Genomic DNA, 56,216 nt, shown 5'->3' on the forward strand with positions numbered 1-56,216 from the left:
AGGACGCCAGCAGCACGATCGGCACCAGCACCGCGGTCAGCAGCACCAGGAGCAGGCCGAGACCGTCGAGGCCGAGGGCGTAGTGGACCCCGAAGGCGCTGATCCAGTCGTGGGTCTCGGTGAGCTGCATGCCCCCGTCGACGTCGTACTGGAAGGCGACCGCGACGGCGAGCGCCAGCGTGCCGAGGGAGACACCCAGACCGACCTGCTTGACCAGCGTCGGCGAGGTGCGCAGGAACGGGATCGCCACCGCCCCGACGAGGGGAAGCAGGATCAGGAGGCTGAGCCAGGGGAAGTCAGACATCAGAGGTTCACCACCAGGAGCGCCGCGACGACGAGGATGACTCCGCCGAGCACGGAGAGGGCGTAGGAGCGCACGAAACCGTTCTGGACCTTGCGCAGCTGGCCACCGAGCGCGGCCGTGACACCGGCCCCGCCGGTGAACAGCGCGTCGACCAGGCTGCGGTCACCGCGGGTGAGCCCCACGGCGGCGCGCCGTCCCGGGTTGATGACCAGGGTCTCGTTGATGGTGTCGCCGTAGAGGTCGGCGCGTGCGGCACGGGTGGCGAAGGAGACGTCCTGCGGTGCGTCGACCGGGACGGCCCGCTTGCCGAACAGGACCCACGCGACCGCGACGCCGAGGCCGACCGCGACGAGGATCGCAGCGGTGATCACGATCGCCGGGACCGGCGGCTCGTGCTCGGGGATGGTGCCGACGACCGGCGCGAGCCAGTCGACGATCCAGTGGCCCAGGAGCAGGAGCCCGCCCAGGACCGACAGCGCGGCGAGCGCGACCAGCGGGCCGGTCATCACCGAGGGCGACTCGTGGGGGTGCGTGCCGTCCTTCCAGCGCTTCTCGCCGAAGAAGGTCATCAGCATCAGCCGGGTCATGTAGAAGCCGGTGACGCCGGCGCCGATCAGCGCGGCGGCGCCGGCGATCGGGCTCTCGACGAGCGCGGTCTCGATGATCTTGTCCTTGGACCAGAAGCCCGAGAACAGCGGGAAGCCGATGATCGCGAGGTAGCCCATCGCGAAGGTCAGGAAGGTGACCGGCATCAGCTTGCGCAGGCCGCCGTAGCGGCGCATGTCGACCTCGTCGTCCATGCCGTGCATGACCGAACCGGCCCCCAGGAACATGTTGGCCTTGAAGAAGCCGTGGGTGATGAGGTGGAAGATCGCGAAGGCGTAGCCGTACACGCCGAGCCCGGCGGCCAGCATCATGTAGCCGATCTGGCTCATCGTGGAACCGGCCAGGGCCTTCTTGATGTCGTCCTTGGCACAACCGATGACCGCACCCCACAGGAGCGTGACGGTGGCGACGACGATGACCGCGGTCTGCGCGTGCGGGGCGAGCTCGAAGACGAAGTTCGAGCGCACCACGAGGTAGACACCGGCGGTGACCATGGTCGCGGCGTGGATGAGCGCGGAGACCGGGGTGGGGCCCTCCATGGCGTCGAGCAGCCACGACTGCAGCGGCACCTGCGCGGACTTGCCGCAGGCTGCGAGGAGGAGCAGCAGGCCCAGCGCCGTCAGCACGCCCTCGCCGGCGCCGGAGGCGTTGGCGCTGATCACGCTGAAGCTGGTCGAGCCGAAGGTGACGAAGAAGAGCGCGATGCCGAGGCTGAGCCCGATGTCGCCGACACGGTTGACGACGAAGGCCTTCTTGGCCGCGGCGGCCGCCGAGGGCTTGTGCTGCCAGAACCCGATGAGCAGGTACGAGGCCAGGCCGACGCCCTCCCAGCCCAGGAACAGGCCGAGGTAGTTCTCGCTGAGCACCAGCATCAGCATGGCGGCGACGAAGAGGTTGAGGTAGGCGAAGAAGCGGCGACGACGGGGGTCGTGCTCCATGTAGCCGATGGAGTAGACGTGGATCAGTGAGCCGACACCGGTGATGAGGAGCAGGAACAGCACCGACAGCGGGTCGAGGAGCAGGTCGATGGAGACCGTGAGGTCACCGACGCGCATCCAGTCGTACAGGTGCTGCACGACCTGGCGCTCGCCCTCGTCGCGACCCAGCATCGACACGAAGAGCACGACGCTGAGGGCGAAGGAGCCGACGGCGGTGAGCGTGCCGAGCCAGTGGCCCCACGCGTCCGTACGCCGACCGCCGAGCAGCAGGAGCGCGGCACCGGCCAGCGGCAGCGCGATGACCAGCCACAGCAGGGAGAAGACACCATCGGCGCCCACGGGGTCGATCACGGGGATGGCTGCGCCACCCTCGGACATGAGAAACATCTGCGGCATGCTCCTAGTACTTCAGCAGGCTCGCGTCGTCGACCGAGGCCGAGCGACGAGTCCGGAAGATGGTCATGATGATCGCGAGCCCGACCACGACCTCGGCTGCGGCCACCACCATCACGAAGAAGGCGGCGACCTGGCCGTCGAGGTTGCCGTGCTGCTTGGCGAAGGCGACCAGCGCGAGGTTGCAGGCGTTGAGCATCAGCTCCACGCACATGAAGACGACGATCGCGTTGCGCCGCGTGAGCACGCCCACGGTGCCGATCGTGAACAGGATCGTGCTCAGCACGATGTAGGGGGTGACGTCGTCCATCACTCGTCTCCCTCGGGCTGGTCGGCCGGGCCGGTGCGGTCGGGGCGGTGGGGGTCCTCGGGGTTCTCGGTGTTGTGACCGGCGCCCGCGGACGTGTCGGTCGCGCTCGCGGCTCCGCCGGAGACGCCCCGCACGCCGTCGAGGGTGCGCTGCACCTCGTCGATGTCCTCGGCCAGGGCCGGGGCCGAGCGCACGGTGCCGCGCGCGGCCAGCACCCGCGAGACCGAGCTGAGCAGCGGGGTGCCGTCGGGCAGCAGCGCCGGGGTGTCGACCGCGTTGTGCCGGGCGTAGACGCCCGGGGCGGGCAGCGGACCGAGGTGCTTGCCGGACTCGCCGTACTCGCGCACCCGGCGCGCGGCCATCGCCTGCTGGCCCTCCTTGGGCTCCAGGCGCTCGCGGTGGGCCAGCAGCATGGCGCCCACGGCGGCGGTGATCAGCAGGGCCGCGGTGGCCTCGAAGGCCAGGACGTACCGCCCGAAGAGCAGGTCGGCGAGCCCCTCGATGTTGCCGCCGGCGTTCGCGCCGGTCATCCCGGTCATCGTGCCCAGCGACATCTGGGCGACCAGCACGACCAGCAGCGTGCCCATCACCAGGCCCGCCAGCACTGCCAGCACCCGCTGCCCGCGGATCGTCTCGACCAGCGAGTCGGCGGCGTCGACGCCGACGAGCATCAGCACGAACAGGAACAGCATCATGATCGCGCCGGTGTAGACGATGATCTGCACCGCGAAGAGGAACGGCGCGTCGAGGCTCAGGTAGACCACCGCGAGGCTGATCATCACCACGGCCAGCAGCAGGGCCGAGTGCACCGCGCGGCGCACCAGGACGACGCCGAGGGCGGCCGCCACCATGAGGGGGGCCAGGATCCAGAAGACGATCACCGGGGGGCCTCCTCGGTGCCGCCGGCGCCGGGGGCCGGGGCGGCGTACTGGCCGCGGTAGTAGTCGGTCTCGTCGTCGCCGAGCAGCATCGCGTGCGGAGGCTGCTCCATGCCCGGGAGCAGCGGCGCGAGCAGGTCGGACTTCTCGTAGATCAGGCTCTCGCGGGTGGAGTCGGCCAGCTCGTACTCGTTGGTCATGGTCAGCGCCCGCGTCGGGCACGCCTCGATGCACAGCCCGCACAGGATGCAGCGCAGGTAGTTGATCTGGTAGACGGCGCCGTAGCGCTCGCCGGGGCTGAAGCGGCCCTCGGAGTCGGGGTCGTCGCTGTTGCCGGCGCCCTCGACGTAGATCGCGTCAGCGGGGCAGGCCCAGGCGCACAGCTCGCACCCGATGCACTTCTCCAGCCCGTCGGGCCAGCGGTTGAGCTGGTGGCGGCCGTGGAACCGCGGTGCGGTCGGCAGCTTCTCGAAGGGGTACTGCTCGGTGACGACCTTGCGGAACATGGTGCGGAACGTGACCCCGAAACCCGCGACGGGGTCCCAGAACTGCTCCTTGATGCTCTTGGAACTCTCTGCCATGTCAGCTCTCCTCGGTGGTGCCCGGGGCGCCGGTGGTGACCGTGGCCTGCGTGCGGGACGACGGGAACGTGAGCGGTGCGGCGGCGCCGCGGACGGGGCCCCCGCCGGGCATGGGCGGCACCGGGTAGGCGCCGGTCGGTGCGGTGTGGTCGGGCTGGTCGGCGACCTCGGGCTCGTCGGAGCCGAAGAACCCCCACAGGAGGATCAGGGCCAGCAGGACCCCACCGCCGATGAGGATCTCCTGGGTGCCGAAGTCGTAGGCCGTGGAGACGTAGCGCATCGTGGCGACCAGGACGACCCAGGCCAGCGCGAACGGGATCAGCACCTTCCAGCCCAGGTTCATGAACTGGTCGTAGCGCATCCGGGGCAGCGTGCCGCGCAGCCAGATGAAGAAGAAGATGAACCCGAGCATCTTGGCGAAGAACCAGATGACGGGCACGTAGCCCTCGTTGGCGCCGGCCCAGACCTCGTCGATCCAGAACGGTGCCCGCCACCCGCCGAGGAACAGCGTCGTGGCCAACGCCGAGACGGTCGCCATGTTGATGTACTCGCCGAGGAAGAAGAGCGCGAACTTGAGCGAGGAGTACTCGGTGTGGAACCCGCCGACCAGCTCGCCCTCGGCCTCGGGGAGGTCGAAGGGCGCGCGGTTGGTCTCCCCGACCATCGAGATCACGTAGATCACGAAGGAGGGGAACAGGATCGCCCCGAACCACCAGTCCTCCTGGGCGGCGACGATCTCGGAGGTCGACAGCGAGCCCGCGTACAGGAAGACCGCGATGAGCGCGAGGCCCATCGAGACCTCGTAGGAGATCATCTGGGCGCTGGAGCGCAGGCCGCCGAGCAGCGAGTACGTCGAGCCGCTGGACCAGCCGCCGAGCACGATGCCGTAGATGCCGATGGAGGCGATCGCCATCACGAAGAGCACCGCCACGGGCATGTCGGTCAGCTGCAGCGGGGTGCGCTGCCCGAACATCGTGACCTCGGGGCCGAACGGGATCACCGCGAAGGTGACGAAGGCCGGGACCACCACGAGCACCGGGGCGAGGACGAAGACGACCTTGTCGGCCGCCTTGGGGATGATGTCCTCCTTCAGCGCGAGCTTCACCCCGTCCGCCAGGGACTGGAGCAGGCCGAAGGGGCCGTTGACGTTGGGGCCGATGCGGTGCTGCATGCGGGCCACGACCCGCCGCTCCCACCAGATGTTGAACAGCGTCAGCAGCACCAGCACGACGAAGATGAGCACGGCCTTGACCAGCACCAGCCACCAGACGTCCTGGCCGAAGAGCGGCAGTTCGGCGTTCACAGCGAGGCTCCCTTCACACGCACGCGGCTGCCCGGCGAGGCCAGGCGCTCGAGCACCGACGTGCCGAACGAGGCGGTCGGCACCCAGACGACGTCGTCGACCATGCCGTCGACCTGCTCCACCGGCAGCGTCAGCTCGCCGCGGTCACCCACGACGGTGACGGCGTCGCCGGCCAGGGCCTGGGCGGCGTACGTCGCCGGGCTGAGGCGGGCCACGGCGGGCCGCCCGGTGGCGGCGAGGTGCTTGTCGCCGGCCTGGAGCGACCCGTCGTCGATGAGCTGCTTCCAGGTCGACAGCGCCAGGCCGGGGCCGTCGCCCGACGCGGGCTCGACCATCGCCATGCCGGGTCGGGCACCGTCCCAGGGACCGAGCTCCGACATCTCGGCCCGGACCTCGTCGACGCTGCGGAAGCCCAGCGCGCGACCGTGGCCGAGCGCGGCGAGCTCCTCGGAGATGCCGGCCAGCACCCGCAGGTCGGGCAGCGCGGAGGGGCTGGGCAGGACGGCCTCGAAGGGGCGCACCCGGCCCTCCCAGTTGACGAACGTGCCGGACTTCTCGACCGCGGCGGCGACCGGGAAGACCACGTCGGCGACCCGGGTCACCTCGGTCTCGCGCAGGTCGAGGGCGACCACGAACGACGCGGCCGCCACCGCGGCGCGGGTGGCGGCGGGGTCGGAGGTGTCCGCGGGGTCGACGCCCCCGATGACCAGTCCCCCGATATCGCCCGAGGAGAGGGCGGCGACGATCGCGTCGGCGTCCCGTCCGGGCGTCTCGGGCAGCGAGTCGACGCCCCAGGAGGTGGCGGCGTCGACGCGTGCCGCGGCCTCGGCGACCGGTCGGCCCCCGGGCAGCAGGTTCGGCAGGCAGCCTGCCTCGACCGCGCCGCGGTCGCCGGCGCGCCGCGGCACCCAGGCCAGGCGGGCGCCGGTGCGGGCGGCGAGGTCGGCGGCAGCACCCAGGGCACCGGGCACCAGGGCCAGGCGCTCGCCGACCAGCACCACCGTGGTGGCGTCGACGGCGTGCTCGGTGTGCTCGACCAGGGACGCGATCGCCGCGGCCTCGGCGCCGGGCGCGGTGGGCACCAGGTGCGCGTCGACCTTGCTCAGGCCGCGGGTGAGGTACGGCGCCACGGCCAGGACGCGGGTGCCGTGGCGTGCGGCGCGGCGCAGGCGCAGGAACACCGTGCCGGCCTCGTCCTCGGGCTCGAGCCCCGCCAGCACGACGGTGCTCGCGGACTCGAGGTCGGCGAACGTGACCGCGCCGGCCAGCGGGTCACCGAGCGCGACGTGGGCGGCCAGGAACTGGGCCTCCTCGTCGGAGTGCGGCCGGGCGCGGAAGTCGATGTCGTTGGTGCCGAGCGAGACCCGCGCCAGCTTGGCGTAGGCGTAGGCGTCCTCGGCGGTGAGACGCCCTCCGGTGAGCACGGCGCTGCTGCCCGCGGCAGCCAGTCCGCGCGCGGCCACGGCGAACGCCTCGGGCCACGAGGCGGGGCGCAGCGAGCCGTCCCCGTCGCGGACCTGGGGGTAGCCCAGCCGGTCCTCGAGGGCGGCGTAGGTGAAGGCGAAGCGGTCCTTGTCGGTGATCCACTCCTCGTTGACCTCGGGGTCGTTGCCGGCGAGGCGGCGCATCACCTTGCCGCGGCGGTGGTCGACGCGGATCGCGGCGCCGCAGGCGTCGTGCTCGGCGACGCTGGGGGTGGAGACGAGGTCGAAGGGGCGCGAGCGGAACCGGTAGGACTCCGAGGTCAGCGCGCCGACGGGGCAGATCTGGATCGTGTTGCCGGAGAAGTAGGACAGGAACGGCGCCGACTCGGCGATGCCGATCTGCTGCTGGGCACCCCGCTCGATCAGCGCGATGAAGGGGTCGCCGGCGATCTCGTCGGCGAAGCGGGTGCAGCGCTGGCACACGATGCAGCGCTCGCGGTCCAGCAGCACCTGGGGCGAGAGGTTGATCGGCTTGGGGAAGGTGCGCTTGACGCCACCCGAGGCGGCGAAGCGCGACTCGCCACGGCCGTTGGACATGGCCTGGTTCTGCAGCGGGCACTCACCGCCCTTGTCGCACACCGGGCAGTCCAGCGGGTGGTTGACCAGCAGGAACTCCATGATCCCCTGCTGGGCCTTGTCGGCGACCGCGCTGGTGGCCTGGGTCTTGACGACCATGCCGGGCGCGACCGGCAGCGTGCAGGAGGCCTGCGGCTTGGGGAACCCGCGGCCGTTGCCGGCGTCGGGGACCTCCACCAGGCACTGGCGGCAGGCGCCGGCCGGCTCCAGCAGCGGGTGGTCGCAGAAGCGGGGGATGTGCACCCCGACCTGCTCGGCGGCCCGGATGACCAGGGTGTCCCGGGGGACGCTGACCTCGATGCCGTCGATGGTCACCTGGACCAGCTCGACGTCCGGGGCCGGCGTGCCGGCCGACGTCTTCTCGGGAACGCTCATGCCTGGGCTCCAGCGGTGGCGAAGACGGTGGACGCCGCGGGGTCGAACGGGCAACCGCCGTGGGTGAGGTGGGCGAGGTACTCCTCGCGGAAGAACTTGATCGAGCTCGAGATCGGGCTGGTGGCACCGTCGGCGAGCGCGCAGAAGGACCGGCCCAGGATGTTGTCGCACTGGTCCAGGAGCAGGTCGAGGTCCTCCTCGGAGCCGACCCCCTTCTCCAGCCGCGCCAGCACCTGCACCAGCCACCAGGTGCCCTCGCGGCACGGGGTGCACTTGCCGCAGGACTCGTGCTTGTAGAACTCGGTCCACCGCAGCACGGCGCGCACCACGCAGGTGGTCTCGTCGAAGAGCTGCAGGGCGCGGGTGCCGAGCATGGTGCCGGCCTCGGCCATGCCCTCGAAGTCGAGCGGCAGGTCGAGGTGCTCCGCCGTCAGCAGCGGCGTCGAGGAGCCGCCGGGGGTCCAGAACTTCAGCTCGTGGCGCTGTCCGTCCGGACCCTGGCGCATGCCGCCGGCGAGGTCGATGAGCTCGCGCAGCGTGATGCCCAGGGGTGCTTCGTACTGACCGGGACGCGTCACGTGGCCCGAGAGCGAGAAGATGCCGAAGCCCTTGGACTTCTCGGTGCCCATCGAGGCGAACCAGTCGGCGCCGTTGGCGATGATGCTGGGCACCGAGGCGATGGACTCGACGTTGTTGATGACCGTGGGGCTGGCGTAGAGGCCGGCGACCGCGGGGAACGGCGGGCGCAGGCGCGGCTGGCCGCGGCGGCCCTCGAGGCCCTCGAGCAGCGCGGTCTCCTCGCCACAGATGTAGGCGCCGGCGCCGGCGTGCACCACGATGTCGAGGTCGTAGCCGGTGCCGTGGATGTTCTTGCCGAGGTGCCCCGCGGCGTACGCCTCGTCGACGGCCGCCTGCACCCGGCGGATCACGTGCAGCACCTCGCCGCGGATGTAGATGAAGGCCTGGTGGGCGCGGATCGCGTAGGAGCTGATGATGACGCCCTCGACCAGCGTGTGCGGGCTGGCCATCATGAGCGGGATGTCCTTGCAGGTGCCCGGCTCGGACTCGTCGGCGTTGACCACGAGGTACTTGGGCTTGGGGTTGTCCTGGGGGATGAAGCCCCACTTCATGCCCGTGGGGAAGCCCGCGCCACCGCGCCCGCGCAGACCGGAGTCCTTGACGGCCGTGATGACGTCGTCGGGAGCCATGGCCAGCGCGGTGCGCAGGCCGGCGTAGCCGCCGTGCTCCTCGTAGGACGCCAGGGTCCAGGAGCGCTCGGCGCCCCAGTTGGCGGTGAGGACCGGGGTCAGGGTGTCGATGCTCACTGCGCCTCCTTCTTCTCCGCGGCGGACTCGCCGCTGCCGCTGCTCTCCTCGACGGCGGCCGACTCGGCCTGCAACGAGGCGTCGGAGTCGGCGGCGGCCTCGACGTGGTGCGCGGGGTCCCCGTGGACCTGCGCGGCGCTGCCGGACCGGGTGCTGCTGGGGGCGGCCCAGCCCCGCTCCTGGGCGATCTCGAGCCCGACCAGCGAGGCCGGACCGGCGCCCGGGCCCTCGTCGACGCGGCCGTCGGGGAACCCGGCGAGCACCCGCTCGGCCTCGCGCCAGGTGCACACGCGCGGGCCTCGGGTGGAGGTGACCTCCTTGCCGGCACGCAGGTCGTCGACCAGCGCCACCGCGGAGTCGGGGGTCATGTTGTCCATGAACTCCCAGTTGACCATCATGACCGGCGCGTAGTCGCAGGCCGCGTTGCACTCGACGTGCTCGAGGGTGATCGAGCCGTCGGTCGTGGTCTCGTCGTTGCCGACCTCGAGGTGGTCCTTGAGACGCTCGAAGATCTGGTCCCCGCCCATCACGGCGCAGAGCGTGTTGGTGCAGACCCCGACGTGGTAGTCGCCGACGGGGCGGCGCTTGTACATCGTGTAGAAGGTCGCCACGCCGCTCACCTCGGCCGCGGAGATCCCGAGGACGTCGGCGCAGGCCTCGATGCCCTCGGGGGTCACCCGACCCTCGCTGGACTGCACCAGGTGCAGCATCGGCAGCAGGCCCGAGCGGGCCTCGGGGTAGCGGGCGGCGATCTCGCGCAGCTCGCCGAGGGTGGTCTCGCTGAGACTCATCTGTCGACGCCTCCCATGACGGGGTCGATCGAGGCGATCGCCACGATGATGTCGGCGACCATGCCGCCCTCGCTCATCACGGACGTCGCCTGCAGGTTGGTGAAGGACGGGTCGCGGAAGTGCGCCCGGAACGGTCGGGTGCCGCCGTCGGAGACGACGTGCGCGCCGAGCTCGCCGCGGGGGGACTCCACCGGCACGTAGGCCTGTCCCGCGGGGACCCGGAAGCCCTCGGTGACGAGCTTGAAGTGGTGGATCAGCCCCTCCATCGACTCGCCCATGATGTGGCGGATGTGGTCGAGGCTGTTGCCCATGCCGTCGGAGCCGATCGAGAGCTGGCTGGGCCAGGCGATCTTCTTGTCGCTCACCATCACCGGTGCGCCTTCGAGACCGGCGAGCCGCTCGGCGGCCTGCTCGACGATCTTCAGCGACTCCCACATCTCCGCGAGGCGGATCCGGAAGCGGCCGTAGGCGTCGGCGGTGTCCCAGGTCTGGACGTCGAAGTCGTAGGTCTCGTAGCCGCAGTACGGCTCGCTCTTGCGCAGGTCCCACGGGTAGCCGGTGGCGCGCAGCGGCGGGCCGGTCAGGCCCAGCGCCAGGCAGCCCTCGAGGTCGAGGTGGCCCACGCCCTCGAGGCGCGCCTTGAAGATCGGGTTGGCGTTGCACAGCGCGGCGTACTCGGGCAGGCGCTTGCGCATCAGGTCGAGGAAGCCGCGGATCTCGTCGAGAGCACCCGGGGGCAGGTCCTGGGCGACCCCACCGGGTCGGATGAACGCGTGGTTCATCCGCAGGCCGGTGATCAGCTCGAACAGGTCGAGGACCAGCTCGCGCTCGCGGAAGCCGATGGTCATCACGGTCAGCGCGCCGAGCTCCATGCCACCGGTCGCGATCGCCACCAGGTGGGAGGAGAGACGGTTGAGCTCCATCAGGAGCACCCGCATGACCTGGGCCTTCTCGGGGATGTCGTCCTCGATGTCGAGGAGCCGCTCGACGCCCAGCACGTAGGTCATCTCGTTGTAGAACGGCGAGAGGTAGTCCATCCGGGTGCAGAACGTCACGCCCTGGACCCAGGTGCGGTACTCCATGTTCTTCTCGATGCCCGTGTGCAGGTAGCCGATGCCGCAACGGGCCTCGGTGACCGTCTCGCCCTCGAGCTCGAGGATGAGGCGCAGCACGCCGTGGGTCGAGGGGTGCTGGGGGCCCATGTTGACGATGACGCGCTCGTCGACGCCGTCCTCGAGACCCTCCGTGATGGAGTCCCAGTCCTGGCCGGAGACGGTGAAGACGCGGCCCTCGGAGGTCTCCTGGGTGCCGGCGTAGAGGTCCTGCTCGCCCGCGGTGGAGCCGGTGCCGGGATCGGTGGTTGCCATCAGTTGTACGACCTCCGCTGGTCGGGAGGCGGCACGGTGCCGCCCTTGTACTCCACGGGGATGCCGCCCAGCGGGTAGTCCTTGCGCTGGGGGTGGCCCGGCCAGTCGTCGGGCATCAGGATGCGGGCCAGGCCCGGGTGGCCGTCGAAGACGATCCCGAACATGTCGTAGGTCTCGCGCTCGTGCCAGTCGGCGGTCGGGTAGACCGCGACGACCGAGGGCACGTGCGGGTCGGCGTCGGGTGCGGCGACCTCGAGCCGGATCCGGCGGTTGTGGGTCATCGAGAGCAGGTGGTGCACCACGTGCATCTCGCGACCGGTGTCCTCGGGGTAGTGCACGCCGCTGACGCTGGAGCACAGCTCGAAGCGCAGCGCCGGGTCGTCGCGCAGCACGCGGGCCACCGCCAGGAGGTCCTCGCGGCGCACGTGGAAGGTGATCTCGCCGCGGTGCACGACCACGCTGCCGATCGCCGACTCCACACCGGCCGCGCGGGTCGCCTGCTCGAGCGCGTCGGCGACCTCGTCGAACCAGCCGCCGTAGGGGCGCTGGGCGGGTGCGGGGTAGGCGATGGCCGAGACCAGCCCGCCGTACCCGCTGGTGTCGCCGGTGCCGCGCACGCCGAACATGCCGTGCCGGGTGCCGACCTGGTGCACCTGGCCCGGGGGCGAGGGCAGGTTCTCGGGCGACTTCTCGACCGCGGGACGACCGGGGGTCTGCTCCGGGGCGTCGGGGGTCGCCTTGGTGACGTCCTTGTCCTCGCTCACCGCAGCAGGCCCTTCATGTCGGAGGTCGGCAGCGCCCGCAGCGCCTCGTTCTCGAGGTCCTCGATCTGGGCGAGGCGGTTGGCGCCGAGCTTGGTGGCCTGGACCTGGTCGTGCAGCTTGAGGATCGCGTCGATCAGCATCTCCGGGCGCGGCGGGCAGCCGGGGAGGTACATGTCGACGGGCACGACGTGGTCGACGCCCTGGACGATCGCGTAGTTGTTGAACATGCCGCCGCTGCTGGCGCACACGCCCATGGCGAGCACCCACTTGGGCTCAGCCATCTGGTCGTAGATCTGGCGCAGGACCGGGGCCATCTTCTGGCTGACCCGGCCGGCCACGATCATCAGGTCCGCCTGGCGCGGGCTGGCCCGGAAGACCTCCATGCCGAAGCGGGCGAGGTCGTACTTGGGACCGCCGCTGGTCATCATCTCGATGGCGCAGCAGGCCAGCCCGAAGGTCGCCGGCCAGAACGACGCCTTGCGCATGTACCCGGCGACGCCCTCGACCGTGGTCAGCAGGACGCCGCTGGGGAGCTTCTCCTCGATACCCATGTGAGTGGGTCCTTTCGACAGATGTGGTCGGTCAGTCCCAGTCGAGTCCGCCGCGGCGCCACTCGTAGGCGTAGGCGACGGTGATGTTGACCAGGAACAGCACGACGGCGAGCAGACCGAAACCCCCCATGGCGTCGAAGTGGACCGCCCAGGGCACCAGGAACATGATCTCGACGTCGAAGATGATGAACGTCATCGCGACCGTGTAGAACTTCACCGGCACGCGGCCCCCGCCGACAGGCTGCGGGGTGGGGTCGATGCCGCACTCGTAGGAGTCGAGCTTGGCCCGGTTGTAGCGCGCGGGACCGGTCAGCGTGCTGACGGCCACGGAGAAGACGGCGAAGCCGGCGGCCAGTGCAGCCAGCACCAGCACCGGGGTGTAGAGCTCCATCGCGATCCCTTTCCTCCTGTGCCAGCCACTGCGGCCCGGGTTGTGACCTTGTGAAGCGAATCACTAGTGGCGCGGCGCACAGTCTGCCACTCCGTCCCGCGGGTGGCGAGCCGGGGGTGGGACCCGGTGCGACCGGCGGCCGCACCTCCCTGACCTGGGCATTTAGGCAAGATCGGTGTGGCGTAATTCGCGTGGCGGGTCCCGTCAGGCGGTGGCGCGGTGCAGGGCCACGATGCCGCCCGAGAGGTTCTTCCACTCCACGTCGGCCCAGCCGGCGGCGGCGACCATGGCGGCCAGCCCGGCCTGGTCGGGCCAGGCGCGGATCGACTCGGCGAGGTAGACGTAGGCGTCCGGGGACGAGGAGACCGCGCGGGCCACCGGCGGCAGCGCCTTCATCAGGTACTCGACGTACGCCGTGCGGAAGGGCGCCCAGGTCGGGTGGCTGAACTCGCAGACGACCAGGCGGCCGCCGGGGCGGGTCACGCGACGCATCTCGGCCAGCCCGGCGGCGGGGTCCACGATGTTGCGCAGCCCGAAGGAGATCGTGACCGCGTCGAAGGTGTCGTCGGCGAACGGCAGCCGGGTGCCGTCACCGGCGGTGAAGGGCAGGTGCGGACGGGCCTTCTTGCCCACCCGCAGCATCCCCAGGGAGAAGTCGCACGGCACCACGGTCGCGCCGCGGTCGTGGAAGGGCACGCTCGAGGTCCCGGTGCCGGCCGCCAGGTCGAGCACCCGCTCACCCGGGACGGGTGCGACGGCGTCGAGCACCTCGGTGCGCCAGCGGCGGTCCTGGCCCAGGGAGAGCACGTCGTTGGTCACGTCATAGCGCTTCGCGACCGCGTCGAACATGCGTCGTACGTCGATCGGCTGCTTGTCCAGGTCTGCACGGGCCACAGCCGCAGCGTAGAGGCCCCTTCCAGGACCGGTGGACGCCGGGACGCAACCTTCCAGCCCGCTCGTGCGTCTCCCAGGTGACAACGCTGCACACCGCAGCACCCCAGCCCCACTCGGGAGATCCACCATGACCACCCTGCGCCGCCTCCTGATCGTCGTCCTGTCCGCCCTGCTCCTGACCGCCTCCGCGTACGGCGCCGGGCTGGCCCAGGAGCACTGGTTCGGCTCCGACGGCTCCCGCGACGCGAGCGCGGGCCCCGTGGCCGCGGCCGACCCCGGCCCGCAGGCGACCCGCCCGGTCCGGACGGCGCAGGAGCCCCGCCGGAAGCCGGGGCGGCAGCCGGTGGTCGCGGCGCCGGCACCGCTCGAGCCCGCCCTGGTGCCCGGCCCCGCCCTGATGCGCACCGGTCGCGACGGCGAGGACGTGCGCGACCTGCAGGCACGGCTCGCCCAGATCGGCTGGTTCGACGCCGGCGTGACCGGCTTCTACGGCGACGTGACCGCCGCCTCGGTGCGCGGGTTCCAGGCCAAGCGCGAGATCCCCGAGACCGGGGAGGTCGACCGCCGCACGATGGACCGGCTGCTCGCGATGACGACCGAGCCGACCACCGACGAGCTGCACCCCGAGCGGGTGGTCGCCGCCGCGGCTCCCTCGGCCGCGATCGACCCGCGCTGCACCACGGGGCGGGTGCTGTGCATCGACAAGACCACCTCCACGCTGAGCCTGGTCGTGGACGGCCAGGTCCGCAGCACGCTCGCCGCCCGCTTCGGGGCCGCGGCCACCCCGACCCGGGAGGGCGTCTTCTCGGTGCTGCGCAAGAACCGCGACCACGTCTCGAGCCTGTACGACTCCTCGATGCCCTTCGCGATGTTCTTCTCCGGGGGGCAGGCGGTGCACTACTCCTCCGACTTCGCGGCCGTCGGGTACGCCGGGGCCTCGCACGGCTGCGTGAACATCCGCGACTACGACGCGTTGGCCGCGATCTACGACCAGGTCGCCGTCGGTGACCGGGTCGTGGTGCACCGCAGCTGAGGCGGTGGCCACGGAGTGACCAGCACGTGCACGGGGCAGGCGGCCAGTGACCTCGCCCACGCTCGGTTCGGGCCACGGGCGGCGCTGCGTATCCTTCGACCGTGACATCGAGCGCGAGCCCCGGGGAGCAGTCCCTCGTCGACGCACCCCTGGTGGCGCGCACGGTGGCCGTCGACGTCGCCCGGTTGGACGCGCTCGGCTCGCTGCTCGACCTGCTGCCGGCCGAGCACCCGGTGAGCTGGCTGCGCCGCGGCGAGGGGCTCGTCGGCTGGGGCCGGGCCGCGTGGGTGCGCACCACGGGCACCACCCGCTTCAGCGACGCCACCAAGTGGTGGGACGAGACCACCGCCCGCGCCGTGGTGCGCGACGAGATCGAGGAGCCCGGCACCGGGCTCGTCTGCTTCGGCACCTTCGCCTTCGCCGACGAGCCCGGGGACTCGGTGCTGCAGGTGCCGTCGGTGGTCGTCGGGCGCCGCGGCGACCGTGCCTGGCTGACCGTCGTGGGCCGGGGCACCCTCGAGCCCCTCGGTGACCACCTCTCCCCCGCCGAGCCCCCCGCGGCGCCGGTCGACGTGACCTTCGCCGACGGCTCGCTGAACTCCGAGCAGTGGATGTCGGCCGTGGCCGACGCCGTGCGCCGCATCGGTGGCGGTGACCTGGAGAAGGTCGTGCTGGCCCGCGACCTGATCGCCAGCACCGTCGAGGACGTCGACGTCCGCTGGCCCCTGCAGCGTCTCGCGGCGGCGTACCCGATGTGCTGGACGTTCCACGTCGACGGCATGTTCGGCGCCACCCCCGAGATGCTGGTGCGGCGCGAGCGCGGCCTGGTCACCTCGCGGGTGCTGGCCGGCACCATCCGCCGCACCGGCGACGACGAGCGCGACCTGGCGCTGGCCGCCACCCTGGCCCGCTCCTCGAAGGACCTCGAGGAGCACGAGTACGCCGTGCGCTCGGTGGCCGACGCGCTGGAGCCGCACTGCTCGTCGATGAACGTGCCCGAGACGCCCTTCGTGCTGCACCTGCCCAACGTGATGCACCTGGCCAGCGACGTCGCCGGGGTCGTCCACGACGCGCAGACCGTCTCCTCCCTCGACCTCGCCGAGTCGCTGCACCCCTCCGCCGCCGTCGGCGGCACCCCCGCCCACGAGGCCACCGCGCTGATCACCGAGATCGAGCGGATGGACCGCGGTCGCTACGCCGGCCCCGTGGGCTGGATGGACGCCAGCGGCGACGGCGAGTGGGGCATCGCCCTGCGCTCCGGGGCCGTCGAGGGCCGCACCGTGCGGCTCTTCGCCGGCTGCGGCATCGTCGCCGACTCCGACCCCGAGGCCGAGCTCGCCGAGGCGCAGGCCAAGTTCGTGCCGGTCCGCGACTCGCTGTCGGACTGAGGTCGGCGGCCTACAGGTCGGCGCCGTCGGCGCGGCGTACGAACTCGAGGCCGTCCTGACCCAGGAACCGGCCGAAGTGCTGGTCGACGATCCCCAGGGCCAGGTCGGAGTAGACCTTGTCGTGGATCGCCAGCACCCGGGGGGCGCGGACCGAGCGGGCGAACTCGATGCCCTCCGCGATCGCCATCCACGGCGCGCAGACCGGGGCCAGGAGCACGTCGACGTCGACGCCGGGGCCGGTGAGCGCGTCGCCGGGGTGGTAGACGCGCTCGTCGCCGCAGGTCAGCACGTAGCCGGAGTTGTCGAAGTGCGGCAGCTCGGGGTGGATGACGGCGTGCTTCTCCCCCACCACCTGCACGGGGAGACCGGCCACCGCCAGCTGCTGGCCGGGCGTGACGACGGTGACCCGCTCGGCGAGGTCCGGCGCCTGCTCGCGGATGCGCTCGGCGACCGCGGCGATGGTCCAGATCGGGGCGTCGGCGGCGCGCAGCGCGTCGGGGGTCCAGTGGTCGGCGTGCTCGTGGGTGACCAGCACCCCGGCCACCCCGTCGACGGCCGCTGCCGCATCGGGGGTGAACGCGCCGGGGTCCAGCACCAGCGCCGTGCCGTCGTGCTCCACCCGGACGCAGGCGTGGCCGAACTTGGTGATCCGCATGAGGCCACCGTAGTCGGACCGCGCCTGGCTACCCTGCCTGGCGTGAGCACTCGTCCCGACGCCGGCCCGCCGCCCCGTCCACGGCCCGGTCCGCGCCTGCGCCCGGCCGTCCCCGGCGACGCCGAGGCGCTCGCGCACCTGCACCTCGACGTCTGGGAGGACGCCTACACGGGGCTGATGCCCACCCACGTGCTGACGGAGCGGCGCCGCGCCGCCGACGCCCGGGTCGAGCAGTGGCGCCACATCCTGACCCAGCGCGCTGCGGCAGGGGTGGACCCCGACCCGGTCCTGCTCGCCGAGGACGCCAGCGGGCTGCTCGGCTTCGGCTCGGCCCTGCCTCGCCGCGACGCCGACGAGGACCTGCCACCGGTCGAGCTGACTGCGCTCTACGTCCGGGCCCGCTGCTGGGGCACCGGGCTCGGCCACCGGCTGCTGGTCGCCGCCCTGGGTGACCGTGCGGCGTACCTGTGGGTGCTCGCCGGCAACGGGCGCGCGATCGGCTTCTACGGGCGACAGGGATTCGCCCTCGACGGTGCCGTGGACGACAGCGATCCGCACGGGCGGCACCTGCGTATGGTGCGCCGATGAGCTACGACGTGCCCCGGCTCGACCTGGCCGACCCCGCGTTCGACACCACCGGCCCCGACGTCCACTCCGCCCGCGAGCAGACGTGGTGGGCGCGCACGCCGTACGGGTTCGCGGTGCTGCGGCACGCCGAGTCCGCGGCGCTGCTGCGGGACCGGCGCTTCATCCAGGGCAACGCGCGCTGGCCCGAGCAGAACGGCATCCACTCGGGGCTCTTCCACGACTGGTGGGCCGAGACCCTGCTCAGCCTCGAGGGCGGCGACCACGACCGGGTGCGCCGGCTGCTGCTGCCGGCCTTCCGCAAGCGTTCCATCGAGGCGATGCGGCCCTCGTTCACCGCGCTGGCCGAGGAGCTCATCGACGGCTTCGCCGCCCGGGGACAGGTCGAGCTGGTCGCGGAGTTCGCCGAGCCCTACGCCGCCCGCATCATCTGCCGTCTCCTCGGGCTCGACGAGGAGCACTGGCCGCAGGTGGCGCACTGGGCCGACGACCTCGGTGCCTCCTTCTCCATCGACGTCGGCGCCCAGGTGCCCCGGATCGAGGCGGCGCTCGACGGGCTGAGCGGCTACCTCGCCGACGTCGTCGCCGAGCGCCGGGCCCACCCGCGCGAGGACTTCGTGACCACGCTCGTCCAGGCCGCGGACGACCCGCCCGCGGGCACGGCCGGGCTCACCGACCACGAGCTGTCGGTCGCCCTGGTCTTCCTCGTCTTCGCCGGCATGGAGACCACCCGCAACCAGATCGGCCTGGCCGTGCAGACGCTGCTGGGCCACCCCGACCAGTGGCGCCTGCTCGCCTCCCGGCCGGACCTGGGTCCGGCGTGCGTGGAGGAGGTGATGCGGGTCAACCCGACCGTCACCTGGGTGACCCGCGAGGCGGTCGAGGACGTCGACCTCGGCGACGGGCTGGTGGTGCCCGCGGGCGGGGTCGTGCAGGTCCTCTCCCACGCCGCCGGCACCGACCCGACCGCGATGGCCGACCCGGGCTTCGACCTCGAGGCGGCCGAGCGCGGCGAGCACCCGCCGCACACCGGGTTCGGCGCCGGCATCCACCACTGCTTGGGGCACATGGTCGCCCGGGTGGACATGGCGGCGGCGCTCCCGCTGCTGGCGCGCCGGATGCCCGACGCCCGCGCCGACGGGCCCGGTGAGTGGATGCCCGTCTCCGGCAACACCGGCGCCCTGCGGTTCCCGCTGCGCTTCACCCCCTCCTGACACCCGACCCCGAGGAGCCCGCATGACCACGATCGGCATCACCGGCGCCACCGGCACCCTGGGCGGGCGCGTCACCTCGCTGCTCGCCGGCGCCGACATGCGCCTCGACCTGCGGCTGCTGGTGCGCGACGCCGCGCGCGCCCCCGACGTCGACACCGACGTGCGCGAGTGCACCTACGCCGACCGCGACGCCGTGCTGGCGGCGCTGCGCGGTGTGGAGACCCTGTTCATGGTCTCCACCCACGAGGGCCCGCAGCGCCGCGACGAGCACCGCACGTTCGTCGCGGCCGCCGCCGAGGCCGGGGTGCGCCACGTCGTCTACACCTCGTTCGTCGGGGCCGCCCCCGACACCACGTTCACCCTGGGCCACGACCACCACTTCACCGAGCAGGCCATCCGCGACAGCGGCATGTCGTACACGTTCCTGCGCGACAACTTCTACCTCGACGTGCTGCCGCTCTTCGCCGACGACCACGGCGTGCTCCGCGGCCCGGGCGGCCGGGGCCGGCTGGCCGCCGTGGCCCGCGCCGACGTCGCCGACGCGGCCGCGGTGGTGCTGCGCGACCCGGCCGACCACGCGGGGGCGGCGTACGACATGACGGGGCCGGAGGCGCTGCGCCTCGACGAGGTGGCCGCGCGGGCCGGGGCGGTGCTGGGGCGCGAGATGAGCTACGTCGAGGAGGGCGTCGACGAGGCCTACGCCTCGCGGCGCGCCGGGTGGCCGGACGCCCGGCAGTGGCAGCTCGACGCCTGGGTCAGCACCTACACCGCGATCGCCGACGGCTCGCTGGCCCGGGTCAGCCCCGACGTCGAGCGGCTGCTCGGGCGTCCGGCACGCACGCTCGAGCAGGCCCTCGAGCAGCGGCCTCGCGGCACCGGCGCCTGAGGATCAGCTGGTCAGGTGGTGCACGAAGCACCACCGCCAGTGCTCGCCCGGCTCGGCGGACTGCATGACCGGGTGGGCGGTGTCGTGGAAGTGCGCCGTGGCGTGCTGGGCCGGTGAGGAGTCGCAGCAGGCCAGGTGGCCGCACGCGAGGCACTCACGCAGCGCCACCCACGTCGTGCCGACCTCGAGGCAGTCGACGCACACGCCGGCGTCGCTGGTGCGCACCGCCGTGGTCGCGGCCAGGTGGGCGCACTCCTCCCGGGTCGCGGGGCGCAGCCCGACCGGCTCGTCCTGCTCGTGCTGGGGCATCGCCCGGTCGATGAGCGACTCCTCCACGTCGAGCATCGCCAGGACCTCGGCGACCACCACGGAGTCGACCCGGCCCGAGCTGCGGATCTCCAGGACCCGCTCCCGCTCGGCGCCGATCATCGCCAGGCGCACCCGTGCGTAGAGCTCGCTGGGCGTCTCCTGGCCCGGCGTGGTGCCGAGGCGCTCCCAGGCGGCGAAGTTGCGCTGGTCGATGCGCTGGCGGATGCGGTCGATGACGCCGTGCGCGTCGTCGTAGTCCATCTCCTCCAGCGCCGCGTAGCCGGCCTTGGACGCCTGCTGCAGCAGGGTCGCGCGGGCCAGGGCGTCGTCCATCGGGTCGGGCGAGGCCACCCGCAGCCGACGCGCCAACCACGGCAGGGTGAGCCCCTGCAGCAGCAGGGTGCCGGCCACGACGGTGAACGCCACCATCAGCAGCACCTCGCGGTGCTCGAAGTCGGCGGGGATCACGAACGCCGCGGCCAGGGTGACCACGCCGCGCATCCCGGCCCACCCGACGAGCAGGGTGTTCTGCCACGACGGCTTGACCCGGACCCCGTCGGGGCCCGGCTGCACCAGCACGTAGCGGGCCCCGAAGACCCACACCACCCGCAGCAGCACCACCGCGACCAGCGTCGTGCCGCAGACCAGCACCACCCGGCCCAGGCCGACCTCGCTGCCCCCGACGTCGGCGACCAGGCGGGCGGCCTGCAGCCCGATCAGCAGGAACACCACGTTCTCGAGGACGAACGCGATGGTGCGCCAGTTCATCCGCTCCGCGATCCGCGACGACGCGGTCTGCAGCACCGGCGAGCGGTGGCCCAGCAGCAGCCCCGCGACGACCACGGCGAGGACGCCGGAGGCGTGGATCTCCTCGGCGAGCACGTAGGCCGCGAACGGGGTGACCAACGAGATCGCGGTGTCGGTGAGCGGGTCCTCCACCCGTCGGCGCACCCAGCCGATGACGAGGTAGAGCACCACCCCGACCGCCACCCCGCCGCCGGCGGCCAGCGCGAAGTCGAGACCGACACCGACGGCGGTGATCCCGGCCCCGCCGGCGGCGACGGCGGTGCGCAGCGACACCAGGGCGGTCGCGTCGTTGAGCAGCGACTCGCCCTCGAGGATCGTCACGATGCGCCGCGGCAGCCCGATGCGCCGACCGATGGCGGTGGCCGCGACCGCGTCGGGCGGCGCGACGACCGCACCGATCGCCAGCGCGCCCGGCCAGCCCACGCCCGGCAGCAGGGAGTGCACCAGGACCCCCACACCGACGGTCGTGAAGACGATCAGGCCCACCGACAGCAGCAGGATGGAGCGGCGGTTCGCGTTGAAGTCGACCAGCGAGGTCTGGATCGCCGCCGCGTAGAGCAGCGGCGGCAGCAGCCCGAGCAGCACCACCTCGGGCGACAGCGTGATCTCGGGGACGCCGGGCACGTAGGAGCCGCCGACTCCCACGACGATGAGCACCAGCGGGGCCGGCACGTCGATCCGGTCGGCCAGCGCGGTGACCACCAGGACGGTGAGCGCCAGGGCGATGAGCAGCAGGGCGATCTCCACCCGGTGATCCTCCCAGGTCCGGGCGCCGGGATCGACGGGTCAGGGGCGCAGGGCGCGGATCCGCTCGTCGAGCTCGCGGCGGTTGTCGCGACGGACCCGCACCTCGACGACCTCGATGCCACCGTTGGGCGAGGCCAGCGCCTGCTCGAGCTCGGGCAGGCTCTCGACGCGCCAGTGCGGGGTGCGGGTGGCGGCGCAGAGGGCGGCGAGGTCGACGCGGTGCGGGGTGCCGAAGAACCGCTCGAACCGGTCGACGTGCTCGGGGGCGCCCTGCTCGAGCATCGAGAAGATCGAGCCGCCGTCGTCGTTGACGACCACGATCGTCAGGTCGGGCTCCGGCTCGTCGGGGCCGAGGACCAGGCCGTTGGCGTCGTGCAGGAAGGTGACGTCGCCCATCAGCGCGACCACCCGACTGCTCGAGGGCCGCCCCAGCGCGGCCCCGACCGCGGTGGAGACCACGCCGTCGATGCCGGACAGCCCCCGGTTGGCGATCACCTTGCGCCGCGCCCCGACCTCCCAGCCGTGCAGCATCAGGTCGAGGTCGCGGATCGGGCTCGAGGCGCCGACGTGCAGCAGCCCCTCCGGGGGCAGCGCACGCGCCACCGCACCCGCCACCTCGTACGGCGTCAGGTCGGGCTCGGCGGCCAGCAGCCGGTCGAGCTGCCGGGAGACCGAGCGGTCGGCCGCGAGCCAGGCGTCGAGCCAGGCGGGGTCGGCGGCCTGCTGGTCGGGGTGCGGCTCGCCGGCGACGATCTCGCCGTCGACCGCGAACGGCCGGGCCGCCCACACGCCGCGCGCCGGTGCCGCGAGCACCTCGACGTCGTCGCGCGCCAGCAGCCGGGAGACCGGTCGGCTCAGGGTCGGGTGGCCCAGCACCACGACCCGCTCGATGCTGCGACCGAGCTCGGTGTCGAGCAGCAGCCGGTAGGTGCGCAGGGCGTGGGTGCCCGTGCGCGAGCCGCTCGACGGCTCCGCCAGCAGCGGCCACCCCGCCACCTGCGCCAGCACCCGTGCCGGCGGGCCCGCGTCGTCGCCGGCCACCACGACCGTCCGTGGTCCCGGCGCGATGGGGCTGTCGTTGGTGACCAAACGGCGCTCGAGGGTGGTCTTTCTCTGCCGTTTGGTCACCAACGGCAGACCCTCGCCCCAGGGGGCCGCGGGCAGCAGGGGCTCGTCGAGTCGCACGTTGAGGTGCACCGGGCCGTCCTCGGGCCACAGCATCAGCCAGTCCGGCGGCTCGTCGGCGCCGATGTCCTGGGTCGCCACCAGGGACCCGAAGACGCCGACCTGGTCGGTGGTCTGGTTGGCCCCGGTGCCGGCGAGCCGGGTCGGGCGGTCGGCGGTGACGACCAGCAGCGGCACCCCGGCGTGCGCGGCCTCGAGGACCGCGGGGTGCAGGTTGGCCACGGCTGTCCCGGAGGTGCACATCACGGCCGCCGGCGCACCGGTCCGCGACAGCCCGAGGGCCAGGAAGCCCGCGGAGCGTTCGTCGATGCGGGTGTGCAGGCGCAGCGCGCCGCCCTGGGCGGCGTCCCAGACGGCGAAGGACAGGGGTGCGTTGCGCGATCCGGGCGCCACCACGACGTCCCGCACGCCCGCCTCGACCAGGGCCGTCACCACGGCGCGTGCGGTCCGCGTCGCGTCGTTCTCCTCACCCACGCTGCTGATCCTCGCGTACGCCGCGCACCCGGGCCAGCCGCGCCTGCCAGTGCGCGACCCGGTCCGGGGCCGCGTCGAGCCGGGCCAGCGCCGCGGGCGAGACGGCGGGGCGGCCGACCTGCAGCTGCCCGTCCACGGGCAGCAGCGGCTGCTCGGCCACGTCGTCGGTGAGCAGCTGCACCGTCGCCAGCCCGCACGCGTAGGGGAGCTCGGGCAGGGCGGCGGCCAGCGCGACCCCGGCGGCGATCCCGACCGAGCTCTCCAGCGCCGACGAGACCACCACCGGCAGCCCGATGTCCTCCGCGATCCGCAGGCAGGCGCGCACGCCGCCCAGGGGCTGGACCTTCAGCACCGCGATGTCGGCGGCCTCCAGGTCGCGCACCCGGTAGGGGTCCGCGGCGCGGCGGATGGACTCGTCGGCCGCGATCGGCACGCCGACCCGTCGGCGCACGAGCGCGAGGTCCTCGACCGAGGCGACCGGCTGCTCGACGTACTCCAGTCCCCCGGCCGCCCGGTCGAGCACCGGGATCGAGGCGACGGCGGTGTCGACGTCCCACAACCCGTTGACGTCGATGCGCACCTGGCCGCCCGGCCCGTCCGCGTCGAGGGCGGCGCGGACGGCCTCGAGCCGGGCGATGTCGTCGGCCAGCGTCTGCCCGGGTTCGGCGACCTTGACCTTGGCGGTGCGGCAACCACCGCGGCGCACGATCGCGTAGGCGTCCTCGGCACCGAGCGCCGGCACGGTGACGTTGACCGGGACGGTCGAGCGCAGCGGCGCCGGCCAGTCCCCGGCTGCGGCTTCCTCCGCGCAGCGCAGCCAGGGCTCGGCCACGCGCTCGTCGTACTCCAGGAACGGCGACCACTCGCCCCACCCGCCCGGGCCGCGCAGCAGCAGACCCTCGCGCACGGTGATGCCGCGGAACCGGGTGCGCATCGGGATCGCGAAGACGTGGCTCTCGACGATGCCGGACGCCTCATCCGTCACATCTCGTTGCCGTTTGGTCACCAACGGCATCGAAACCGCCCCGGAAGGTGCCGAATGGTCACCAACGGCAGCCCCCTGACCCGGAACCACGAGCGCCCGCAGCGCCACGCGGTCGGGCTTGCCGTTGGCCAGCAACGGCACGGAGGGCAGCAGCACGAGCTGGCGCGGGGCCCAGGAGCGCGGGTGCGCCAGGCCCACCCAGGAGCGCAGGTCGTCGAGGTCCACAGGAGCGAGGTCGTCCGGAGCCGGGTCGGAGGCCACGACGAAGGCCACCAGCCGGTGCCCCCACTCGTCGTCGGGCACCCCCAGCACCTCGGCGGCCTCGACGCCGGGGTGCGCGCGCAGGCGCGCGGCCACGGCCGGGGCGGGCACGTTGACGCCGCCGGTCACGACGACGTCGTCGAGGCGTCCGAGCACCTGGAGGCGGCCGTCCTCGTCGAGCCGCCCCGCGTCGGAGGTCAGGAACCACCCGTCGACGAGCGTCTCGGCGGTGAGCCCGGGCTCGCCCTCGTAGCCCGCGAACAGCGTCGGCCCGCTGAGTCGGATCCGACCGTCCGCCCCGAGCGCCAGGCCCACCCCGTCGAGCGGCACCCCGTCGTAGACGCAGCCGCCCGCGGTCTCCGCCGAGCCGTAGGTCGCGACCACGCGCACCCCGGCCGCCTCGGCCCGGGCCCGCAGCGCGGGGTCGATGGGGCCGCCGCCGAGCAGCACCGTGTGGAAGCTGCGCAGCGCATCCAGGTCGTCGCCCGAGCCCAGCATCCGGTGCAGCTGGGTCGGGACCAGCGAGACGAACCCGTCCACGCCGGCGGGCAGCGCGGCGACCGCCGCGGCCAGCGAGCCGTGCTCCTCGAGCAGCACCGGCTCGTGGCCCGCGACCAGCGAGCGGCACACCACCTGCACCCCGGCGACGTACGCCGCCGGCACCGCCAGCACCCACGCCCCCGATGCACCCAAGCGCCGCGCGGACGCCTCGACCGAGGCCAGCACCGCGGCGCGCGGCAACCGCACCCGCTTGGGTCGGCCGGTCGAGCCGGACGTCTCCACGACCCACGGCTCGGGCTCCTCGTGTGAGCCCAGCCACGCCCGCAGCGCAGAAACCGCCTGCCGGGACCCGGTGGGCTCGATAACCATGCGGCGAACGCTAGCCCGGCGTGATCTCATCTCCCGGTGCCGACCCGTGCCAGCCGTCTCCAGCAGTTCAAGCCACCGACCCCGCTGGCCGGCCAGCTGTCGGTGCAGTCGGTCCTGTTCGCGGTCGGCGACGGCGCCTTCCTCACCGCCAGCGCGGTGTTCTTCACCATCGTGGTCGGCCTCTCGCCGGCCCAGGTCGGGGTCGGGATCACCGTCGCCGGGATCGCCTCGTTCCTGGTCGCGGTGCCGGCCGGCAAGCTGGCGGACCGGGTCGGCCCGCAGCGGCTGTGGGCCATCGGCGCGGTCGGCACGTCGGCGGCGTACGCCGCGTGGCCCTGGATCGACGGCTTCGTCGCCTTCCTGGTGGTCAGCGTGGTCCTCGAGGTCGTCAACTCCACCGGTGGAGCGGCGCGCGGCGCCTACGTCCTCGACGTGCTGCCCCGCTCGGAGCGGATCGGCTCGCAGGCCTACATGTACGCCGCCACCAACCTCGGCTTCACCCTCGGCGCCGGGCTGGGCGGCCTGGCGCTCGCCTTCGACAGCGACGCCGTCCTCACGGCGCTGCCCCTGCTCACCGCCGCGCTCGGCCTGGGCAACGCCTACTGGATCACCCGGCTGCCGAAGGCCCCGCACAAGGAGCGCCCCTCTCCTCTGGAGACCGCCATCACCGCCGCGGTCGACGAGACCGACGCCCCGCGCACCGTCCCGGGCGCGCTGCGCAACCCCGGCTACCTGCTCACCTCGTTCTTCAGCGGCGTGCTGATGACCAACCAGGTGCTGCTGCACACGGTGATCCCGCTGTGGCTGGTGGTCGAGACCGACGCGCCCCGGGTGCTGCTGGCGGCGCTCTTCGGCACCAACACGGTGATGTGCATCTTCCTGCCGATGGCCGCGGCCCGCACGGTGCGCGACGTGCCGACCGCGCTGCGGGCGGCCCGGGTGAGCAGCGGCTTCTTCGTGGTGGCCTGCGCGATCACGATGGTCACCCACGACACCCTGGGGTGGCGCACGATCGCGCTGGTGTGGGCCGGCCACATCGCCGTCACCGGAGCCGAGCTGTTCCTCTCGGCCGCGAGCTGGGCCTTCGAGTCCGAGCTCTCCGACCCCGACCGCCGTGGCGAGTACCAGGGCGCGGGCAACCTCGGCGGCACCCTGGGCTACGTCTGGGCCCCGGCCGCCTACACCTACCTCGCGCTGGGCTGGGGCACCGAGGGCTGGCTGGTGATCGCCGCGATCATCGTGGTCGCGGCGGTGCTCATCCACCCCTCGGCCCGGATGGCGCAGCGCTTCCTCGAGCGCCACGAGCTCGACCCGGCCCGCTGACCCGGGCCGCACTTGGGGTTGAATCACCCACCGTGGCAACTCCCGCTCAGTGGCTCGCCGGCGCGCGACCCCGCACCCTGCCCGCGGCGCTCGCGCCGGTCCTCGCCGGCACCGGGGTGGCGGCGTACGTCGACTCCGCGGTGTGGTGGAAGGCGCTCCTGGCGCTCGTGGTGAGCCTGGCGCTTCAGGTCGGCGTCAACTACGCCAACGACTACTCCGACGGCGTGCGCGGCACCGACGACGACCGGGTCGGTCCGATGCGCCTGGTCGGGTCCGGCGCCGCCCCCGCCGCCGCGGTGAAGCGTGCGGCGTTCCTGTCCTTCGGTGTCGCCGCAGCGGCCGGCCTGGTGCTGGCGGCCACCACTGCCTGGTGGCTGGTGGCCGTGGGCGTGGTCAGCGTCCTCGCGGCCTGGTTCTACACCGGCGGCGACAAGCCCTACGGCTACCTCGGCCTCGGCGAGGTGATGGTCTTCGTCTTCTTCGGCCTCGTCGCCGTCGTCGGCACCACCTACGTGCAGACCCAGACCTGGGAGCCCGGCGCGTTCGCCGCCGCGGTCGGCATCGGCGCGCTGGCCTGCGCGATCCTCGTCGTCAACAACCTGCGCGACATCCCCACCGACACCGTCGCCGGCAAGCGCACCCTCGCGGTGCTCCTCGGCGACCACCGCACCCGCGCGCTGTACGTCGCCCTGGTCGCGGCCGCCGCGCTGGCCGTGGTCGCCCTGGCCCCGCTGACCACGTGGTGGGCCCTGCTCGGTCTGGGTTTCCTCGTCGCGGCCGCACCCGGCGTCCGGGTGGTCCGGGGCGGCGCGAGCGGCCCGGGGCTGGTCCCGGTGCTGCAGTCGACCGGCCTGGCCGAGCTGGTCTGGGCAGCCCTTGTCGCCGCTCCCCTGCTGCTGCTGTGAGCGCGGGCTAGGCTCGCAGCATGAAGTTCCTGCTGCTCATCCTCGTGATCGTCGCCGTCGTCGCCGCCTGGCGGATGCGCAGCGTCCTGCTGGGCAGGGTCCTGGGCCAGTCCTCGAGCCGGGTCGACCGGCACCTGGGCCGTCGGCGCAAGTAGCGCGAGCCGGGTCCCAGCGCTCAGTCCGCGTCCTCGCGGGCCTTCATCTCGTCGAAGCGGACCGACGCGCGGCGCGCACGGGCGTCGACGCGCTGCGCCAGCGCCTCCCGGGGGCCGTTGAGCAGGTAGTAGGACCCGATGCCGCTGAGCACGAAGGCGATCACGAACGTGGCCAGCAGGTTGGCCTGGTCGGCCACCAGCAGCCAGATGCCCGTCACCACGCCGAGCGAGGCGAGGAACAGCAGGATGCGCAGGGCGGTGTAGACGACGAACTCCTTCACCCCTCCAGGGTAGGTCGTCACCGGGCAGCGCCTACATTGGAGGGGTGCTGAAGCTTCTGCTGGTGGTGGCGATCGTCGCTGTGGTCACCTACCTCGCCATCCGGTTGCTGCAGCGTCGACTGCCCGGCGCTGCTCCCGGGCCCGCCCGCCGCCCGCTGCCACGCCCGCGGCCCAAGCCGCGGATGGTCGCGCCCGACGACGACGAGGACTTCCTGCGCGACCTCGAGCGCAAGCGCAAGCACCCCGACGAGCCGGACGAGCCGGCTCCGTAGGGCTCTTCCCGGGCCGTCTGCCCGGCTACGGGAGGGCAGGCTGGAGCGGGCTCCGCTCCGCCGCGGACGGCAGGTCGAAGCGCACGCAGGCGCCCCGGCCGTGGGGACCGTCGCCGATCTCGATCGCGCCGTCGTGGCGCTCCACGATCGTGCGGCACAGCCACAGGCCGAGGCCGGTGCCCGGGAACTCCTCACCGACCCCGCGCTCGAAGCGGTCGAAGACCCGACCCCGCAGCTCGGGGGCGACCCCGATCCCGTTGTCGACGACGTGGATCTCGACCCGGTCCCCGTGCGGGACCGCGGAGACCCGCACCCGGGGCCGCACCCCCGGCGCCACGAACTTGACCGCGTTGCCGACCAGGTTGTCGACCAGCTGGCGCAGCAGCACCACGTCACCCGCCACCGGCGGCAGCCGGTCGCACACGACGCTGTCCTCGAGGCCACGGGCCACCACGACGTCGAGCACCAGGGCCGTCAGGTCCACGGTCTCGGGATGGGCCTCCCGCTCCTTGGTCAGGGCGTGGTGCAGCATCGTGTCGATCATCTCGTCGAGCTGGCGGACCCCGGCCCCGAGCCGGTCCAGGGCGCGCTCCAGCATCGCCTCGTCACCCATGTCCCCCCGGGCCATCCGCTGCGCGAGCTCCGACCAGTTGCCGACCGCCGCCAGGGGTCCGCGCAGGTCGTGGGCGAGGGTGCCGGCGAACGACTCCAGCTCCTCGAACCGCTCCCGCTCGCCGGTCACGTCGCGCAGCACCACCACCACCTGGGAGTCCTGCTGCCCCACGGGCCCGCTGAGCGGCTCCACGTCGATCGAGAGCCAGCGCCGCCGCCCGTCGGCGCCGACGGTGATCAGCTGCTCGCCGCGCACGCTCTCGCCCCGCAGGCCGCGGGCCACGGGGGTCTCGCCCCACGGGAGCAGGCTGCCGTCCGCCCCCAGGGCCGGGAAGTCCTCGACCAGGGGTGGCGCTGCCCCGTCCGGCCAGGCGAGCATCCGCGCGGCCGCAGTGTTCGCGGTGACCACCTCGCCGCGCGCGGAGACCACCACCAGCCCCTCGTTGACCGACCCGATCGCTGCCTGCAGCAACCCGGCCTGCCGAGCGGCGTGCTCCTGTTCCTGCTCCAGCTGCTGGGTGGCGGCCTCCCGCTCGCTGCGCAGCGCCACCAGCAGCAGCACCTTCACCACCAGGGCTGCCACGTACAGCTGGACCACGACCGCCGACTCCTGGGGCGTGCCCACCCCGGCGAACGGTCCGCGTCCCAGGAGGGTCAGCCCGACCACGAACGTGCCGGCCGCGATCGAGTGCAGCGCCGCCACCCCCGGGGTGCACCGCAGGCCGGCCCACAGGGTCAGCATCATCGGCAGGAAGGTCAGCGGCAGCGACATGACCGCGAAGACCGTCGCGTAGACCGCCAGGCTGGTCACGAAGAGCAGGAGGTGCTCGCGCCGCGACGCGGACTCGACCAGGTGCTCGACGCCCGCTCGGCGGCGCAGGAACAGGAAGGCCAACGCGACCAGGGCGACGACCGCGGAGAAGTTGCGGCCCCACCACGCCAGGGTCGCCGCCGCACCAAGGTCGACGCCGGCCAGCCGCAGACCCAGGTGGCCCACGGCCACCCCCACGGCGGTGGCCAGCAGGCCGGCACCGATCAGGCCCAGCCCCGTGGTCACCGGGGTCGGCGAGCGGACGTCGAGGAAGCTGGGCGGCAGGCGCCGGGCGGCCAGCACGACGGTCAGGCCCAGCGCCCCGTTGGAGGCGGCGAACGCCACCGCGACCGCTATCTCGCCACCGGCGGCGAGGTTGACCAGCCCCGTGACCACCGGCAGCAGCACGACCCCGCCCCGGACTCGTCGGGCCTCGGCCAGCAGCAGCCACAGGACCACGACACCGGCGGCCGGCCAGGTGAGCGCCAGGGTCGTGCCTTCCAGGGTCGTCAGCCGGCCCAGCAGGAACGCCACGACGTAGGCGGCGGCTCCGCCCAGGTGGATGAGCCCGGCCGTGCGCCACCGCCCCGGCGCGCGCGCCGGCACGGGTTCGTCGACGCCGACCGCCACCCCGCTCATCAGGGTCGAGAGCCTGCCTCGACGGGGCAGGCAGGCGCAAGCGATCCGCGCGCCGCGTTCGAGCCGGTCAGCGCTCGAGCGGCGAGACCACCGCCGACGACGCGTCGGCGTAGGAGTGCTGCGAGGTGGAGGAGAAGAAGTTGATGCCGATGAAGTTGAACCACAGCGTGGCCACGCCGACCAGCGCGATCATGGCGGCGTTGCGGCCCTTGAAGCCGGCCGTGGAGCGGGCGTGCAGGTAGGCGGCGTACACGACCCAGGTGATGAACGCCCAGACCTCCTTGGGGTCCCAGTTCCAGTACGACGCCCAGGCCTCGTGCGCCCAGATCGGCCCGGTGATGAGCACCGCGAAGGTCCACACCGGGAAGCCGAAGGCGTGCATCCGGTAGGACACCCGGTCGAGGACGGGCGTCGCGGGCACCCGGGCCAGGTAGCCCGTGGTGCGCTCGGGGTGCCGGGTCTCCTGGCGCTCCTTGAACAGGTAGAGCGCCGAGGTGATCCCGCCCAGGGTGAAGGCGCCGGTGGCGATGACGGCCGAGACGACGTGGATCACCAGCCACGGGGAGTTCAGTGCCTCGGTCAGCGGCGAGACGGGCGCGTAGAGCCAGATGACGGCGACCATCAGCAGCACCAGCACGGTCGTCACGACGATCGGGGCCATCCAGGCCAGGCCGAAGCGACGACGGGTGGCGAGGTAGAGCGCCGCGACCACGAACGTGCCCGAGAGGGTGAACTCGTACATGTTGCCCCAGGGCACCCGGTTGGGGTCGGCGGCCAGACCGCGCGAGACGAGGCCGAGCAGGTGCACCGCGGCCGCCAGCCAGGTCAGCAGCAGCCCGAGGCGACCGGCCATCAGGACCCGCTCGTGCCCCTCCTCGCGCCCCCGGTCGGGCTCCGCCACGGCGACGGAGCCGGGGCGGGCCCCGGTGCTGCCGGCGGAGACCCGGGCCGCCTGGGCGGTGGCGGGCACGTTGCGCAGCAGGCTCCACTCCACGAGGTGGGCCAGCATGGCCAGGAAGTAGACGACACCGGCGGCGGCGATGGCCTGCTGGCTCAGCGCCTCCCAGGACGAATCGGTCATCGGGACAGCTCCTTCTGCGCTGCGGGTCGCAGCGCCTCCACGATATCGGCGAGCACCAGGGCGACGTCCCCGCCGCCCGAGCGGTCGAGCGCGGCCAGGTCGACGACCGTGCGGCCATCCTCCCGGCGCGCGCGCACCCAGACCCGGCGGGGCCGGATGAACAGCGAGCCCAGCAGCCCGATCAGGGCCGCCACCACGCCGACGAGAGCCACGACCTTGCCGGGGCTCTGGCTGACCTGCACCCGCACCCAGGGCTGGACACCCTCGAACGTGACGCTGCCGAGCCCGTCCGGCAGCTTCTCGGTCGCCCCGACCTGGAGGTCGACGCGCACCGGGCTGCCGTCGGGCTTGGTGACCTGCTCGGCGTCGTCCTTCTCGAGGATGTAGACCGACTGCGACTCCCCGCCGTCGAGCCCGAGGTCGCCGGCGTAGACCAGCATCGAGATCGCGGGGTTGAGGGTGTCGCCCATGACGTTGACCGGGTCGCCCCCGATGTTGACGAAGGTGGGGTAGAAGAGTCCCTCCAGCCCCAGCCCGTCCGGCTCGGCGGCGGGTGCCTTGATCACCCCGAAGGACAGGAAGGTCTGGTCCTGCGGCAGGAAGACCCGCGGCCCGCTGGCCACCACCTCGCCGCGCGCGTCGCGCACGGTGATGACCGGGGCGTAGCCGTGCCCGACGAGGAACACCTCGCTGTCGCCGATCTCCAGCGGGTGGTTCACCCGCAGGTCGTAGGTCTGCTCCTCGGCTCCCGGCTCCTCGCGGTAGCGCAGCGACGCGACGAAGTTGCGGGCCTGGCCCTGGGCGCGACCCTCGGTCAGCCACTCGACCTCGAAGTCCTCGACGGTGAACGAGAAGGGCTCCATCTCCGAGGCGGAGAACGCCGTGCCGGGCACGAAGTCGTCGTACTGGGTGAGGTTGTTGGCGAAGCCGTTGCCGACCAGGACGATGACGCCGCCCTTGTAGCCGAGCAGGCTGCCCGTCGCGAAGCCGACCAGCACCACGATGATCGAGAGGTGGAAGACGAGGTTGCCGACCTCGCGCAGGTAGCCGCGCTCGGCGGCGATCGCGCCGGCTCCGGGTCCGGTCGTCTCGGCGGGACGCAGCCGGTAGCGCCGACGGCGCAGCTCGGCACGGGCCTGCTCGAGGACCTCCTCGATCCCCTCGTCGCTCTCGTACGACGCGTGGTCGGGCAGGCGAGTCAGGTTGCGCGGCGCGGCGGGCGGGACCGCGCGGATGTTGCGGGCGTAGACGATGGTGCGCGGGATGATGCAGCCCACCAGGCTGACCATCAGCAGGACGTAGATCGCGGCGAACCACACCGAGCTGTAGACGTCGAAGAGGTCGAGCCAGTCGTAGACCGGCGTGAGCCGGGGGTGGTCCTCGCGCCAGCGGGAGGCGGCCAGCGCGTCGACGCCCTGCTGCGGGATCACCGAGCCCGGCACCGCGGCCAGCGCGAGCAGGAGCAGCAGGATGAGCGCGGTGCGCATCGAGGTCAGCTGGCGCCAGCCCCAGCGCAGCAGCTCGCGCGGGGTCAGCTCGCCGGCGCGCCGGGACACGGGGCCGGCGGGGGTGCCGGTGCCGGCGGGAGTGCTCATATCGCCACCTCGAACTCGGAGACCAGGTTGCCCTGCAGCCACGTCACGGCGTAGTCCCACCAGCCGGTCACCAGCAGGACCCCGACCAGGACCATCATCAGGCCGCCGGCGCGGGTCACCCACACCTGGTGGCGACGCACCCAGGCGAACGTGCCCAGCGCGTGGCGCCACAGAAGACCTGCCAGCACGAACGGGACGCCGAGGCCGAGGGTGTAGAAGGCGAGCAGCAGCGCGGAGCGCCCGGCGGTGCCCTCGCTGTAGCCGAGCCCGAGGATCACGCCGAGGGTCGGACCGATGCACGGCGTCCACCCCAGGCCGAAGAGGAAGCCGAGCACCGGGGCCGCGCCGAGCCCGACCGCGGGCACCTTGTGCACCCGCAGGTCACGCTGCAGCCACGGGACCAGACCGATGAAGGCCAGGCCCAGCACGATGGTGAAGAGACCGAGCCAGAAGCTCAGTGTCGACTGGTTGACCCGCAGCCAGGTGCTGACCGAGCCGGCCAGCGCCCCGAGGGTGACGAACACGGCGCCGAAGCCGGCCACGAAGAGCATCGACCCCGCGACCATCCGGCGGCGGCTGCCACGCCCCTCGGCGATGTCGGCGCCGGAGAGGCCGGTGGCGTAGGAGAAGTAGCCGGGCAGCAGCGGCAGCACGCAGGGGCTGAAGAACGACACCAGCCCGGCCAGCACCGCCACCGGTGCCGCCAGTGCCAGGGAGCCCGAGGCGGCCGTCGCCTGCAGCCAGTCGGTCACTGCACCGGCTCCTGGGCCGACTCCACCAGGGTGAGCAGCGTGGTCCTGCTGGGGATCTCGCCGCTGATGACCGAGGCGACGCGACCCTCGGGGTCCAGCACCAGCGTGGAGGGCGTCGCCTTGGGCGAGGTCCGGCCGGGGAAGGCCAGCAGCGCCTGGCCGTCGGGCGCGTAGATCGAGGGGTAGTCGACGCCGAGGCGGTCCTCGAAGACCTGCGCGTCGGCGGCGCTGTTGTCGCGGATGTTGATGCCGACGAACTCGACCTCGTCGCCGAGCTCCGCGGCGGCCTCGGTGAGCATCGGCATCTCCTTGATGCACGGCCCGCAACCGCTCCACCAGACGTTGACCACGACGACCTTGCCGCGCTGCTCGGCCAGGTCGTAGGTGCCGCCGTCGACGGTCTCGCCCGAGAGCTCGATGGGGCCCTCGCGCTCACCGGGCTCGTACTCCGCCACCTGGCCGTCGCCCGGCACGTAGCCGGCGTTGTTGGTCCCGGTCAGGGAGGAGCAGCCGGCGCCCAGCAGCGTCAGCGCGGTCGCGGCGGCGAGGGCGGCGACGCGCGGGGGGAGCAGGGTCAAGGCCGCTTCTCCTCCGGGGCGCCCCCGGCCGAGAACGGCGCGGAGCGGTCCCCGGTCGGGATCAGGTCGCCGGCCGGCTCGGAGTACGAGACCTGGGCCAGGCGCTCGCCCACGAAGTGGAAGGAGGTCAGCGAGCACAACGTGCACTGGCGCTTGCGTGGGTCGTGCAGGAAGGAGCGGCCCTCGGCGGCCAGGCGGGTCGTCCAGATCGGCAGCTGGTGGGAGACCACCACGGCCTCGTGGCCCTGCGCCTCGCGGCGGGCGTCGTGGACCGCGGCCATCATCCGCTGCTCGACCTCCGCGTAGGGCTCGCCCCACGACGGCTTGAACGGGTTCCACAGGTGCCGCCACGTCGACGGCTTCTTCAGCGCGTTGCGGCCCGGGCCGAACTGCTCGCCCTCGAAGACGTTGGTGGACTCGATGACCCGCTCGTCGCTGACGATGTCGAGCCCGAGCGCCTCGGCCAGGGGGCGCGCGGTCTCCTGGGCCCGCTCCAGCGGCGACGAGCGCAGGTGCACGACGTCTCGGTGCGCGACCTGGTCGGCGACCCGTTGGGCCATCCGGCGCCCGAGGTCGGAGAGGTGGAAGCCGTCGCGGCGGCCGTAGAGGACGCCCTCGGGGTTGTGCACCTCGCCGTGGCGCAGCAGGTGGACGATCGTGTCGGGGGTGCCGGGCATCGCTCAGGACCTTCCAGTCGCTGCGGCCGCGCGGGCGGCCTCGGGCAGGGCGTCGAGCACGGTCTGGACGGCGCGCTCGTCGTGCGCGGCGGAGAGGAACCACGCCTCGTAGGCCGAGGGCGGCAGGTAGACGCCGCGCTCGAGCATGGCGTGGAAGAAGGCGCCGTAGGCGGCGGTGTCGGTGCGCGAGGCGTCGTCGAAGTCACGGACCGCGCCCTCGGCGAAGAACACCGAGAACATGGTGCCGGTCGACTGGATCGTGTGGGCGACGCCCGCAGCGGTCAGGGCCTCGGCGGCAGCGGCCTTGATCGTCTCGCCGGCGCGGGTCAGGTGGTCGTAGACCTCCGGGGTCGCCAGGCGCAGCGTGGTGAGACCGGCGGTCGTCGCGATCGGGTTCCCCGACAGGGTGCCGGCCTGGTAGACCGGCCCCTCCGGCGAGAGGTGGCCCATCACGTCCGCGCGGCCCCCGAACGCGGCGGCGGGGAAGCCGCCGCCCATCACCTTGCCGAAGGTGACCAGGTCGGGACGCCAGCCCTCGAGGGCGCCGTCGAGGCCCCACTGGCCCTGCCGCGAGGCCCGGAAGCCGGTCATCACCTCGTCGCTGACGAACAGGGCGCCGTGGCGGGTGCAGGTGGCGGCGAGGAACTCGTTGAAGCCCGGCTCGGGCGGCACGACGCCCATGTTGCCGGGAGCGGCCTCGGTGACCAGGCAGGCGATGCGGTCGCCGTGCTCGGCGAACACCGCCTCGACCGCGGCCCGGTCGTTGTAGGGCAGCACCAGGGTCAGCTCGGTCGAGGAGGCCGGGACGCCGGGGGTCCCGGGCACGGCGAAGGTGGCCAGGCCCGAGCCGGCCGAGGCCAGCAGCGCGTCGACGTGGCCGTGGTAGCAGCCGGCGAACTTCACCACGACGTCACGACCGGTGAATCCGCGCGCCAGGCGGATCGCCGACATCGTCGCCTCGGTGCCCGAGGACACGAAGCGCACCTTCTCGACCGACGTGCGGGAGACGATCTCCTCGGCCAGCTCGACCTCCGGCTCGGTCGGGGTGCCGTACGACGTCCCCCGCGCGACCGCCGCCTGCACGGCCTCGAGGACCTCGGGGTGCGCGTGGCCCAGCAGCATCGGGCCCCACGAGCAGATGAGGTCGACGTACTCGTTGCCGTCGACGTCGCGCAGCCAGGCGCCCTGGGCGGAGCGGATGAAGCGCGGGGTGCCGCCCACGGCGTTGAAGGCGCGGACCGGTGAGTTCACCCCGCCCGGGGTCACGGCTCGGGCCCGGTCGAAGAGGGCCGCCGAAGCGTCGGTCTGCAGCAGGGCGTCACGGGGGCTCACTCCTCCATTGTCACCGAGGGGGAAAACGACTTCACGCCGGCACCGGAGGACCCGGGTGGCGGGTGGCCCAGACCACGACCCCGTCCCGACGTTTACCCGCCCTGACCTGGGGGCATCGTGGTGACCTGGGCCACAGGGCCGGTGGTGATGAGCTGTCGCGATCGAGCCCGGACGTAACGTCGGTATGGGAGGATCGTTATGTCGGTCACAGGTGCTTGAGGGAGCACGGTCCGACCAGATGATCCACAGGGGAGAGACTCGTATGTCCGCACAGCGTTTGGGACGCCTGCAGAAGGTGACGGCCCTCGTGCCGCTCGGCCTGTTGTCGGCCGCAGTGACCGCCAGCCTCGTCGGGGCCTCCCCGGCGACGCTGAACGCCTCCGAGGACATCGGGACCCCGACCCAGGTGCCCGCCCTGCCGGACGGCTCGAGCGTGCCCACCGAGGCCATCGAGGCCCCGGCCAGCGTCTCCAGCGGCGACGTCGTGGCGGCGGGCCTGCGCGGGAAGAACGCCCAGCGCGTGGTGGCCACGGCCTCCAACTCCGACATCCCCTCCGCAGCGCTGGCCGCCTACCAGCGCGCCGAGACGGTCATCAACGAGGCCGACAAGTCCTGCAACATCACCTGGCAGCTCATCGGCGCCATCGGCCGGGTGGAGTCCGACCACGGCCGCTACGGCGGCAACGTGCTCGACGACGACGGCGTGGCCAGCCCCGGCATCTACGGCATCGCGCTCAACGGCAAGCGCGGCACCGCGCTGATCCGCGACACCGACGCCGGCCAGTTCGACAACGACACGGTCTTCGACCGCGCCATCGGCCCCATGCAGTTCATCCCCTCGACCTGGTCGGTCGTCGGCGTGGACGCGGACGGCGACGGCCAGCGCAACCCGCAGGACATCGACGACGCCGCGCTCGGCACCGCCGTCTACCTCTGCTCCGGCGACGACGACCTCGCCACCACGGCCGGCCAGGAGAAGGCGGTCTACCGCTACAACAACTCCAGCGAGTACGTCGACCTGGTGCTCTCGATCATGGACGCCTACATGTCCGGCGACTACACCTCCGTGCCCACCAACACGCTGGCCGCCGGCACCATCGCCCCGGACCCCAGCTACCAGCCGCCGAAGCAGAACGGCCCGGCGGGCTCGCCGCAGCAACCGAACCAGCAGCAGCCGAACCAGCAGGCGACCCCCGCCCCGAGCCAGCCCGCCCCGAGCGAGCCGCAGCCGGAGCCCGAGTCGCCGGCCAACCCGGCTCCCGGCGGCGGCGGCGGCGGCTCCGCCGGCGGCCTGGGCGTCCCCGGTGCCCCGACCCCGACCCTGCCGAGCCTGCCCTCGACCAGCGTGTCGGTCGTCGACGAGACGCTCAGCTTCGCCCAGGCGGTGCTGCAGTGCACGCTCGACGGCTACGTCGACAACATCCTCAACAGCAACGACCCCTTCGACAAGTGCGTCAAGGGCTACATGGGCAAGTAGCCCCCGCTCGAGACGAGGAAGCCCCGACCGGACTCCGGTCGGGGCTTCCTGTCGTCGGGCCGGTCGGGCTCCCGCCGGCCGGCGCGCTCAGGCGCGCAGCAGGCGGGCGGCCTCGGCGGCCCAGTACGTCAGGATCACGTCGGCCCCGGCACGGTGGATCGAGCCCAGGGTCTCCAGGATCGCCGGCTCCCGGTCGATCCAGCCGTTCGCGGCGGCCGCCTCGACCATCGCGTACTCCCCGGAGATGTTGTAGGCCGCGACCGGGACGTCCACGGCGTCACGCACGCGGCGTACGACGTCGAGGTAGGCGAGGGCGGGCTTGACCATCACGATGTCGGCCCCCTCGGCGACGTCGAGCAGCGCCTCGCGCACGCCCTCCACGGCGTTGGCGGGGTCCTGCTGGTAGGTGCGCCGGTCGCCCTCCAGGCAGGAGTCGACGGCCTCGCGGAAGGGCCCGTAGAACGCCGAGGCGTACTTCGCGGAGTAGGCCAGGATCGAGACGTCGGTGTGCTCGGAGGCGTCGAGCGCCGCTCGCACCACCGCGACCTGGCCGTCCATCATCCCGCTCGGGCCGACCATGTCGACGCCGGCGTGCGCCTGGGCGCGCGCCATCTCGGCGTACGCCGCCAGGGTGCGGTCGTTGTCGACGCGCCCGTCGGGGGTGAGCAGGCCGCAGTGCCCGTGGTCGGTGAACTCGTCCAGGCAGAGGTCGCTCATCACGCTCAGCGCGTCCCCGACCTCGCCGACGACGTCGGTGATGGCCAGGTTGAGGATGCCGGCGGGGTCGATGCCCGCCGACCCGGTGGCGTCGCGGGTCTCGGGGATGCCGAAGAGCATCACCCCGCCCAGGCCGAGCTCGGCGGCCTCGGAGACCGCGGCGAGCAGGCTGGAGCGGGTGTGCTGCACGACCCCGGGCATCGAGGCGATCGGGCGCGGCTCGGTGAGCCCCTCCCGCACGAAGAGCGGCAGCACCAGCTGGCGCGGGGCCACCTGGGTCTCCGCCACCATCCGGCGCATCGCGGGCGTCGTGCGCAGCCGGCGCGGCCGCACGACCGGGCCCGTGACGGGTCCGGTCGTGCCGGCAGCGGCGAGGTCCTCGGTGTTCACGTGCGCTCCCCCGTCCTGCTCAGGACTGCGAGGTCGCGCGGCGCCGGGCCGCGGGCTTGCGCTCCGAGGGCTTGGTGACCGGCTGGCCCTCCTCGAGCATCGAGAGCCGGCGGGCGGCCCCGAAGTCGGCCAGCGCGTCGACGAGCACCTCGACGTCGGGCTTGGGCGAGAGCACGTCCACGCGCAGCCCGTGCTCCTCGGCCGTCTTGGCCGTGGCGGGTCCGATGACCGCGATGATCGTGGAGGGGTGCGGCTTGCCGGCGATGCCGACGAGGTTGCGCACCGTCGAGGACGAGGTGAACACGACCGCGTCGAACTTGCCCGACTTGATCGCGTCGCGGGTCGGCGCCGGCGGCGGGGTGGCGCGCACCGTCCGGTAGGCGGTGACGTCGTCGCACTCCCAGCCCAGGTCGATCAGGCCGGCCACGAGGTTCTCCGTCGCGATGTCGGCCCGGGGCAGGAAGACCCGGTTGATCGGGTCGAGCACGTCGTCGTACTCGGGCCAGTCGGCCAGCAGCCCGGCCGCGGACTGCTCGCCCGAGGGCACGAGGTCGGCGCGCAGGCCCCAGTCGGCGATGGCCCCGGCGGTCTTGTCACCGACGGCGGCGATCTTGAGGCCGGAGAAGGCGCGGGCGTCGAGGCCATACTCCTCGAACTTCTCGCGCACCGCCTTGACTGCGTTGACGGAGGTGAAGGCGATCCACTCGTAGCGGCCCTCGACCAGACCGTGCACGGCCTTGTCCATCTGCTGGGGGTTGCGCGGCGGCTCCACGGAGATCGTCGGGACCTCCTCGGGCACCGCGCCGTAGCCCCGCAGGCGGTTCGTGAGCGGGCCGGCCTGGTCCTTGGTGCGCGGCACCAGGACCCGCCAGCCGAAGAGCGGCTTGGTCTCGAACCACGAGAGCGCCTCGCGCAGGTCGACGACCTTGCCGACCACGACGACCGCCGGCGGGGCCATCCGCGCGGCGCGGGCGTCGGCGGCGATGTCGGCCAGCGTCGAGGTGACGGTGGACTGCTCGGTGGTGGTGCCCACCCGGGTCATCGCGACCGGGGTGCGCGGCGAGCGGCCGGCGGCGACGAGCGCCTCGGCGATGTCGGCGATCTGGCCGACGCCCGAGAGCAGCACCAGGGTGCGGTCGTCGCCGTACTTGCTCCAGTCCACCGAGCCGTCACAGGTCACCACGGTCATCTCGCGGTGGTCCTTGGTGGTCAGCGGGATGCCGGCGTACGCCGGGACGGCCGCGACCGAGGAGACCCCGGGGACGACCTCGAAACCGAGGCCGGCCTTGGCGCAGGCCTGCGCCTCCTCGGGGCCCGAGGCGTAGAGGAACGGGTCGCCGGTCAGCAGGCGCACCACGCGGCGGCCCTTCTTGGCGTGCTTGACCACCACCTTGGCGCGGGCGGCGTGGGTCAGCGGTTGGCCGTCCTCACCGAAGCCGCCGTCGACGACCTCGGGGCCGTCGGTCGCGAGGCTCTCGGCAGGGACGCCCAGCAGCGTGGAGACCAGCTCCAGGTGCTCGGGCGACTCGGTGACGACCACCTCTGCCTGGCGCAGCAGCTCCACTGCGCGCAAGGTCATCAGGTCGGGGTCGCCGGGGCCGCTGCCGACGAACGACACCCAGCCGCGGGCCTGCTCGGAGGAGTCGGTCGTGGTGGTCTTGGCTCGCGTCATGCTTCTCGCACCTTGTCTGCTCCAGTGGTGGCCGCTGGACCTGGCTGGCCCAGCTGTCCTGCCCCGTCGGTGAGCATCTCTGCTCCCAACCGGGTCCCGACGCCCACGGCGTCGGAGGGCGTCCCGGTGGCGGACATCCGCACCGCGAGCGCCCCGTCGTGGGAGAGCGCGACTGCTCTCACCCACAGCTCGTCCCCGTCCTCGCCCTCGACGACCTCCGCCAGGGCGCCGATCGGCGCCGAGCATCCGCCCTCGAGGGTGGCGAGCACCGCTCGTTCCGTCTCGACCGCGGCCCGCGTGGGCGGGTGCTCCAGCGCCGCGAGCGCCGCGACCAGCTCGTCGTCCGAGCGGCACTCGATCGCCAGCGCACCCTGCCCGGGGGCGGGCAGCATCTGGAGGGGGTCGAGCACCTCGGTGACCTCCGCCAGACGGTCGATGCGGGCCAGTCCGGCCCGGGCCAGCACGACGGCGTCGCACTCGCCGTCGCGGATCTTGTCGATCCGCGTCCCGACGTTCCCACGGATGCCGACGACCTCCAAACCGAGTCCGAGCGCGTGCAGCTGCGCTGCGCGGCGCGGGGACCCGGTGCCCACGACGGCGCCCACGGGCAGCTCGCCCAGGGTCAGTCCGTCCCGGGCGACGAGGACGTCGCGGGGGTCCTCGCGCAGCGGCACGGCCGCCAGCGCGATGCCCTCGGCGCCATAGGTGGGCACGTCCTTGAGGGAGTGCACGGCGACGTCGACCTCACCGCGCAGCAGCGCGTCGCGCAGGGCGCTGACGAAGACACCGGTCGAGGAGCCACCGGCCAGCGGGGTGCCCTCGGCCTGGCTGCGGTCGCCGTCGGTGGTGACCTCGACCATCACCGTCTCGCGACCCAGCTGCTCGCGGATCATCTGCGCCACGTGGCCGGCCTGGGTGGTGGCCAGCAACGAGCGGCGGGTGCCCACGCGCACGGGCGCCGTGTGGGGTCGTGGGGAAGTGGTCATGTCGAGAGCCCCTCCGGACGGGTCACGGCGGAGACCGCCTCGGGGTCGAGCGCGAAGAGCTCGGCCAGCGCAGCGGCGTAGGACACCGCTCCGGTCTCGTTGGCCAGCTCGCGCACCCGGACGGTCGGTTCGTGGAGCAGCTTGTCGGCCACGCGGCGCACGGCGTGCAGCACCTCGGCGCGCGCGGCGGGGTCGAGGTCGGGCAGCCGGCTCTCGAGGCGCGACATCTCGGCGTCGACGACACCGGTGGCCATGGTGCGCAGCGCCACCACGGTCGGGGTCACGCTGGCCTGGCGGCGCGCGGCCAGGAACGCCGCGACCTCCTCGGTGACGATGTCGCGCACCGCACGCACCTCGGTGCCGGCCACGGTGTCGTCGACCTCGCTGGCGAGGCTGGCCAGGTTGATCAGGGTGATCCCGTCGAGGGTGGCGGCCTCGGGGTCGACGTCGTGCGGGAGTGCGAGGTCGATGACGGTGAGGGGCCGACCGTCGCGGCGCGCCTCCGCGAGCAGCGCGGCGCTGACCTGCACGCCGGTGGCGCCGGTGCAGGTCACCAGGAGGTCGGCCGCGGCGAGCTCGGCGGGCAGCTGGTGCAGCGGCGCCGTGCGAGCGCCGTACTCCCCCGCGAGCCGCTCGGCGCGCGCGGCGGTCCGGTTGAGCACGACGATGTCGCCCGCTCCGTGGCGCGCCATGGTCGCCGTGGCCAGTCCGGCCATCGAGCCGGCGCCCAGCACCGCGACCCGGCGGCCGGCGACGTCGCCGAGGCTGACGCTGGCGTGGCGCAGCGCGGAGGCGATCAGGGACGGGGCGGCCCGGTCGATGTCGGTCTCGGCGCGCGAGCGCTTGCCCACGCGCAGCGCCTGCTGGAAGAGGCTGTTGAGCGCCGGTCCGACGGTGCCCATCTCCTGGCCGAGTCGCAGGGCCTCGCGGGTCTGGCCGAGGATCTGTCCCTCTCCCACCGCCATCGAGTCGAGCCCGGCCGCGACCTGGAAGAGGTGCGAGACCGCGCCGTCGTCGTAGTGGACGTAGAGGTGCGGCAGCATCGCCTCGGTGGTCTCGCCGGCCCGCTCGACCAGCAGCGTCGACAGCTCCTCGACCGAGCCGTGGAAGCGGTCGACGTCGGCGTAGACCTCGAGCCGGTTGCAGGTCGAGATGACGGTGGCCTCGCTGACGTGGCTGGCCGCGGCCGCGTCGGTGACGAGCTTGTGCACACCGTCGTCGTCGGTGCTGGCCACCCGCTCGAGCAGGGACACGGGCGCTGAGTTGTGGGAGAGACCCACCACGAGGACGCTCATACGGGCCTTCCTTCCAGGGCGGGACCGCGCTCGACCGCGGCCGCGGCGCTGGCCGCGTGGCCCTTGCGCTGCTCGTGGTAGGCCAGGATCTGCAGCTCGATGGACAGGTCGACCTTGCGGACGTCGACCCCGGCGGGGACGGTGAGCACCGTCGGCGCGAAGTTGAGGATGCTGCGGATGCCGGCAGCGACCATGTGGTCGGCGACGTCCTGGGCGGCGGGGGCCGGGGTGGAGATCACTCCGATGGCCACGCCGTGCTCGTGGACGATCTCCTCCAGGTCCGAGAAGGGGCGCACGTCGACGCCGGCGACGACCTCCTCGTGCCGACGCGGGTCGGCGTCGAGCAGCGCGACCACCCGGAACCCGCGGCTGCGGAAGCCCGAGAAGTTGGCCAGCGCATGCCCCAGGTTGCCGATGCCGACGATGACCACGGGCCAGTCCTGGGTGACGCCGATCTCGCGCGCGATCTGGTAGCTGAGGTACTCGACGTCGTAGCCCACGCCGCGGGTGCCGTAGCTGCCGAGGTAGGAGAGGTCCTTGCGCAGCTTGGCGCTGTTGACGCCGGCCGCGGTCGCGAGGTCCTCGCTGGAGCAGGTGGCGGTCCCCGCGTCCGACAGCCCCGTGAGGGCTCGCAGGTAGACCGGCAGCCGCGCGACTGTCGCCTCGGGGATGTCCCGCGACGCCTCGGAGGAGGTCCGTTCGGTCACTTCAATGCTCTCCATGCCCAGCCGCGGGACGGGGGCCGAGGGGGCCCCTGATCGTCCGGACGACACCGTCACTGTAGGAGTTTGTGAACGCGAGAACAAACCGAGCAGGCGCCCGTCCCGAGGGCTGGCTACCACATGTGAGACCGGCCACGCCCACTGGGTTCGCTCGCTCCTCCAGCACCCGCGGACGCGCGGGTCAGCCGCCGGTCAGCGGGCCAGGGCCCGGCGCAGCCGGTCGGCGTCGACGCGCCAGTAGTCGTGCTGGCGTCCGTCGACGAAGGTCACCGGGATCTCCTCGCCGAAACGATGGGTCAGCTCGGGGTCACCGTCGATGTCGACCTCGTCGTAGCGTTCCCCCAGCTCCGCGCAGACCCCCTCCACGACCACGCGCGCCTCGTCGCAGAGGTGGCAGCCGGGTCGGGAGTAGAGCCGCACCCGCGCCTGCGCAGGCTCGTTCATGCGAGGAGCTCGAGCATGCGGCGGCGCTCCTGGGCCCGCAGCGATCCCTTGCGGACCTTGCCGGTCCCCGTGACGGGCAGGGAGTCGACGACCTCGATCCGGCTGGGCACCTTGAAGCGGGCCAGCCGCTCCTCGCACCAGGCACGGACCTCCGCCGCGACCTCGGTCGGGTCGGTCTCCGGCGCCACGACGTAGGCGACCACCGCCTCGCCGGTGTCCTGGTCGGCGACGCCGATGACGGCCGCCTCGCGCACGCCCGCCACCTCCCGGATGACGTCCTCCACCTCGGTGGGGTAGACGTTGAAGCCCGAGACGATGACGAGCTCCTTGACCCGGTCGACGAGGAACAGCTCGCCGCGAGGGTCGAGCAGCCCGACGTCCCCGGTCGACCACCAGCCCTCGGCGTCGGGACCGTCGGCACCGTCGGGCCAGTAGCCGCTGAAGAGGTTGGCGCCACGGATCCGGATCTCACCGGGGTCTCCGGGCTCCGGCACCTGCCCGGACTCCTCGACGAGACGGATCTCGATGCCGGGCAGCGCCCGACCCACCGATCCGGGTGTCGGGTCGTCGTCGCCGTCCAGGGTGCTCGTGACCACGGGGGCGGCCTCGGTCAGCCCGTACCCCTGGTGGACCGGCAGACCGGTCGAGGCGGTGAAGCGCGCCACGGCGTCCGGGTCGAGCGGAGCGGAGCCGGACAGGATCACCCGCACCGGCCCGAGCCGCTCGGCGAGGCTGTCGTCGTCGCGCCAGTGCCGGAAGACCGGCGGGGCCAGCGGCAGCACGCTGCACGCCTCGTCGTCGACGACGTCGAGGATCGTCTCGGGGTCGTGGTCACGCACCAGCACCAGCTTGGCCCGGTGGCGCAGGACGCTGCCGAGCACCGCGTTGAGCCCGTAGACGTGGAAGAGGGGGAGCACCCCGAGGACCACGTCGTCGCCGTGCATCATCGCCGGCCGGACGCTGCCGACCTGGTCGATGTTGGCCAGCAGCGCGCGGTGGCTGAGCATCGCGGCGCGGGGGTGGCCGGAGGTGCCGGAGGTGTAGAGCAGCACCGCGAGCCGCTCGGGGTCGCGGACCCGGGGCACCTCGACCGTGGTCTCGACCCCGCGCAGCGCGGCGTAGGACCACTCCCCCGGCGCGGCGTCGCCGCCGACCACCACGAGTCGCGGATGGGCCGCGCGGACCAGCAGGTCTTCCGGAAGGTGCTCAGCCACCTCCTCGGTCGCCCCGGTGCCGGCGTGCGCGGCCTCGAGGGCGGCGATCGCGGCCCGGACCGTGCCCAGGGCGCTGGCGTCGGCCACGACGAGGCGGGCCCCCGAGTCCGCCAGGATGCGGACCATCTCACCGACCGTGGACCGGGGGTTCACGGGGACCGCCACGCCGTGCACGCGCAGGACGGCGAGGTAGGTGGTGACGAACTCGATCGTGTTCTCCAGGACCATCACGACGCGGTAACCAGCCACGACACCGACCGAGGAGAGTCCGTGCGCCAGACGGGCCACCTCGGCCTCGAGCTCGACCCAGGTGACGCTGCGGCCATCGGCCTCGACGAGCGCCAGCTTGTCCGGCGTCTCGGAGGCGGCCACCACGACCAGGTCGCTCAGGTCACCGGGCCGCTCGTCGCCGCCGTCGGCATCCGCGCCGGGACGCTCCTGCGTGGTGCCCTCATCCATGTCGCGATGGTCCCACATCCCGGTGAGCGCGACAGGTGACCAGGGGAACCGGGCGGACCCGCAGCCGGATCCCTCGCCGCCCTGGGAGCCGTGCCGTCGATCTCCTAGGCTGGCCGGGTGACCCCGCCAGCCGAGCGTCGGACCCTGCCGAACCTCCAGCAACGCTCCACGCTGGCGGGCGAGGCCGCTGCGGCCGCGGCCGAGGTGGAGCACGCGCTGGCAACCCCCAGCGACCCCACCGCGGCGGCCTTCTTCGACGTCGACAACACGATCATGCAGGGCGCCAGCATCTTCCACCTCGCGCGCGGCCTGCACCGCCGGAAGTTCTTCTCCACCCGCGAGATCGCCGGGGCGGCCTGGAAGCAGGCCTACTTCCGCTTCGTCGGCGTCGAGGACCCCGAGCACGTCGCCGACGCCCGCAACTCGGCCCTGGGCTTCATCGCCGGCCACACCGTCGCCGAGCTGGAGGAGCTGACCGAGGAGATCTTCGAGGAGGCCATGGCGCACCGGATCTGGCCGGGCACCCGCGCCCAGGCCCAGCTGCACCTCGACCAGGGTCAGCGGGTCTGGCTGGTCACCGCCGCCCCGATCGAGATCGCCCAGGTCATCGCCCGCCGCCTCGGGCTCACCGGCGCGATGGGCACGGTCGCCGAGCACGAGGACGGCGTCTACACCGGCCGCCTGGTCGGGGACATGCTCCACGGGCCGGCCAAGGCCGAGGCCGTGCAGGCACTGGCCACCCGTGAGGGACTCGACCTTCAGGCCTGCTCGGCGTACTCCGACTCCTTCAACGACCTTCCGATGCTCACCCTCGTCGGCGACCCGTGCGCCATCAACCCCGACGGCAAGCTGCGCGCCCACGCCCGGCAGCAGGGCTGGCGGGTCCGCGACTACCGCACCGGACGGAAGGCCGCCCGGGCCGGACTGGTGCTGGGCGCGGCCGCTGGTGCGGTCAGCGGCACCGTCGCCGCGGGCGTGGCCCTGCGCTCGCGACACCGCTGAGCACTGGTCTGGACCGGTGCGCTGCGACAGGACGGCGCGCCTGCCCCGATCCGTCCACCCGGCGGGGTATCCCGCAGTTCTGTTCCCAGCCCGCCGGATCCGTCGTACCCTCGGTATCGCTCTGGGAGAGAGCATGCATGGGAGGGCCCACCAGATGGCGAGTCTCGCCGACGACGTGACGCACGGCTTCGACGCCCTGCGGCGCCTCGTCGTCCGCGCTGTCGAAGCCGCCTCCCTCGCCACCACCCCGCTCGATCCGTGGGCCCCCGTGCCGGCGCTCGCCGCGGCCGCCGTGCCCGGCGCGCCGCCCGCGCGGCTCCTGCAGCTGCTGCTCCAGACCGTCGCGGACGACAGCCTCCACATCGACGCGCCGAACGGTCCCGCCCATCCCGGCGACCCGGACGGTCCCGGTGGCGCCGGCGCGTACGACGACTCCGCCCTGGCGACCTCCTCGGAGGACCTCGAGGTCGACCGCACCCGGCTGATCGCCCTGGTCGAGCTGGCCCGCAAGGGCGACGTCGACGCCTTCGGCATGCTCTACGACCACTACCAGGGCTCGGTCTACCGCTTCCTGTTCCACCGCACGCGGTCCGCGACACTGGCCGAGGACCTCACCTCGGAGACGTTCTTCCGGGCCCTGCGCTCGATGCAGGGATTCCGCTGGCAGGGCAAGGACTTCGGCGCCTGGCTGATGACCATCGCCCGCAACCTGGCCACCGATCACTTCAAGGCCGGACGCACCCGCCTCGAGATGACCACCGAGGACATGGGCCAGCACGACGACGCCACGGAGGGCCCCGAGGCGATGGTGCTCGCCGGGCTGACCAACGAGATCCTGCTCAAGGCCCTGACCTCGCTGCCCGACGAGCAGCGCGACTGCCTGGTGATGCGCTTCCTGCAGGGGATGAGCATCGCCGAGACCGCGAGCGTCCTGGGGCGCAGCGACGGAGCCATCAAGCAGCTGCAGCTGCGTGGGGTGCGCAACCTGGCCAAGCTGATGCCGGAGGGCCTGCGATGAGCCCGCGGAGCGCCGCAACGATGGCTGCGTCACATCCCGTAACCAATGTTCTCGGGCGGTCGTTGAGCGTGGTGTCAGGACGTCGTGACGACGTCCCGGCTCCCAGCCCCTCCCACCCGACAGGACACCACCGATGAGCCCCGTGTTCGCAGCACGGCGACGTGCCGACGAGTTCGACGCCCTGGTCGAGGCCCGCGCCTCCGGCCAGGTGGTCGACGACGCCCGGTTCGACGAGCTCCTCGACGTGGTGGGCGCGCTGCGCTCGAGCCCCCGCCCGGCGGCACGGCCCGAGTTCGTGGCGGACCTGCGCGAGCGGCTGATGATCGCCGCGGCGACCGAGCTGGCCCCCCGGTCCGCGCTCGCCTCCCCTGCCACGGCCGCGCGCCTCACGGTGGCCCCCCAGCGCTCCCGGCGCGAGCGGCGCATCGCGGTCGCCATCGGCGGCCTGGCCATCGTCGGCGCCTCGAGCACCATGGCCGTCGCAGCCCAGTCCGCCCTCCCGGGCGACGTGCTCTACCCGCTCAAGCGGGCCATCGAGAACGCCCAGACCGGCGTCAGCACCAGCGACGAGCGTCGTGGCGAGCACCTCCTCTCCAACGCCGCCGGCCGGCTCGCCGAGGCCGACGCGCTCACCCGTGACGAGCGGGGCCAGGACCTGGCGGCGATCGAGAGCACCCTGACCGTCTTCACCGAGCAGGCCTCCGAGGCCAGCGAGGTGCTGCTCGCGGACTACCTGGAGACCGGGGACGAGAGCTCGATCCTGGAGCTGCAGCAGTTCACCGTCGACAGCATGAGCGCGCTGGAGAACCTCTCCGCCGTGCTGCCCACCACGAGCCAGGCCGTCCTGGTCTCCGCCGGGACCCTCCTGACCGAGATCGACCAGGCGACCCAGCAGCTGTGCCCGACGTGCTCCGGCTCGACCATCGGTCAGGTGCCGGCCTTCCTCGTCAGCGCGGCCGAGGGTCTGCTCGGTGACCTGCTCACCCCGACGTCGACGCCGGCGGCCGCTCCCGAGGGGCGCCGGCCCACGCCGGGCAAGGACAAGCAGGCCTCGCCGGGCCAGACCACCCAGGGTGGCAGCCCGTCGACCAGCACCCCGTCCGGCGAGGTGCCCCTGGCCATCCCCAGCACGACCCCCGCCCCCGGCGGCGGCAAGAACGAGCAGGGCGGTGGCGGCTCGGGGTCGAACCAGAACCCGCTCGGCCCGCTCGGGAACAACCTGCCCGACGGTGGGACCCCCACCGGCGGAGGTGGCGGCGTGGACGGCCCGGTCAAGGACCTCGTGGACGGCGTCAGCGGTCTCGTCGACGGTCTCACCGACCCGCTGCTGCCCTGATCGGGCGGGTCCCCTCTCCCGGCCCACGTCGTGGCGGTGCAGGCGACCTGGAGCCCGGGTCTCAGCGGAAGACCGACTCCCGCTCCATCAGCAGCGTGTAGAGCGTCTGCTGGATGGTCTCGCGCACCTGGTCGGTGACGTTGAAGACCAGCATCGGGTCGTCGGCGGCGCCGTCCTCGTACTCGTCGGTGCGCACCGGCTCGCCGAACTCCAGCAGCCACTTCGAGGGGAGCGGCACCAGCCCCAGCGGGCCCAGCAGCGGGAACAGCGGCGTGATGGGGATGTAGGGCACGCCGAGCAGGCGCGCCAGCGACGGCACGTTGCCCACCAGCGGGTAGATCTCCTCGGCCCCCACGACGGAGAGCGGGACGATCGGCACGCCGGTGCGCAGCGCAGCCGCCACGAAGCCGCCGCGCCCGAAGCGCTGGAGCTTGTAGCGCTCGGAGTAGGGCTTCCCGATGCCCTTGAATCCCTCGGGCCAGACCCCGACCAGCTCGCCGCCGCGCAGCATCCGCTCGGCGTCCTCCTGGCAGGCCAGCGTGGCGCCGCCCTTGCGGGCCAGGGCGTTGAGCAGTGGGACCCGGAAGACGAGGTCAGCACCCAGCGGGCGCAGGAACCGCCCCGCGTGGTCGTGGATCGAGACCATGGTCATCAACCCGTCGAGCGGGATGGTCCCGGAGTGGTTCGAGACCACCAGGGCCCCGCCCTCCGCGGGGATGTTCTCGATCCCGCGGACCTCGATGCGGAACCACTTCTCGGCCAGCGGGCGCAGCGCGGCCATGAAGAAGCGTTGGGTGACCTCGGCGTCGAAGCCGTACTCGTCGATGGCGTAGTCGCCGGTCACGCGGCGGCGCAGGAACGCGAGGAAGCGGGCCAGCTGGACCTCCCACTCCTCGCCGAAGAGCTCGCGGGCGGCATGCTGGAAGGCCGCCAGCCAGTCACCGACGGGGATCCCCGCCGAGGGATGGCGCTCCTCGGTGGTCACGGGGGCCCGGACGCCTACGTCGGGCGGCGGCACCGTCTCACCGGCCGCCGGAGCGGGATCCGTGGAGGTCTCCTGCACCGGGGCCCTCGGCTCGTCCGGCTCGACCGGCTCGACCGGCTCGACCGGCTCCTCGGAGCGGCGCCGGTTGCCGGCGAGGTCGCGGGCCGCGGCCGACGGCTGCTTGCCGGTGCCACGCCCGGGCCGGCCCCGGGTGCCGATCGGGATGATCTCTGCGTCACCCATGGTGCTCGCCTCCGCGTGCTCGTGCTGCGTCGTCCTGGTCCGCCCCGCGCAGCGCAGCGAGGCTGCGTCCGGGCCGGACGACGGCGGGGTCGGGCAGCGTCGACGCGACAGCGTCGAGCACCCGCTCGGCACGCCCGCCCGTACGGGGCAGGTCGGCACCGAAGTCCACCAGCGCCTCGGCGGTGGTCCGGGTCGGTGTGAAACCGAGCTCGGTGCGCATCCTCGTGGTGTCCACGCCGCGCCCGTAGGTCAGGAACGACACCTGCTCGGGCGAGAAGTCCGCGATCCGGGCGGAGCGCAGCGCGGAGCCGAGCGACCCGACGGCGAAGCCGGGCAGCGCGACCGTCGGCCGACGCAGGCGCCGCAGCGCCTGCGAGAGCATCATGACGCCGTCGCCGGCGATGTTGAACGTGCCCGCCACCTCGTGGGTGACGGCGTGCTGGAGCACGGCGAAGAGATCGTCCTCGTGCAGCAGCTGGAGCCGCGGGTCGTACCCGATGACGGTGGGCACCACCGGCAGCCTCAGGTAGGAGGTCAGCGGGCTGTCGACGTGGGGGCCGACGACGTTCGCGCAGCGCAGCAGCGTGACCCGCACGTCGCCGCGACGGCGGGCGAAGCCACGGACGTAGCTCTCGACCTCCGCGACGTCCTTGGCGTAGCCCGCCCGGGGGGCCCGCCGAGGCTCCATCTCCTCGGTGAACATCGCAGGATCGCGGCTGCTCGCGCCGTAGACCGTGGTCGTCGACTTCACGACCAGGTCGCGCACGCCGGGCGCGCGCTGGCAGGCGGCGAGCAGCTGCATCGTCCCGATGACGTTGAGCTCCTTCATCGTGCCCCGACCCCCGGCGCTGCCGGGGGTGGCGATGACGCTCATGTGGACGACCGTGTCGACGTCCTCCTTGGCGATCACCTTGGCGATCACCGGGTTGCGGATGTCGGCCCGCACGAAGGAGACCTCACCGATGTCGCCGCGCGGCGGCACGACGTCGACGCCGATCACCCGATCGACCGACGGGTCGGCTGCCAGGGATCGTGCGAAACGTCGACCCAGGTCTCGCGAGACCCCGGTGACGAGGACGACCTTGCCCATGCGCGCCTGTTCCCCTCGAGATCAACCGACGACTAGGAGGTGGAGCACCACCGCCGCGGGCCCAGGGCCCGCGCGGTGGTCCGCGACTACTTGCCGAGCTTGCGACGCTGCACGCGCGTCTTCTTCAGCAGCTTGCGGTGCTTCTTCTTGGCCATGCGCTTGCGACGCTTCTTGATGACCGAACCCACAGGTTGTTCCTTTCGAAGCCGGTGGTCCCGCGCAGAGGCGCGAGGAACCCGGACAGCGTACTGGGCGTGGGGCGGGCGAGGACAATCGCGTCCGCGGGCCGCGCCCGGCGTGCTCAGCCCGCGTCGTAGAAGGACCTGCGGATGTACTCGTTCGCGTCCTCCTCGCGGACCCGGAACGAGCGCCCGACGCGGACAGCGGCGAGCTCACCGTTGTGCACGAGGCGGTAGACCGTCATCTTCGAGACCCGCATCATGGCGGCCACCTCGGCAACGGTCAGGAACTTGGCCTCGGAGATGTCTCCTGAGGAGCTGGTCACCATGTGATTGCACCGACTTCCTGTGCGGCACGTCCGTCGGCTTCCCCGCCGACGACTCCACGGCCACCCGAGACGTGAGAATAGGGCCTGGAGTGACTGATGGGGAAGGGGCAATCTGCAGTGACTGAACTTTTCTCGGCGTGTCGGCTTGCATCAAGCCCAAATACGGTGAAGCGCCGCACCCTCGGGGGTCGTCGTCACCAGGCCTGGTGGTCCAGACCGTGCAGCGGGAACGCCGCGGCCCGGGTGGCCTGCACCGCCCGGTCCAACCAGGTGTCGGGGTCGTACCCCTCGGTCCACCGCTCGTACGTCGGGTGGCGTCCGTCGGTCATCCGGCGTGGTGCGACCTGGCCCAGCAGGCGCTGGACGTGCTCCTGCCACGCACCCGGGGTCGCCACCTCGGGGTCCAGGGGTCGGCCGCCGACGGTGGCAAGCAGGTGGGTCCACGAGCGCGGCACCACCTGCACCAGCTCGTAGCCGCCTCCGCCCACGGCCACCCACCGACCGTCGGACACCTCGTGGGCGAGGTCGTGCAGGGCCTCGTGCGCGAGCCGCTGGCCGTCGATCGAGAGCATCAGGTGGGCCAGCGGGTCCTCGGCGTGCGAGTCGCAGCCGTGCTGGGAGACCAGGACCTGCGGGTCGAACTCCCGCAGCAGCGGCGGCACGACGGCGTGGAAGGCGCGCAGCCACCCGGCGTCGGCGGTGCCCGGCGGGAGAGCGACGTTGACCGCGGTGCCCTGCGCCTCCGGCCCGCCCAGGTCGTTCGGGAAGCCGGTGCCCGGGAAGAGCATCTGGCCGGTCTCGTGCAGCGAGATCGTGAGCACCCGGGGGTCGTCCCAGAAGATCTTCTCGACGCCGTCGCCGTGGTGGACGTCGATGTCGACGTAGGCCACCCGCTCGGCCCCCTGGTCGAGCAGCCAGCGGATGCCGACCGCGGCGTCGTTGTAGACGCAGAAGCCGCTGACCCGGTCGGGCATGGCGTGGTGCAGGCCGCCGGCGATGTTCGCCGAGTGCAGCGACTCGCCCGTCCACACCTGGCGGCAGGCCTCCACCGTGGCGCCGACCACGTGGGCGGTCGCCTCGTGCATCCGCGGGAACACCGGGTTGTCGTCGGTGCCCAGGCCCACGTCGAGCCGCGGCCGCACCCGGTGACCGGCGTCCTGGACCGCTTCGATGAGCGCGCCGTCGTGGACGGTGGCCAGCAGGTCGTCACTCGCGACCGGGGCCGGCACCACGCGCAGGCCACCGGGCCCCGCGGTCACGCCGAGCTCCTCGGCCAGGCGCATGGTCAGGTCCACCCGCACCGGCGACATCGGGTGGCTCGGCCCGAAGTCGTACTCGGTCAGGCGGGGGTCGAAGACGACCGTGGACGGTCCGGAGCAGGCGAGCACGTCACCGACGCTACCGTCGCCCTGGTCCCGGCGACGTGCACGTCCTATGCTCACGGCGTGCCGACGACCTCGACGACCTCGCAGTGGTGGCCCGCCTGACGGCGGACCACCGATCGAGCACACCCCTCATCCCACGGCCGCCCACGGGCGGCCGTTCGTCTTCTCCGGACCTCTGTCGTGCGTGGGCGCACCACTCCCAGGAGACGACATGTCCAGCACCGCCCCCACCTCTGCCGCCCGACGGCTCTCCCTGCTCACCCCCAGCGGGCACCTGACGCTGGGCAACCTCCTCGGCGCCCTCCGCCCGCTCGTGGCGGGCCAGGGCGACCACGACTGCTTCGTCGGGGTCTCCGACCTGCATGCCATGACCGACGGCCACGACCCTGCCGTGCTGCGCAGCCGCAGCAGCGAGCTGGCGGCGCTGCTCGTCGCCGTCGGGCTCGACGACAGCACGCTGTTCGTGCAGAGCCGGGTGCCGGCGCACCGGCAGCTGGCGTTCCTGCTCGAGTGCGTGGCCTCGACCGGCGAGCTGGGACGGATGATCCAGTTCAAGCAGCGACGGCGGACGAACGGCTCCAGCCGTGCGGCGCTCTTCACCTACCCCGTCCTGATGGCGGCCGACATCCTGCTCTACCAACCGCACCAGGTGCCGGTGGGTGAGGACCAGCGCCAGCACGTCGAGCTCGCCCGCGACCTGGCGCTGCGGTTCAACCGCACCTACGGGCCGGTGTTCACGGTGCCGGAGGTGGCCGTCGCGCCGGCCGGGGCACGGGTGATGGACCTGCAGCGACCGACCGTGAAGATGAGCAAGTCCAGCGCCGAGCCAGCCGGTGTGATCGGGCTGCTCGACCCGCCGGACGTGGTGCGCCGCAAGATCGCCCGGGCCGTCACCGACGCCGACACCGGGCCGGGCGCGGTGCGCCCCGACCGCGAGGACAAGCCCGGCATCACGAACCTGCTCGACGTGCTGGTCGCCTGCGGCGGTTCCCCCGACGGGCTGAGCACCTACGGCGCGCTCAAGCGAGCGGTCACCGACGCCGTGCTCGGCGTCCTCGAGCCGGTGCAGCGCCGGCACGCGGGCCTGCTCGCCGACCCGGCGCACCTGGAGGAGGTGTACGCCCGCGGCGAGGCGCGCTGCCGCGAGGTCACCGCACCGGTCCTCGCGGCGGCCGAGTCGGCGATGGGGCTGTGAGCCCGGTGGCGCGGCTCCGACGTCCCTAGGGGGCGGCGATCAGGTCCGCGACCACGTGCCCCAGCTCGGCGCCCGCGTCCTCCTGGAGGAAGTGCCCGGCCCGCTCGATCACGGGGTGCTCCAGCCCGCGGGCGCCCGGCACCAGCTTCTTCATCACCGGCGCCATCGCCCCGGTGATCGGGTCGGAGTCGGAGAACGCCACCAGGAACGGCTTCTCCCACCCGGCGAGCACCTCCCAGGCGGCCCGGTTGGCCTCGGTGGCCGGGTCGTCGGGACGCGTCGGGACCAGGCCCGGCATCGCCCGCGGACCGGCGAGGAGGCTCGGGTCGGGGAACGGGGCGTCGTACGCCGCGCGCACGTCGTCGCTGAGCCCGCGCACGCAGCCGGACTCCACGAACCGGCCCACGTCGAGGGTCGGCGCGCTCTCGACCGCCCGGCGGAACTGCCACCAGATCTCGGGCATGTCGAAGTCCCCGGTCGGCATGCCGGTGTTGGCCGCGACGACCCGCGCGAAGCGGTCGGGGTTCTCGGCGACCAGGCGCAGCCCGATCAGCCCGCCCCAGTCCTGCCCCACGAGCGTGACGTCGCGCAGGTCGAGGTCGTCCACGACCAGCTCGCGCACCCACTCGACGTGGCGGGCGTAGCTGTGGTCCTCGGGACGGGTCGGCTTGTCGGAGCGACCGAACCCGATCAGGTCGGGCACGATGCAGCGCACGCCGCCGGCGGCCAGCACCCCGATGACGTGGCGGTAGAGGAAGGACCACGACGGCTCCCCGTGCAGCAGCAGCGCGACCGGCGCCTCGTCGAACCCCTCCTCGGGGCCGACGTCGAGGTAGGCCATCCGCAGCGGGTCGCCCCCGTCGGGGTCGACCACCTCGGCGTACGACGGCTCCCAGGGGAAGTCGGGCAGATCGACGAAACGGTCCTCGGGGGTGCGCAGGATCTTCACGGTCGTCCTCTCGGGTCGGGGGCCGGTCGGCGGCGGAGGGTCACTTCTTCTGGCGGCGCGAGCCGGCGTGCCAGTCCTCCTGGACGCCGGCCTCGTCCTCGGGGACCCCGAGAGCACGCAGCTGGGGCAGCTCGCGCAGGCTCCGCTTCAGCTCGGCGAAGCCGGGGAAGGTGGCCAGCCCGACCACGTGGTCCCACAGCTCGCCGGCCTCCTCGGGGCTCGGCAGCCGGCTGATGACGGGCCCGAAGAAGGCCGCACCCTCGGGTGGGGCGATGTGCAGGATGGGGGTGCCGACGTCCTTGCCGGTCAGCGCGAGCGCCTCGTCGGTCTCGGCCTGCAGCCCGGCGTCGTACGACGGGTCGTCGTAGGCCTCGGCCAGCTCCGCGGGCAGCCCTGCCTCAGCGAGGGCCTTCTCCAGCAGCTCGCGGGCGCCCTCGCCGTCGGGCATCCCGCCCGCACCCTCTTCGGGCGCGACGTCGAAGATGCGCGACGTGATGGCCGGGTAGAGCCGGGCCACCGCCTCGGGCCCGTGCTCGTCGCGGGCCCGGGCGCACACCCGCAGCAGGTGCAGCCCGGCGGTGTGGCCGGCCTCGTACTCCGGCGGGAAGTGCGTGTCGTAGTCGAGGTGCCCGTTGAGCAGCCGCAGCGAGATGAAGCGCCACTCCACCTCGTGGTCGCGCTGCTCCGCCACCATCCGCACCCACTTGCTGGTCATCCACGCGAACGGGCAGACGGGGTCGAACCAGAACCTGACGTGCGGCTGGGCCGCGGGTGCACTCATGACGCCACCCTGCCAGCCGGGTCCCAACCGAACCACCCCTCCGGGGGCCCTGCATGAATCCCCGGCCAGCCGGGGACTCCGGCACTGGATGGGCGTTGCAACACC

General features: G+C 73.0%; 54 protein-coding genes and 1 pseudogene (1 of these 55 cut by a window edge). 14 read left to right on the plus strand and 41 right to left on the minus strand.

Features of this window, described 5'->3' with window-relative positions; translation table 11 throughout:
* From I601_RS03835 to I601_RS03900, 14 genes are all read right to left on the minus strand, one after another.
* On the minus strand, positions 1-304 hold the 5' end (the start) of the coding sequence (locus I601_RS03835) for an NADH-quinone oxidoreductase subunit M (RefSeq protein WP_068106662.1). 1,289 nt of this gene lie to the left of the window's left edge; only the first 304 of its 1,593 coding nucleotides appear in the window; the start codon lies at positions 302-304; the stop codon falls past the left edge of the window.
* Positions 304-2,235: an NADH-quinone oxidoreductase subunit L gene (gene nuoL, locus I601_RS03840; protein WP_084527996.1), complete on the minus strand. Its 1,932-nt coding sequence runs from the start codon at positions 2,233-2,235 to the stop codon at positions 304-306. The genes I601_RS03835 and nuoL overlap by 1 nt, the downstream gene beginning before the upstream one ends.
* A 13-nt stretch (positions 2,236-2,248) precedes the next feature.
* The gene (nuoK, locus tag I601_RS03845) at positions 2,249-2,551 is read right to left on the minus strand and encodes an NADH-quinone oxidoreductase subunit NuoK (RefSeq protein WP_068106668.1); all 303 of its coding nucleotides are present in this window, start codon (positions 2,549-2,551) and stop codon (positions 2,249-2,251) included.
* Entirely contained in the window at positions 2,551-3,432 is an 882-nt protein-coding gene (locus I601_RS03850) for an NADH-quinone oxidoreductase subunit J (RefSeq protein ID WP_084527106.1), read from the minus strand. The genes nuoK and I601_RS03850 overlap by 1 nt, the downstream gene beginning before the upstream one ends.
* Complete coding sequence (gene nuoI / locus I601_RS03855) at positions 3,429-4,010, minus strand: NADH-quinone oxidoreductase subunit NuoI (protein ID WP_068106670.1); 582 nt, start codon at positions 4,008-4,010, stop codon at positions 3,429-3,431. The genes I601_RS03850 and nuoI overlap by 4 nt, the downstream gene beginning before the upstream one ends.
* 1 nt (position 4,011) lies before the next feature.
* Positions 4,012-5,313 carry an NADH-quinone oxidoreductase subunit NuoH gene (nuoH, locus tag I601_RS03860; protein ID WP_068106672.1) on the minus strand — a complete coding sequence of 434 codons (1,302 nt, stop codon included), beginning with the start codon at positions 5,311-5,313 and terminating at the stop codon, positions 4,012-4,014.
* Positions 5,310-7,748 carry an NADH-quinone oxidoreductase subunit G gene (locus I601_RS03865; RefSeq protein WP_068106674.1) on the minus strand — a complete coding sequence of 813 codons (2,439 nt, stop codon included), beginning with the start codon at positions 7,746-7,748 and terminating at the stop codon, positions 5,310-5,312. Before I601_RS03865 ends, nuoH begins: the two co-directional genes overlap by 4 nt.
* On the minus strand, positions 7,745-9,067 hold the full coding sequence (nuoF, locus tag I601_RS03870) for an NADH-quinone oxidoreductase subunit NuoF (protein WP_068114299.1): 1,323 nt from the start codon (positions 9,065-9,067) through the stop codon (positions 7,745-7,747). The genes I601_RS03865 and nuoF overlap by 4 nt, the downstream gene beginning before the upstream one ends.
* A gap of 2 nt (positions 9,068-9,069) precedes the next feature.
* The gene (nuoE, locus tag I601_RS03875) at positions 9,070-9,864 is read right to left on the minus strand and encodes an NADH-quinone oxidoreductase subunit NuoE (RefSeq protein WP_068106677.1); all 795 of its coding nucleotides are present in this window, start codon (positions 9,862-9,864) and stop codon (positions 9,070-9,072) included.
* Entirely contained in the window at positions 9,861-11,231 is a 1,371-nt protein-coding gene (locus I601_RS03880) for an NADH-quinone oxidoreductase subunit D (protein ID WP_068106679.1), read from the minus strand. Before I601_RS03880 ends, nuoE begins: the two co-directional genes overlap by 4 nt.
* Positions 11,231-11,905, minus strand: coding sequence for an NADH-quinone oxidoreductase subunit C (locus I601_RS03885; protein WP_068114302.1), 675 nt, complete (start codon positions 11,903-11,905; stop codon positions 11,231-11,233). The genes I601_RS03880 and I601_RS03885 overlap by 1 nt, the downstream gene beginning before the upstream one ends.
* A gap of 86 nt (positions 11,906-11,991) precedes the next feature.
* Positions 11,992-12,546, minus strand: coding sequence for a NuoB/complex I 20 kDa subunit family protein (locus tag I601_RS03890; RefSeq protein WP_068106682.1), 555 nt, complete (start codon positions 12,544-12,546; stop codon positions 11,992-11,994).
* A 31-nt stretch (positions 12,547-12,577) separates the two neighbouring features.
* Positions 12,578-12,937, minus strand: coding sequence for an NADH-quinone oxidoreductase subunit A (locus tag I601_RS03895; protein WP_068106685.1), 360 nt, complete (start codon positions 12,935-12,937; stop codon positions 12,578-12,580).
* A 204-nt stretch (positions 12,938-13,141) separates the two neighbouring features.
* Positions 13,142-13,831 carry a demethylmenaquinone methyltransferase gene (locus I601_RS03900; RefSeq protein ID WP_068106688.1) on the minus strand — a complete coding sequence of 230 codons (690 nt, stop codon included), beginning with the start codon at positions 13,829-13,831 and terminating at the stop codon, positions 13,142-13,144.
* A 127-nt stretch (positions 13,832-13,958) separates the two neighbouring features.
* Between I601_RS03900 and I601_RS03905 the strand changes: the two genes are divergently transcribed.
* The gene (locus I601_RS03905) at positions 13,959-14,864 is read left to right on the plus strand and encodes a L,D-transpeptidase family protein (RefSeq protein WP_068106690.1); all 906 of its coding nucleotides are present in this window, start codon (positions 13,959-13,961) and stop codon (positions 14,862-14,864) included.
* Positions 14,865-14,965: 101 nt separating this feature from the next.
* Positions 14,966-16,252: an isochorismate synthase gene (locus I601_RS03910; protein WP_068106693.1), complete on the plus strand. Its 1,287-nt coding sequence runs from the start codon at positions 14,966-14,968 to the stop codon at positions 16,250-16,252.
* 10 nt (positions 16,253-16,262) lie between these two features.
* On the opposite strand, the gene I601_RS03915 is transcribed toward I601_RS03910, so the two are convergent.
* Complete coding sequence (locus I601_RS03915; protein ID WP_068106697.1) at positions 16,263-16,907, minus strand: MBL fold metallo-hydrolase; 645 nt, start codon at positions 16,905-16,907, stop codon at positions 16,263-16,265.
* A 42-nt stretch (positions 16,908-16,949) separates the two neighbouring features.
* Here I601_RS03915 and I601_RS03920 point away from each other — a divergent pair, with 42 nt between their 5' ends.
* Genes I601_RS03920 through I601_RS03930 form a run of 3 tightly spaced genes read left to right on the plus strand, consistent with a single transcriptional unit; the run spans position 16,950 to position 19,592 of the window.
* Positions 16,950-17,495: a GNAT family N-acetyltransferase gene (locus tag I601_RS03920; RefSeq protein ID WP_335582182.1), complete on the plus strand. Its 546-nt coding sequence runs from the start codon at positions 16,950-16,952 to the stop codon at positions 17,493-17,495.
* On the plus strand, positions 17,492-18,706 hold the full coding sequence (locus I601_RS03925) for a cytochrome P450 (protein ID WP_068106700.1): 1,215 nt from the start codon (positions 17,492-17,494) through the stop codon (positions 18,704-18,706). The genes I601_RS03920 and I601_RS03925 overlap by 4 nt, the downstream gene beginning before the upstream one ends.
* 22 nt (positions 18,707-18,728) lie before the next feature.
* Positions 18,729-19,592, plus strand: a complete 864-nt coding sequence (locus I601_RS03930) for an NAD(P)H-binding protein (RefSeq protein ID WP_068106702.1) — start codon at positions 18,729-18,731, stop codon at positions 19,590-19,592.
* Between the two features lie 3 nt (positions 19,593-19,595).
* Here the strand turns inward: I601_RS03930 and I601_RS03935 are convergent, their stop codons facing one another.
* The 4 genes and pseudogenes from I601_RS03935 to I601_RS03950 form a co-directional block, all read right to left on the minus strand.
* Positions 19,596-21,455: a Na+/H+ antiporter gene (locus I601_RS03935; protein ID WP_068106705.1), complete on the minus strand. Its 1,860-nt coding sequence runs from the start codon at positions 21,453-21,455 to the stop codon at positions 19,596-19,598.
* Positions 21,456-21,494: 39 nt separating this feature from the next.
* The gene (menD, locus tag I601_RS03940; RefSeq protein ID WP_068106707.1) at positions 21,495-23,114 is read right to left on the minus strand and encodes a 2-succinyl-5-enolpyruvyl-6-hydroxy-3-cyclohexene-1-carboxylic-acid synthase; all 1,620 of its coding nucleotides are present in this window, start codon (positions 23,112-23,114) and stop codon (positions 21,495-21,497) included.
* On the minus strand, positions 23,107-24,129 hold the full coding sequence (locus tag I601_RS03945; protein WP_084527998.1) for an o-succinylbenzoate synthase: 1,023 nt from the start codon (positions 24,127-24,129) through the stop codon (positions 23,107-23,109). The genes menD and I601_RS03945 overlap by 8 nt, the downstream gene beginning before the upstream one ends.
* Before the next feature lie 99 nt (positions 24,130-24,228).
* Positions 24,229-25,260 (minus strand): annotated as a pseudogene (locus I601_RS03950) (AMP-binding protein); the annotation flags it as partial.
* Between the two features lie 6 nt (positions 25,261-25,266).
* Here I601_RS03950 and I601_RS03955 point away from each other — a divergent pair.
* From I601_RS03955 to I601_RS21835, 3 genes are read left to right on the plus strand one after another with little or no spacing between them, the layout of a single operon-like run.
* Entirely contained in the window at positions 25,267-26,553 is a 1,287-nt protein-coding gene (locus I601_RS03955) for an MFS transporter (protein ID WP_068106710.1), read from the plus strand.
* 32 nt (positions 26,554-26,585) lie between these two features.
* The gene (locus I601_RS03960; RefSeq protein ID WP_068106714.1) at positions 26,586-27,458 is read left to right on the plus strand and encodes a 1,4-dihydroxy-2-naphthoate polyprenyltransferase; all 873 of its coding nucleotides are present in this window, start codon (positions 26,586-26,588) and stop codon (positions 27,456-27,458) included.
* Positions 27,459-27,478: 20 nt separating this feature from the next.
* On the plus strand, positions 27,479-27,613 hold the full coding sequence (locus tag I601_RS21835; protein WP_257734628.1) for a hypothetical protein: 135 nt from the start codon (positions 27,479-27,481) through the stop codon (positions 27,611-27,613).
* 20 nt (positions 27,614-27,633) lie between these two features.
* Here I601_RS21835 and I601_RS03965 read toward each other — a convergent pair whose 3' ends face one another.
* Positions 27,634-27,894 carry a DUF4229 domain-containing protein gene (locus I601_RS03965; protein ID WP_068106718.1) on the minus strand — a complete coding sequence of 87 codons (261 nt, stop codon included), beginning with the start codon at positions 27,892-27,894 and terminating at the stop codon, positions 27,634-27,636.
* A gap of 44 nt (positions 27,895-27,938) precedes the next feature.
* Between I601_RS03965 and I601_RS03970 the strand changes: the two genes are divergently transcribed.
* A complete protein-coding gene (locus I601_RS03970) occupies positions 27,939-28,166 on the plus strand; it encodes a hypothetical protein (protein WP_068106720.1) in 228 nt (75 codons plus the stop codon).
* A 25-nt stretch (positions 28,167-28,191) separates the two neighbouring features.
* Here the strand turns inward: I601_RS03970 and I601_RS03975 are convergent, their stop codons facing one another.
* The 7 genes from I601_RS03975 to hemL all read right to left on the minus strand — a co-directional run bounded on the left by I601_RS03975 (position 28,192) and on the right by hemL (position 36,243).
* Complete coding sequence (locus I601_RS03975) at positions 28,192-30,228, minus strand: ATP-binding protein (protein WP_068106722.1); 2,037 nt, start codon at positions 30,226-30,228, stop codon at positions 28,192-28,194.
* A gap of 67 nt (positions 30,229-30,295) precedes the next feature.
* On the minus strand, positions 30,296-31,309 hold the full coding sequence (gene ccsB, locus I601_RS03980; RefSeq protein WP_068106725.1) for a c-type cytochrome biogenesis protein CcsB: 1,014 nt from the start codon (positions 31,307-31,309) through the stop codon (positions 30,296-30,298).
* Positions 31,306-32,904, minus strand: a complete 1,599-nt coding sequence (gene resB, locus I601_RS03985; RefSeq protein ID WP_068106728.1) for a cytochrome c biogenesis protein ResB — start codon at positions 32,902-32,904, stop codon at positions 31,306-31,308. The genes ccsB and resB overlap by 4 nt, the downstream gene beginning before the upstream one ends.
* Complete coding sequence (locus I601_RS03990; protein ID WP_068106731.1) at positions 32,901-33,656, minus strand: cytochrome c biogenesis CcdA family protein; 756 nt, start codon at positions 33,654-33,656, stop codon at positions 32,901-32,903. The genes resB and I601_RS03990 overlap by 4 nt, the downstream gene beginning before the upstream one ends.
* Positions 33,653-34,234 (minus strand): TlpA disulfide reductase family protein, encoded by a 582-nt coding sequence (locus tag I601_RS03995; RefSeq protein WP_068106732.1) that lies wholly within the window; start codon positions 34,232-34,234, stop codon positions 33,653-33,655. The genes I601_RS03990 and I601_RS03995 overlap by 4 nt, the downstream gene beginning before the upstream one ends.
* A complete protein-coding gene (locus I601_RS04000; protein WP_068106735.1) occupies positions 34,231-34,911 on the minus strand; it encodes a histidine phosphatase family protein in 681 nt (226 codons plus the stop codon). Before I601_RS04000 ends, I601_RS03995 begins: the two co-directional genes overlap by 4 nt.
* Before the next feature lie 3 nt (positions 34,912-34,914).
* Positions 34,915-36,243, minus strand: coding sequence for a glutamate-1-semialdehyde 2,1-aminomutase (hemL, locus tag I601_RS04005; RefSeq protein WP_068106740.1), 1,329 nt, complete (start codon positions 36,241-36,243; stop codon positions 34,915-34,917).
* Positions 36,244-36,505: 262 nt separating this feature from the next.
* Here hemL and I601_RS04010 point away from each other — a divergent pair, with 262 nt between their 5' ends.
* Positions 36,506-37,720 carry a lytic transglycosylase domain-containing protein gene (locus tag I601_RS04010; protein WP_068106743.1) on the plus strand — a complete coding sequence of 405 codons (1,215 nt, stop codon included), beginning with the start codon at positions 36,506-36,508 and terminating at the stop codon, positions 37,718-37,720.
* A gap of 87 nt (positions 37,721-37,807) precedes the next feature.
* Here I601_RS04010 and hemB read toward each other — a convergent pair whose 3' ends face one another.
* From hemB to I601_RS04045, 7 genes are all read right to left on the minus strand, one after another.
* A complete protein-coding gene (gene hemB / locus I601_RS04015) occupies positions 37,808-38,827 on the minus strand; it encodes a porphobilinogen synthase (protein ID WP_169834656.1) in 1,020 nt (339 codons plus the stop codon).
* Between the two features lie 19 nt (positions 38,828-38,846).
* Complete coding sequence (locus I601_RS04020) at positions 38,847-40,499, minus strand: bifunctional uroporphyrinogen-III C-methyltransferase/uroporphyrinogen-III synthase (RefSeq protein ID WP_068106746.1); 1,653 nt, start codon at positions 40,497-40,499, stop codon at positions 38,847-38,849.
* Positions 40,496-41,485 (minus strand): hydroxymethylbilane synthase, encoded by a 990-nt coding sequence (hemC, locus tag I601_RS04025; protein ID WP_068106749.1) that lies wholly within the window; start codon positions 41,483-41,485, stop codon positions 40,496-40,498. The genes I601_RS04020 and hemC overlap by 4 nt, the downstream gene beginning before the upstream one ends.
* Positions 41,482-42,780 (minus strand): glutamyl-tRNA reductase, encoded by a 1,299-nt coding sequence (locus tag I601_RS04030; RefSeq protein ID WP_068106751.1) that lies wholly within the window; start codon positions 42,778-42,780, stop codon positions 41,482-41,484. Before I601_RS04030 ends, hemC begins: the two co-directional genes overlap by 4 nt.
* Entirely contained in the window at positions 42,777-43,487 is a 711-nt protein-coding gene (locus I601_RS04035) for a redox-sensing transcriptional repressor Rex (protein ID WP_418303083.1), read from the minus strand. The genes I601_RS04030 and I601_RS04035 overlap by 4 nt, the downstream gene beginning before the upstream one ends.
* Before the next feature lie 207 nt (positions 43,488-43,694).
* The gene (locus tag I601_RS04040) at positions 43,695-43,946 is read right to left on the minus strand and encodes a glutaredoxin family protein (RefSeq protein WP_068106755.1); all 252 of its coding nucleotides are present in this window, start codon (positions 43,944-43,946) and stop codon (positions 43,695-43,697) included.
* Positions 43,943-45,619, minus strand: coding sequence for a class I adenylate-forming enzyme family protein (locus I601_RS04045; protein WP_068106757.1), 1,677 nt, complete (start codon positions 45,617-45,619; stop codon positions 43,943-43,945). Before I601_RS04045 ends, I601_RS04040 begins: the two co-directional genes overlap by 4 nt.
* A gap of 117 nt (positions 45,620-45,736) precedes the next feature.
* Between I601_RS04045 and I601_RS04050 the strand changes: the two genes are divergently transcribed.
* The 3 genes from I601_RS04050 (at position 45,737) to I601_RS04060 (ending at position 48,975) form a co-directional block, all read left to right on the plus strand.
* The gene (locus tag I601_RS04050) at positions 45,737-46,621 is read left to right on the plus strand and encodes an HAD family hydrolase (RefSeq protein WP_157519872.1); all 885 of its coding nucleotides are present in this window, start codon (positions 45,737-45,739) and stop codon (positions 46,619-46,621) included.
* Positions 46,622-46,775: 154 nt separating this feature from the next.
* Positions 46,776-47,639 carry a sigma-70 family RNA polymerase sigma factor gene (locus I601_RS04055; RefSeq protein ID WP_068106759.1) on the plus strand — a complete coding sequence of 288 codons (864 nt, stop codon included), beginning with the start codon at positions 46,776-46,778 and terminating at the stop codon, positions 47,637-47,639.
* A 133-nt stretch (positions 47,640-47,772) separates the two neighbouring features.
* A complete protein-coding gene (locus I601_RS04060; RefSeq protein ID WP_068106761.1) occupies positions 47,773-48,975 on the plus strand; it encodes a DUF5667 domain-containing protein in 1,203 nt (400 codons plus the stop codon).
* 61 nt (positions 48,976-49,036) lie between these two features.
* On the opposite strand, the gene I601_RS04065 is transcribed toward I601_RS04060, so the two are convergent.
* From I601_RS04065 to I601_RS04080, 5 genes are all read right to left on the minus strand, one after another.
* A complete protein-coding gene (locus I601_RS04065; RefSeq protein WP_068106763.1) occupies positions 49,037-50,203 on the minus strand; it encodes a lysophospholipid acyltransferase family protein in 1,167 nt (388 codons plus the stop codon).
* Positions 50,196-51,293: an NAD-dependent epimerase/dehydratase family protein gene (locus I601_RS04070; protein WP_068106764.1), complete on the minus strand. Its 1,098-nt coding sequence runs from the start codon at positions 51,291-51,293 to the stop codon at positions 50,196-50,198. The genes I601_RS04065 and I601_RS04070 overlap by 8 nt, the downstream gene beginning before the upstream one ends.
* 86 nt (positions 51,294-51,379) lie before the next feature.
* Entirely contained in the window at positions 51,380-51,481 is a 102-nt protein-coding gene (locus I601_RS20695; protein WP_008356322.1) for a 30S ribosomal protein bS22, read from the minus strand.
* Between the two features lie 113 nt (positions 51,482-51,594).
* Positions 51,595-51,801 (minus strand): helix-turn-helix domain-containing protein, encoded by a 207-nt coding sequence (locus I601_RS04075; protein WP_068106767.1) that lies wholly within the window; start codon positions 51,799-51,801, stop codon positions 51,595-51,597.
* Between the two features lie 194 nt (positions 51,802-51,995).
* Entirely contained in the window at positions 51,996-53,189 is a 1,194-nt protein-coding gene (locus I601_RS04080) for an acetoin utilization protein AcuC (RefSeq protein ID WP_068106769.1), read from the minus strand.
* A 208-nt stretch (positions 53,190-53,397) separates the two neighbouring features.
* On the opposite strand from I601_RS04080, the gene trpS reads away from it, so the two are divergent.
* Positions 53,398-54,381, plus strand: coding sequence for a tryptophan--tRNA ligase (trpS, locus tag I601_RS04085; RefSeq protein ID WP_068106771.1), 984 nt, complete (start codon positions 53,398-53,400; stop codon positions 54,379-54,381).
* Between the two features lie 25 nt (positions 54,382-54,406).
* Here the strand turns inward: trpS and I601_RS04090 are convergent, their stop codons facing one another.
* Together I601_RS04090 and I601_RS04095 are read right to left on the minus strand one after the other, a co-directional pair.
* The gene (locus I601_RS04090) at positions 54,407-55,330 is read right to left on the minus strand and encodes a haloalkane dehalogenase (RefSeq protein ID WP_068106774.1); all 924 of its coding nucleotides are present in this window, start codon (positions 55,328-55,330) and stop codon (positions 54,407-54,409) included.
* A gap of 40 nt (positions 55,331-55,370) precedes the next feature.
* Positions 55,371-56,111: a mycothiol-dependent nitroreductase Rv2466c family protein gene (locus I601_RS04095; protein WP_068106776.1), complete on the minus strand. Its 741-nt coding sequence runs from the start codon at positions 56,109-56,111 to the stop codon at positions 55,371-55,373.
* Positions 56,112-56,216 lie beyond the last annotated feature (105 nt).

It is taken from the genome of Nocardioides dokdonensis FR1436 (assembly GCF_001653335.1).
GTDB lineage: Bacteria > Actinomycetota > Actinomycetes > Propionibacteriales > Nocardioidaceae > Nocardioides > Nocardioides dokdonensis.

Excerpts from the sequence above, each read along its gene's own strand:
- I601_RS03925 (WP_068106700.1), top strand. The coding sequence starts at position 17,492 with ATGAGCTACGACGTGCCCCGGCTCGACCTGGCCGACCCCGCGTTCGAC.
- nuoI (WP_068106670.1), bottom strand. The coding sequence starts at position 4,010 with ATGGCAGAGAGTTCCAAGAGCATCAAGGAGCAGTTCTGGGACCCCGTC.
- I601_RS04075 (WP_068106767.1), bottom strand. The coding sequence starts at position 51,801 with ATGGTGACCAGCTCCTCAGGAGACATCTCCGAGGCCAAGTTCCTGACC.
- I601_RS04065 (WP_068106763.1), bottom strand. The coding sequence starts at position 50,203 with ATGGGTGACGCAGAGATCATCCCGATCGGCACCCGGGGCCGGCCCGGG.
- I601_RS03975 (WP_068106722.1), bottom strand. The coding sequence starts at position 30,228 with ATGAGCGGGGTGGCGGTCGGCGTCGACGAACCCGTGCCGGCGCGCGCG.
- I601_RS21835 (WP_257734628.1), top strand. The coding sequence starts at position 27,479 with ATGAAGTTCCTGCTGCTCATCCTCGTGATCGTCGCCGTCGTCGCCGCC.
- I601_RS03945 (WP_084527998.1), bottom strand. The coding sequence starts at position 24,129 with ATGCCGTTGGTGACCAAACGGCAACGAGATGTGACGGATGAGGCGTCC.
- I601_RS03880 (WP_068106679.1), bottom strand. The coding sequence starts at position 11,231 with ATGGCAACCACCGATCCCGGCACCGGCTCCACCGCGGGCGAGCAGGAC.
- I601_RS04070 (WP_068106764.1), bottom strand. The coding sequence starts at position 51,293 with ATGGGCAAGGTCGTCCTCGTCACCGGGGTCTCGCGAGACCTGGGTCGA.
- resB (WP_068106728.1), bottom strand. The coding sequence starts at position 32,904 with ATGAGCACTCCCGCCGGCACCGGCACCCCCGCCGGCCCCGTGTCCCGG.
- I601_RS03890 (WP_068106682.1), bottom strand. The coding sequence starts at position 12,546 with ATGGGTATCGAGGAGAAGCTCCCCAGCGGCGTCCTGCTGACCACGGTC.
- I601_RS03930 (WP_068106702.1), top strand. The coding sequence starts at position 18,729 with ATGACCACGATCGGCATCACCGGCGCCACCGGCACCCTGGGCGGGCGC.
- I601_RS04030 (WP_068106751.1), bottom strand. The coding sequence starts at position 42,780 with ATGAGCGTCCTCGTGGTGGGTCTCTCCCACAACTCAGCGCCCGTGTCC.
- nuoL (WP_084527996.1), bottom strand. The coding sequence starts at position 2,235 with ATGTTTCTCATGTCCGAGGGTGGCGCAGCCATCCCCGTGATCGACCCC.
- trpS (WP_068106771.1), top strand. The coding sequence starts at position 53,398 with ATGTCCAGCACCGCCCCCACCTCTGCCGCCCGACGGCTCTCCCTGCTC.
- hemC (WP_068106749.1), bottom strand. The coding sequence starts at position 41,485 with ATGACCACTTCCCCACGACCCCACACGGCGCCCGTGCGCGTGGGCACC.
- I601_RS04045 (WP_068106757.1), bottom strand. The coding sequence starts at position 45,619 with ATGGATGAGGGCACCACGCAGGAGCGTCCCGGCGCGGATGCCGACGGC.
- I601_RS04095 (WP_068106776.1), bottom strand. The coding sequence starts at position 56,111 with ATGAGTGCACCCGCGGCCCAGCCGCACGTCAGGTTCTGGTTCGACCCC.
- I601_RS03905 (WP_068106690.1), top strand. The coding sequence starts at position 13,959 with ATGACCACCCTGCGCCGCCTCCTGATCGTCGTCCTGTCCGCCCTGCTC.
- nuoE (WP_068106677.1), bottom strand. The coding sequence starts at position 9,864 with ATGAGTCTCAGCGAGACCACCCTCGGCGAGCTGCGCGAGATCGCCGCC.
- I601_RS03865 (WP_068106674.1), bottom strand. The coding sequence starts at position 7,748 with ATGAGCGTTCCCGAGAAGACGTCGGCCGGCACGCCGGCCCCGGACGTC.
- I601_RS04010 (WP_068106743.1), top strand. The coding sequence starts at position 36,506 with ATGTCCGCACAGCGTTTGGGACGCCTGCAGAAGGTGACGGCCCTCGTG.
- nuoK (WP_068106668.1), bottom strand. The coding sequence starts at position 2,551 with ATGGACGACGTCACCCCCTACATCGTGCTGAGCACGATCCTGTTCACG.
- I601_RS04000 (WP_068106735.1), bottom strand. The coding sequence starts at position 34,911 with ATGCCCGGCACCCCCGACACGATCGTCCACCTGCTGCGCCACGGCGAG.
- ccsB (WP_068106725.1), bottom strand. The coding sequence starts at position 31,309 with ATGACCGATTCGTCCTGGGAGGCGCTGAGCCAGCAGGCCATCGCCGCC.
- I601_RS04040 (WP_068106755.1), bottom strand. The coding sequence starts at position 43,946 with ATGAACGAGCCTGCGCAGGCGCGGGTGCGGCTCTACTCCCGACCCGGC.
- I601_RS03915 (WP_068106697.1), bottom strand. The coding sequence starts at position 16,907 with ATGCGGATCACCAAGTTCGGCCACGCCTGCGTCCGGGTGGAGCACGAC.
- I601_RS03895 (WP_068106685.1), bottom strand. The coding sequence starts at position 12,937 with ATGGAGCTCTACACCCCGGTGCTGGTGCTGGCTGCACTGGCCGCCGGC.
- I601_RS04055 (WP_068106759.1), top strand. The coding sequence starts at position 46,776 with ATGGCGAGTCTCGCCGACGACGTGACGCACGGCTTCGACGCCCTGCGG.
- I601_RS04020 (WP_068106746.1), bottom strand. The coding sequence starts at position 40,499 with ATGACGCGAGCCAAGACCACCACGACCGACTCCTCCGAGCAGGCCCGC.
- I601_RS04060 (WP_068106761.1), top strand. The coding sequence starts at position 47,773 with ATGAGCCCCGTGTTCGCAGCACGGCGACGTGCCGACGAGTTCGACGCC.